The following is a 54,848-nucleotide window of genomic DNA, read 5'->3' as shown; positions in this document are numbered from 1 at the left end:
TATCGGTAAGATCATTCCAGCTGGTACTGGTCTTCCAATTTATCGTGATATGGAGCCTGAGTCAGACGTAAAGAAACCTAAATCTGTTTACTCAATTGCAGACATTGAGAAGAAGATGAAGGAAGCCGATCAGGCTAGGGAATCATAAACTCAATTAATCAAAAAAACTGTTCCGTTAGAAATTCCTAACGGAGCAGTTTTTTGTTTGTTCAAATTTATTACTTTAAAATCCTACCAAATAAAATATATGATATTGTCCATAAAATAATGCCAACAATCAGAAAGAAACCAAATATTTTTACTAAGTCTAGTATTGATTTAGTTGGGAACCAGCCACTGAATACTAAACAAGGATATATGGTAACCGGCATGATTAGAAAATGAACGACAGATTGTTTTGTTAATGACCAACTTTTGACATCATAAATAACAGAGGTTGCTGCAACTGCAGTTATTATTAGTCCCGTGATAAATGTTGATTTAACGCTATAATCATCGATATGTTGTAATTTCATAATCCATGAAAATATACTCATAATGATAAAAGGTATGGCGCCACGTATTGCTGCAGATAAAATGTAGTGCATCGTTTTTCCTCAATTAATTTTAAATGTTTTTTATACATAAGATTTTATCATAGGTTAAAACGCAAAAGAAAATAGGTGATAAAACTGGATTATATTTAATGAGAAAAAGTGCCGTATATATTTTATAATTTTTAATTTTATGAATAATTAGTGATATTATGATTAAAAAATGATATAATCAGAAAAAATCATGAGAGGGATGTTGAAATTGAGGGAAAATGATTTTTCTTTAAAGAGACTTGTACTATTGGCATTACTAACAGCGATTAACGTTGTGGTTAGTCGAATTTTTATTATTCCTATGCCCTTGACTCATGGAAATATTAATTTATGTGATGCGATTATTTATATAGTGGCGCTTTTATACGGTCCAATGGCCGGAGGCATAGTTGGAGGTCTTTCTGGATTTTTACTTGATCTTCTTGGTGGATATGGGCAGTTCATGTTATTTTCTCTTGTTGTCCATGGTTTAGAAGGTTTTTTTGTTGGTTTAGTCTTTAAATACTGGAATTTAAAAAATCAATTAGTCAAAGGTGCTGTCGCCGGAGCTATAGGAGTATTCTTTATGGTAGGTGGCTATTTTATCACTAATACAGTTCTTTATACTTGGGCTGCAGGACTTGCCAGTCTTTTTACCAATACAATTCAAGGAGTAGTCGGAGTTGTTATAGCCATAGTACTGCTGCCTAGTTTTCAAAATCTGATGGCAAGATACAACTAATACTTACGTGAAAAAATTATTTTTACTAGTTTATTAAAGCTGCTATTTCATTTTATATGGATCCCAGCTTTTTATTTGCACAAAAGTTGAATGATTAATCCAATATAAATAAAAGGAATAAAAGCAACAGGCTCCTTTTTGCTCATTTTACTGCCCAAAAAAACAATAAGCAAAGCTATTGAAGCAATTAAAAAAGTTAAATTGGCGAATTGGGAGTTAAAGTAGAAAGATAAGATTAGGTAGACTATTAAGTCTCCACTACCACATTTTTTTCTAACTGTCTCAAAAAGAAAAAACAAAAAAATAGGTAAAAATTCTATGAGATCAGTAGTGCTAATTCTATAAAAATTATTCATTATATGTTGAAGCGAAATAACAAGTGCAGGCAGTACCAGTGTAATATCGAATTCCTGAACCTGATAATCGCTGATAGCAGCTAGTAGAAGACTAAACAAAACAATCGCCGTACAAATATCATGTATGCTGCTAAAATCAATTTTATAAAAAGCGAAACCGCCTAAAAATTCTGTTAAAAAATATTCACAGGGGATGTGAATTTTACAATAACGGCAACGACCTTTAAGTATTAAATAGGAAATTAAAGGTATTTCATCTAACAAGCACAGCTGTTGATTACAATTAGTGCATTTTGAGCGACTGAAGATAAAGTCTTCTTTGCCGAGTCTTTCGATAATTACACATGCATGAGAAGCTAGACATGTACCAATCAAAAAATTGCTGATTCCAAAAATCCATTTCATATTGTTTACCTCGCTTAAATCAAATACGCAAAAAATATCATCTGCTTTTCAATTAGTAAAAATAATTTGCTTTTTTGCGACAAGCGAGTACAATAGTCAATGTGTATTTTGATGATTATCTGGGACTTAAAAAAGAAACTCCTGGATGTGTGAACAAAATAATGAATTTTTTAGGAGGAAAATTTAATGCCAACCATTAACCAATTGGTAAGAAAAGGCCGTCATACTAAGACGACTAAATCAAAGTCACCAGCTTTAAGCTATGGTTACAACAGTATGAAGAAAGAATTAGTAGCTAACCCAGCGCCCCAAATGCGTGGAGTTGCAACTCGTGTCGGCACTATGACACCAAAGAAGCCAAACTCAGCTTTGCGGAAGTATGCTCGTGTTCGTCTTTCTAACCTGATTGAAGTAACTGCTTATATTCCAGGTGAAGGCCATAATTTACAGGAACACTCTGTTGTGTTAATTCGTGGTGGTCGTGTAAAGGACCTTCCTGGTGTTCGTTACCATATTATTCGTGGTGCTCTTGATACTGCTGGTGTTGAAGGCAGAAAGCAAGGACGTTCCAAATACGGTGCCAAGAAAGATTAAGGAGGAGTTAAATAATGCCTAGAAAAGGACATGTAGCTAAAAGAGATATTTTAGCGGATCCAGTATATAATTCAAAGCTTGTAACTAAGTTGATCAACCACTTAATGATCGATGGTAAAAGAGCTAAGGCTTCATCCATTCTTTATGATGCTTTTGACATTGTTAAAGAAAAGACCGGCAAAGAGCCACTTGATGTTTTTGAAGAAGCTATGAATAATATTATGCCTGTTTTGGAAGTTAGAGCTCGCCGTATTGGTGGTTCAAACTATCAGATTCCAGTTGAAGTTCGTCCTGAAAGAAGAACTACTTTAGGTTTAAGATGGTTAGTTTCTTACGCTCGTTTACGTAATGAACATACTATGGATGAACGCTTGGCTAACGAAATTATTGATGCTTCAAACAATACTGGCTCAGCTGTTAAAAAGCGTGAAGATGTTCACCGTATGGCTGAAGCTAACCGTGCATTTGCACACTATCGTTTCTAATTTTTTAGGGAAAGGAAAAAATCTATGGCTAATAAGCGTGAATTTCCATTAGAAAAAACACGTAACATTGGTATTATGGCCCACATTGATGCGGGTAAGACTACCACAACAGAGCGTATTCTTTATTACACTGGTAAGATCCATAAAATTGGTGAAACCCATGAGGGTGATTCACAAATGGACTGGATGGATGAAGAAAAAGAACGTGGTATCACTATTACTTCTGCAGCTACTACTGCACAATGGAAAGATTACAGAATTAACATTATCGATACCCCTGGACACGTTGACTTCACTATCGAAGTTGAACGTTCCTTGCGTGTTCTTGATGGTGCCGTAACTGTTCTTGACGCTCAAGCTGGTGTGGAACCTCAAACTGAAAATGTTTGGCGCCAGGCTGAAACTTACGGTGTTCCTCGAATTGTTTTTGTAAACAAAATGGATAAGATTGGGGCAGACTTTGACAAATCTGTTAAGTCTTTGCACGAACGTTTAAATGCCAATGCTCTAGCTGTGCAAATGCCAATTGGTTCTGCCGAAAGCTTTGAAGGTGTTATTGACTTACTTGACATGGTAGCTGATGTTTATGATGAAGATAAGCTTGGCTCCAAATGGGATACTATTCCTGTTCCTGATGAATACAAAGAAGAAGCTGAAAAACGTCGCTCCGAATTAATTGAACAAGTAGCTGATGTTGATGATGATATCATGGAAAAATACCTTAATGGTGATGAGATTTCCGTTGATGAATTAAAAGCTGCTATTCGTAAAGCTACATTGGACTTGAAGATTTTCCCTGTATTTGCAGGCTCAGCTTTTAAGAACAAGGGTGTACAGATGATGCTTGATGGTGTTGTTGATTACTTACCATCTCCGTTAGATGTTAAGCCTTATGTTGCTCATGATCCAAAAACTGGTGAAGAAGTTGAATTAGTTGCTGGAGATGAAAAGCCATTTTCCGCTTTGGCGTTTAAGATTGCTACTGATCCATTTGTTGGTCGTTTGACTTATATTCGTGTTTACACTGGTTCACTTGAATCAGGTTCATATGTTTTGAATGCTTCTAAGAATAGTCGTGAACGTGTTGGTCGTTTGTTGCAAATGCATGCTAACTCACGAAGTGAAATTTCTGAAGTATTCTCCGGTGATATTGCTGGTGCTATCGGTTTAAAGAATACTACTACCGGTGATTCATTAACTGATCCTGATCACCCATTAATTTTGGAAAGTTTGGAAGTTCCAGATCCGGTTATTCAAGTTTCAATTGAGCCAGAATCAAAAGCTGACCGTGACAAACTTGATGTTGCTTTGCAAAAATTAACTGAAGAGGATCCAACCTTTAGAGCAGAAACAAACGCTGAAACAGGTCAAACTTTGATTTCCGGAATGGGTGAATTACACCTGCAAATCATGGTTGAACGTATGAAGCGTGAATTCCACGTTGAAGCTAAGATTGGTGAACCACAAGTTGCTTACCGTGAAACCTTCACTAAGCCTGCTAAAGCACAAGGTAAATTTGTGCGTCAATCAGGTGGTAAAGGTCAATATGGTGACGTTTGGATTGAATTTACACCAAATGAAAGAGGAAAAGGTTACGAATTTGAAGACGCCATTGTTGGTGGTGTTGTTCCTCGTGAATTTATCCCTGCTGTTGATGCTGGTTTGCAAGAATCTATGAAGAACGGCATCTTGGCAGGTTACCCACTGATTGATGTAAAAGCTAAACTTTATGACGGTAGTTACCACGAAGTCGACTCTTCTGAAGCTGCCTTCAAAGTTGCTGCATCATTGGCATTGAGAAATGCTGCACCTAAGGCTGGTGCAGTTATCCTTGAACCTATTATGAAGGTTCAAGTTATCACACCTGAAGATTACTTAGGTGACGTAATGGGTTCAATTACTGCTCGTCGTGGTACAATGGATAACATGCAAGATCGTGCCGGCGCTAAAGTGTTGAATTCAATGGTTCCTCTGGCAGAAATGTTTGGTTATGCTACAACCTTACGTTCTTCAACTCAAGGCCGTGGTACATTTACGATGGTCTTTGATCATTACTCACCAACTCCTAAGTCTATTCAAGAGGATATCATCAAAAAACGTGGCGGTAACGCTGAATAATTTTCAATAATTAATAATATAAAAACAAGTTATTAACTATAAAAATCGAGCTATTGGTAAAGCCAGTGGCTCTTTTTTTATCAAAAATTTCGTTTCTGAATAAATTATTTGAGAATTTTTCTGTTTGTAGTAGACTTCTTAAACATAAAATTAAGGATTTTATTTAAAAAAGTATAAAAATTGTATTTTTCTATTCTAAAAGATGAAAAAAGTTCCTTTAATCCTTGATAATTAAGCTTAAAACGGTTATACTATTTTTTGTGTGTCTAGGGCATAGTCTGCCTTAAAGCACATTTTGTTGTAAAGCATTGATACAAAAGGTTGCGGCACACCAGGCTGCATTGCCACAGAGGTTGTGTCGGTAATTTTTGTGGAAGCTAGTCATCTTTTAAAGAAGACGTTGAGGAGGTAATTTAATGGCAAGTCAATCAATTCGTATCAGACTTAAGTCATACGAACATGGTATTCTCGATGAATCAGCTGCTAAAATTGTAGCTACTGCAAAGAGAACTGGAGCTGAAATTTCAGGTCCAGTTCCATTGCCAACAGAAAGGGTATTGTTCACTGTTTTGCGTTCACCACACAAGAACAAGGACTCACGTGAACAATTTGAAATTCGTACGCATAAGCGTTTAATCGATATTTTAAATCCAACACCTAAAACTGTTGACTCTTTAATGAAGCTTGATTTACCAAGTGGTGTTGACATCGAAATTAAACTTTAATTTTAAAAAGAAAGAGGTGTAATCATGACCAAAGGAATCTTAGGAAGAAAAGTTGGTATGACCCAAATCTTCACTAAAGATGGTATCCTCGTGCCTGTAACAGTTGTTGAAGCAACGCCTAACGTAGTTATGCAAGTTAAGACAGTTGAATCAGACGGCTACGAAGCAGTTCAATTAGGATATCAAGATAAGCGTGAAGTTTTGAGCAACAAACCAGAAAAAGGTCATGCTGCAAAAGCAAAGACTTCGCCTAAGCGCTTCATACGTGAAATCCGCGGAGTTGAGCTTAAGGACTATGAAGTCGGCTCAGAAGTTACTGTGGACACATTTAAGGAAGGTGACGTAGTTGACGTCACTGGTACTACAAGAGGTCATGGATACCAAGGTAACATTAAACGTTGGGGCCAATCACGTGGACCAGAAACTCACGGTTCAAGATACCATAGAATTCCTGGTTCAATGGGTTCAATCATTAACCGTGTGCCTAAAGGCAAACGTCTGCCAGGTCACATGGGAATGAAGAAAGTTACCATTGAAAACTTAGTAATTGAAAAAGTTGTAGCAGATAAGAATGTTTTGTTAATTAAAGGCAACGTTCCTGGCGCTAAGAATTCATTGCTTACTGTTAGATCTGCTGTAAAAAATAAGAAATAGGAAGGAGGACTAGAATGGCTAACTTAAAAGTTATTGATCAAAAAGGCAAAGATGCTGGTGAAGTTACTTTAAATGATGAAGTATTTGGTATTAAACCAAATGAAAGCGTAGTTTTTGACGCAATTATCAGACAAAGAGCTGGCAGACGTCAAGGAACCTCGAAGGTTAAAAATAGATCTGCTGTTCGCGGTGGTGGTAAGAAGCCTTGGAAACAAAAGGGTACTGGACGTGCTCGTCAAGGGTCTATCCGTTCACCACAATGGCGCGGCGGTGGTGTTGTTTTTGGACCAACTCCACGTTCTTATGCATACTCAATGCCAAGAAAGCAACGGCGCTTGGCTATCAAGTCTGTTCTTTCCCAAAAATTGATTGATAAAGATTTGATTGTTTTAGATCAATTGACTATGTCAGCTCCTAAAACAAAAGAGTTTAAGTCAATCTTGGACGACTTAAAGGTTGAAGGTAAAGTTTTAGTTGTTTCTGAAGATAAAAATATTCAATACTCAGCTAGGAATTTGCCAAACGTTAAGGTTATCACTGCAAATGGCTTGAATGTAGAAGATGTTGTCAACTATGACAAATTAATCTTGACAAAAGAAGCTATTGAAAAGATAGAAAAGAATGTTGAGGGGGCTTCGACGAAATGAGTGCACACGATATCATTTTAAGACCTGTCATTACTGAAAAGTCAACGAACTTAATGGATGATAAGAAATATACTTTCAACGTGCTTTTAACTGCAACCAAGACTCAAGTTCGTGATGCTGTTGAAGAAATTTTTGATGTTAAGGTCAAAAAAGTTAATATCATGAATGTTCGTGGTAAGGATAAGCGTGTTGGTCGTTATTCAGGTAAAACTGCTCGGACACGTAAAGCAATCGTCACCTTAACTGAAGATTCAAATGACATCAAAATTTTCAAAGACGATAACGATAATAAAGAAGAAAATAAGTAATAGGAGGTCAGTCAATTGGCTATTAAAATTTATAAGCCAACCACAAATGGTCGCCGTAATATGACTACTTCTGACTTTGCTGAAATTACTAAGAGCAAGCCAGAGCGTACTTTACTTGAGTCACAATCACACACTGCAGGTCGTAACTCTTATGGTCATATTACTAGCAGACACCGTGGTGGTGGACATAAGCAAAAGTACCGTATCATCGATTTTAAACGCAATAAAGATAACGCTAAAGCTGTAGTTAAAGCAATCGAATACGATCCAAATAGAACTGCTAACATTGCGCTTCTTCACTATACTGATGGTATTAAGGCTTATATTTTAGCACCAAAAGGTTTAACAGTTGGTGATGTGGTTGAATCTGGCGCTAATGCAGATATTAAGCCAGGAAACGCTTTGCCATTAAAGAATATTCCAACTGGTACATCAATTCACAATATTGAATTAAGTCCTGGTAAAGGTGGTCAGCTTGTTAGAAGTGCTGGAGCCAGTGCTCAAGTTTTGGGTAATGATGGTAAGTACACTTTAGTTAAATTACAGAGTGGTGAAGTTCGTAAAATTTTATCAGTTTGTCGTGCAACTATTGGTGTTGTTGGTAATGAACAACATTCGTTAATTCAATTAGGTAAAGCTGGCCGTAGTCGCTGGTTAGGCAGACGTCCGCAATCTCGTGGTTCTGTAATGAACCCTAACGATCACCCACATGGTGGTGGTGAAGGTAAAGCTCCTGTAGGTCGTCCACAACCAATGACTCCATGGGGCAAGAAAGCTCGTGGTATCAAGACTAGAAATAGTAAGAGAGCCAGTGAGAAGCTAATTGTTCGTCACCGTAAAGGTAGCAAATAATAGAAGGAGGGTAATTTAATGAGCCGTAGTATTAAAAAAGGGCCTTTTGCTGATGCATCCTTATTAAAGAAAGTTGATGCACAAGCAGATACAGATAAAAAACAGGTTATTAAAACTTGGTCACGTCGTTCAACTATTTTTCCTTCTTTTGTTGGTTTGACTATAGCTGTTTACGATGGTAGAAAGCATGTTCCAGTATATATTACTGAGGATATGGTTGGTCATAAGTTAGGTGAATTTGTTCCAACGAGAACTTTTCGTGGACATAAGACATCTGACGACAAGGCTACTGCAAAATAAAGAAAGGAGAAACACTTAAATGGCAGAACAAGTTAGTTCAGCTAGGGCGGAAGCAAGAACAGTTCGTATTGCTCCAAGAAAAGCACGTTTAGTTGTTGATTTGATTCGTGGCAAAGACGTTGCTGAAGCATTGGCAATCTTGCAATTCACACCTAGAGCTGCTTCCCCAATCGTTGAAAAAGTTTTACGCTCAGCAATTGCAAATGCAGAACACAATTACGATCTTGAAAGTGCCAATCTTTATGTATCTGAAGCATACGTAAATGAAGGAGCAACTTTAAAGAGATTTAGACCACGTGCCAAAGGTATGGCTTCTCCTATTAATAAGAGAACTAGTCATGTAGTTGTAGTAGTGTCAGAAAAGAACGATTAAGGGAGGTATATTAATGGGTCAGAAAATTAACCCAAATGGTTTTCGTCTCGGCGTAATTCGTGACTGGGAATCTAAATGGTATGCTGACAGAGGATACAAAGAAACCTTAAATGAAGACCTTCGCATCAGAAAATTCATTGATAAGAAGTTAAAGAATGCCTCTGTTTCTACTGTTGAAATTGAACGTGCAGCTAATAGGATCAACGTATCAATCAATACTTCTAAACCAGGTATGGTAATTGGTAAAGGTGGTTCTGAAGTTGAAGCATTGAGAAAAGAATTAAATGCTTTGACTAAGAAACAAGTCCACGTTAATATTGTTGAAATCAAGAAACCTGATCTTGATGCCAAATTAGTAGCTGAAAGTATCGCTAGTCAACTTGAAGCTCGTATCGCTTTTAGACGTGCTACTCGTCAAGCTACTCAAAGAACTATGCGTGCCGGTGCCAAGGGAATCAGAGTACAAACATCTGGTCGTTTGAACGGCGCTGACATGGCAAGAAGAGAATGGCACACAGAAGGTCGTGTTCCATTACAAACTTTAAGAGCAGATATTGATTATGCTTGGGTAAATGCCTACACTACATATGGTGAAATTGGTGTTCAAGTATGGATTAACCGGGGTGAAATCTTACCTTCTAAAAGTAAGAAGCCCGAAAAAGCTGCGAAGGGAGGAAACAAATAATGCCTCTAGTACCAAAAAGGGTAAAACACCGTCGTGAGTTTCGTGGTAAGATGCGGGGTGCTGCTAAGGGTGGTAAAACCATTGCTTTTGGTGAATATGGTTTACAAGCCCTTGAATCGCACTGGATTACTACACAACAAATCGAAGCTGCTCGTGTTGCGATGACTCGTTACATGAAACGTGGTGGTAAGGTTTGGATTAGAATTTTCCCTCAAAAGTCATACACTGCTAAAGGTGTTGGTGTACGTATGGGTTCTGGTAAAGGTGCACCTGCAGGCTGGGTAGCTGTAGTCAAGAGAGAAAAGATTATGTTTGAAATCGGTGGCGTTAATGAAGCAACAGCTCGTGAAGCACTAAGACTTGCTGCAACGAAGCTACCAATTAAATGTAAATTTGTGACTAAAAGTTCGGAAGTAGGTGGCAATTCTAATGAAGGCTAAAGATATCAGAGCATTAACCACTGATCAAATGTTAGATAAGGAAAAGCAATATAAAGAAGAACTCTTTAATTTGCGTTTTCAACAAGCAACGGGTCAATTAGAAAATACCGCTCGCCTAGGCAAAGTTCGTAAAAATATTGCTAGAATTAAAACAATTCTTAGCGAAAAAGCATTGGAAAAAGATTAGTGGAAGGGAGTTATTAACTTGAGCGAATCAATCGAAAGAAATCATCGTCACGTATATCAAGGCCAAGTAATTTCTGATAAGAATGACAAGACTATCACAGTAGTTGTTGATACTTATAAGAACCACCCTGTTTACAAAAAGCGTATTAGATATTCAAAGAAATATTACGCACAAGATGATAAAAATGAAGCTAAAGTTGGCGATACTGTTCGTATCATGGAAACTCGTCCATTATCTCGTACAAAGCGCTTTCGTTTAGTTAAAATTGTTAAAAAATCTGTTTAATTTTGCGGATTTAGTGAGGGGAGGATTATATAGTGATTCAAAATGAATCCCGTTTGAAGGTTGCTGATAACTCAGGTGCCAGAGAACTTTTAGTTATTAGAGTCTTAGGTGGATCAAGACGTAAGACTGGTAACATTGGTGATATTGTTGTTGCAACTGTTAAACAAGCAACACCAGGTGGCGTTGTCAAAAAAGGTGACGTTGTCAAGGCTGTCATTGTTAGAACAAAATCAGGCGCACGTCGTGAAGATGGATCATACATCAAATTTGATGAAAATGCTGGTGTAGTTATCAATGCAGATAAGAGTCCACGCGGTACTCGTATCTTTGGGCCTGTTGCACGTGAGCTACGTGAGCACGACTTTATGAAAATCGTCTCTCTTGCTCCTGAAGTCATATAATAAGTGAGGTGCACTGATGTTTGTTAAAACTGGTGACAAAGTAAAAGTTATTACCGGAAAAGACAAAGGTAAAGAAGGTATTGTTTTATCTGTTAACGTTAAGAAAAACCGTGTAGTTGTTAAAGGCGTTAATAAGATCAAGAAGCATCAAAAACCTTCTCAGACTAATGCTAATGGTGGTGTAGTTGAATCTGAGGGTTCAATCCATGCATCAAATGTTAAGGTCATTGCTAAGTCAGAAGGCAAAACCAATGACAAAAAAGAAGAAACTAAGAAGTAGAAGGGAGGACACAAATGGCAAATTATTTAGCTCAAGAATATAAAGAAAAAATTGTTCCTGCATTGCAAGAAAAGTTTGATTACAGCTCAGTTATGCAAGTGCCAAAGATTGAAAAAATAGTTTTGAACATGGGTGTTGGAGACGCTGTTTCTAATGCTAAAAACTTAGACGAAGCTGTAGAGGAATTGACTTTGATCTCAGGGCAAAAACCACTGGTTACCAAAGCCAAAAAGTCAATTGCTAATTTCCGCTTGCGTGAGGGTATGTCTATCGGAGCTAAGGTAACACTTAGAGGAGATAGAATGTACGATTTCTTATATAAGTTAATCAGTGTTTCACTTCCTCGTGTTCGCGACTTCCGTGGTGTATCCAGCCGTTCATTTGATGGTCGTGGTAACTACACTTTAGGTATTAAGGAACAATTGATTTTCCCAGAAATTGACTTTGATAAAGTTAATAGAACTAGGGGTTTAGATGTTGTTATCGTTACTACTGCCAATACAGATGAAGAAGCTCGCGAGCTTCTAGGTCAATTTGGTATGCCGTTTGCAAAATAATGGAGGACATTAATGGCTAAGACATCACAAAAAATTAGAAATCATCGTCCTGCTAAATTTTCTTCACGTGAATATACGCGTTGCGAAAGATGTGGTCGTCCACGCTCCGTCTATCGTAAGTTTGGCTTATGCCGTATTTGCTTGAAAGATTTAGCTCACAAAGGTCAAATCCCAGGCCTGAAAAAGGCTAGTTGGTAATACGGATTGGAGGATAGCATAAATGGTCATGACAGATCCGATCGCAGACTACTTGACTAGAATTAGAAATGCCAACATGGCAAAACATAATTCTGTTGAAGTTCCTGCATCAAACATTAAAAAATCTATTTCAGAAATTTTGAAACGCGAAGGCTTCATCCGTGATTACGAAGTTACCGATGACAATAAACAGGGTATGATTAAGATTTTCTTGAAATATGGTCCTGATGGAGAACGTGTCATTTCGGGTTTAAAGAGAATTTCTAAGCCAGGTCTTAGAAATTATGTTAGCGCTGAAAATTTACCTAAAGTACTTAATGGTTTAGGTATCGCCATCGTCTCTACTTCTGCAGGTGTGATAACTGACAAAGAAGCAAGACAAAAAGATGTTGGTGGCGAAGTTATCGCCTATGTATGGTAATTCTGACAGAAAGGAGAGCAATCAATGAGCCGTATCGGTTTAAAAACAATTGAAGTCCCTGATAGTGTCACTGTTACTAAGAAAGGTGACAATATCACTGTTAAAGGACCTAAGGGTGAACTAACCAGATATTTTGATCCAAAAATCACATTTAAACAAGAAAATGGCAAAATCAACTTTTCTCGTTCAAGTGAAAGTGATAAAGCACTTCATGGAACTGAAAGAGCCAATCTTGCTTCAATGGTTGAAGGTGTAGTTGATGGTTACAAGAAAACTTTAAAATTAATTGGTGTTGGTTATCGTGCTACAGCACAAGGTAACAAATTGACTTTGAATGTTGGTTATTCTCACCCAGTTGTAATGACTGCACCAGAAGGTGTGTCAGTAAAAGCTACTTCAGCAACTGATATTGAAGTAGAAGGAATTTCTAAGCAAAATGTTGGACAATTTGCTGCTGAAATTCGCGATGTACGTCCACCAGAACCTTATAAAGGTAAGGGTATTCGTTATACTGATGAATATGTACGTCGTAAGGAAGGTAAAACTGGTAAATAGTAAATAAATTTTTGAGGTGAAATTGTGATTTCAAAACCAGATAAGAACAAATTGCGCTTAAAGCGTCATAAACGTATTCGTAGCAAAATTTCTGGTACTGCTGAGCGCCCACGCTTAAGCGTTTTCCGTTCAAACAAAAACATCTACGCTCAATTAATTGATGACGTAGCGGGTGTAACGCTAGCAAGTGCCTCAACTTTAGACGATTCTGTATCTAAAGATCAGACTAAAGTAGAACAAGCTCAAGCTGTTGGTAAAGGTATTGCCGAAGCAGCCAAAGCGAAAAACATTACTAGCGTAGTGTTTGATAGAAGTGGTTATTTATACCACGGCCGTATTTCAGCATTGGCAGATGCCGCTCGTGAAAACGGATTAGAGTTCTAGGAAAGGAGATAAATACATGGCAAACCGCAACGATTCTCGCAATAATCGCAGAAATAAAGACGACATTGAAGATCAGTTAGTAGCAATTAATCGTGTCACCAAGGTTGTCAAAGGTGGTCAACGAATGAGATTTGCTGCTCTGGTAATTGTTGGCGACAAAAAAGGTCGTGTAGGCTTTGGTACTGGTAAAGCTCAAGAAGTTCCAGAAGCAATCCGTAAGGCCGTTGAAGCTGGTAAAAAGAATATGATCAAGGTTCCTAAGGTTGGTACTACTATTCCTCATGAAGTAATCGGTCATTATGGCTCAGGCAGTATTATGATCAAACCTGCTCCAGCTGGTTCAGGTGTTGCTGCTGGTGGTGCCGTTCGTATCGTTATGGATATGGCCGGTATTGCGGATGTTACTTCTAAATCACTTGGTTCTAATACTCCTATTAATGTTGTTCGTGCGACAATAGATGGATTGAAGAAACTTAGAACAAGTGAAGATGTTGAAAAGCTTCGTCACGCTGAACTAGATTAGGGAGACTGGATAAATGACTGAATTAAAAGTTACTTTAATTAGAAGTGCTGCACACCGTCTGCCTGACCAAAGAAAAGTTGTGAAAGCTCTTGGTTTAGGTAGGATTAATAGTACAGCTACTTTACCAGACAATGCTGCAACTCGTGGGGCATTAATGAAAATCGCCCACCTGATTTCAGTTGAAGAAATTAATAAATAGTTAATTGAGGAGGTGCCAAATTAATGAAGCTTCATGAATTACATGCTGCTGAGGGGTCACGCAATACAAGAAAACGTGTTGGTCGTGGTACTTCAAGTGGTTTTGGAAAGACTTCTGGCCGTGGCCAAAAGGGACAGTTGTCTCGTCAAGGCGGTCATACCCGTCTAGGTTTTGAAGGTGGTCAAATGCCATTATTTAGAACCATGCCAAAACGTGGATTTAAGAACGTTAATCGTAAAGAGTATGCAATCATTAACTTAGATGACTTAAACAAGTTTGAGGATGGCAGCGAAGTTACAGTTGCTGGTCTTAAAGAAAAAGGTTTGGTAAAGAAAGAATTATCAGGCGTTAAATTGCTTGCAAAAGGTGAGTTAAAAGTTAAGTTAAACGTAAAGGTTAACAAAGTTTCCGCCACTGCTAAAAAAGCAGTTGAAGAAGCAGGCGGATCTGTTGAGGTGATCTAATGTTTTCGACCTTGAAGAACGCCTTTAAGGATAAAGAAATAAGAAATAAAATTTATTTTACACTCTTTATTCTTTTGATATACCGAATTGGAGCGAATATTACTGTTCCAGGTGTCAACGCAAAAGCGATTACTCAAGTTGCACAAACTGGTTTAGTTCCGATGCTGGATACAGTTTCTGGTGGGGGACTAGATAATTATTCAATTTTCTCATTAGGTGTTTCCCCTTATATAACTGCACAAATTGTTATTCAACTGTTACAGATGGATATTGTTCCAACACTAGTAGAGTGGGGCAAACAAGGTGAAGTTGGACGACGAAAGACTAATAATGTAACTCGTTGGCTTGCTTTGTTTGTGGCATTTATTCAAAGTATAGGAATTACGCTTGGTTTCAATGCATTAACACAAATGGGCCTAGTTAAGTCACAAAATTGGCAGTCTTATGGCGAAATTGCAATAATTATGACGGCTGGAACGATGCTTTTAACTTGGCTTGGTGATGAAATTACTGATAAAGGTTTAGGTAATGGAGTTTCAGTAATTATTTTTGCTGGTATTATAGCTCGGCTACCTCGTGGCCTTTGGCAACTTTATAAAGATGGCGTTATCAATAATAACGCTAGTGATCGTTGGCAAGGGATTTTGTTCTTCATCGCGATTATCATTGCAATACTTATCGTAACCCAATTAGTTACATGGGTAGAACAGGCAGATCGTCGAATTCCAATACAATACACAAGACGAGCAACTATTAGTGGCTCTGAAAGTTTTTTGCCATTAAAGGTTAATGTTTCTGGAGTTATTCCAGTCATATTTGCTAGTTCATTCATTATTACACCAGCAACAATTTTGATGGCCTTTCAGAAGTCTCAAGGCGATCAACAATGGTATAAAATAATGACCAACATATTTAGTATGCAAACTACCCCTGGAGTCATAATCTACACTGTTTTAATTATCTTGTTTACATTCTTTTACGCTTTTGTTCAGGTTAATCCTGAGAAGCTGGCTAAGAATTTACAAAAACAAGGTGCGTACATTCCGAGTGTTTGGCCCGGTAAAGATACACAGGATTATGTATCAAAGGTACTAATTAGGTTATCAACTGTAGGATCTGTATTTTTAGGTCTGGTAGCATTATTGCCACAGCTTGCTACTAATTTTTGGGATTTACCAAGTTCAATTGGATTAGGCGGTACTAGCCTTTTAATTGTTATTGGTGTTGTCTTGGAACTATCTCGTCAAATTAACGGATTGTTAATGAAGAGAGAATACGTTGGATTCATCAGATAGGAATGGATAAATGATTAATATATTTCTTTTAGGGTTGCCTGGTGCTGGCAAAGGTACGGTATCAGAACAAATTGTCGATAAATATCATCTAACTCATATTTCAACTGGGGATATGTTTAGAGAAGCAATGGCTAATGAGACTAAAGTTGGTCTTGAAGCTAAAAGTTACATTGATAAAGGTGATTTGGTACCAGATGAAGTTACTGCAAAATTAGTTGAAGAGCGCTTAGGTCAACCAGACATTAATGAAGGCTATATCTTAGACGGCTTTCCGAGGACAATTGTTCAAGCAGAGCTTTTCGAAGATATTGCTAAGCGCATGAATAAGCAACTAACAAATGTAATTTCACTTGAAGTTAAAGAAGAAACTTTGATAAGACGTTTATCAGCACGCTTTATGTGTAAAAAGTGCGGTGCAACATATAACAAGATTACGAAAATGCCTAAAGTTAAGGAAACTTGTGATCGTTGTGGTAGCCATGACTTTTACCAACGTGAAGATGACAAACCTGAAGTAGTACAAAATCGTTTAAAAGTAAATGAAAAGATGAATGCACCGCTGAAAGACTTTTACCAGAAAAAAGGTTTGTTAACTGTTGTAGATGGTGAACAGACACCTGAAGAAGTGTTTAAGAATGTTGATGCGGTTTTAAGTAAAAAGCAATAATTTGTATATTTACTTTTCCGTGTTATAATTTCAAAGTATGACTGTTTAAATGCGGAGGAACGGCTTTGGCAAAAGATGATGTCATAGAAGTAAAGGGTAAGGTTGTTGATACCCTACCTAATGCTATGTTTAAAGTTGAATTGGAAAATGGAGCTGTGATTTTAGCACATGTTTCCGGTAAGATTAGGATGCACTATATTCGCATTTTACCTGGAGACCGTGTTACTGTGGAACTTTCTCCTTATGATTTGACTAAAGGTAGAATAACTTATCGATTTATAAAGTAATAACGGAGGGAAACATGAAGGTTAGACCATCTGTTAAACCAATGTGTGAACATTGTAAGATAATTAAAAGAAATGGTCGTGTAATGGTTATTTGCTCTGCAAATCCAAAGCACAAGCAACGTCAAGGTTAAAATAATAGGAGGTGCAATTTATGGCACGTATTGCTGGTGTTGACTTACCAAGAGATAAAAGAATAGTTGTTGCATTAACATATATTTACGGAATTGGTGAACCAACAGCACAAAAAATTTGTGCGGATGCTGGTGTTTCTGAAGACATACGTTCAAAAGATTTGACTCCAGATGACCAAGAGAAGCTTCGTGCAGAAGTTGATAAATACCGTGTTGAAGGTGACTTACGTAGAGAAGTAAGTATGAACATCAAACGGTTAATTGATATTGGTTCTTACCGTGGTATTCGTCACCGTAGAGGACTTCCGGTTCGCGGTCAAAATACCAAAAATAATGCCCGTACACGCAAGGGTAGTAAGAAAAATAAATAGAAATTTTAAGGAGGTTTATTGATGCCTAAAACAGCACGTAAACGTCGTGTGAAGAAGCACGTTGAAAAAGGCGTTGCTCATATTCATTCTACGTTTAACAATACTTTAGTCATGATTACTGACGTTCAAGGCAACGCGATTGCTTGGTCTTCAGCTGGGGCATTAGGCTTTAAAGGTAGTCGTAAGTCTACACCATTTGCTGCACAAATGGCGGCCGAAGCAGCAGCTAAGAGCGCAATGGATCAAGGCATGAAACATGTAGAAGTTTCTGTTAAAGGTCCTGGTGCTGGTCGTGAATCTGCTATAAGATCACTACAAGCGACTGGACTTGAAATCACCGCTATTCGCGATGTTACACCAGTTCCTCATAATGGTTCTAGACCACCAAAACGTCGTCGTGTTTAATTTTGTTCTTAATGAAGGACATTGCGTTTTGAAAGGGGCCTAGTAATGATTGAATTTGAAAAACCAAATATTACCGTAGTAGACCAAGAGAAGTCTTATGGTAAATTTGTTATTGAACCACTTGAACGAGGCTTTGGTACTACTTTAGGTAACTCATTACGTAGAGTTTTACTGACATCTATCCCAGGTACAGGACTTGTTTACGTTCAAATAGATGATGTCTTACACGAATTCTCAACCGTTCCAGGCGTAAGAGAAGATGTCGCTAAGATAATCCTGAACCTTAAGAAACTTGAATTAAAGTCTTTTTCAGATGAACAAAAGATTATTGAAATTGACGTAGAGGGTCCGGCTACTGTAACCGCCGATGATCTTAAAGCTGACGCAGACATTCAAATCCTAAATCCTGATCAATATATTTGTACTATTGCTGACGGTGGTCACTTGCATATGCAAATTGCTGTTAAAAATGGTCGTGGCTATGTTGCAGCAAGTGATAATAAGAGTGAGGATATGCCAATTGGGGTTATTCCGGTTGATTCTTTATTTTCTCCAATAAAAAAGGTTAATTATCAAGTTGAATCAACTCGTGTTGGTAAAAGAGACGATTTTGACAAGCTCACTTTAGAGATTTGGACAGATGGTTCAATCAAGCCTAACGATGCCCTCAGTTTCGCAGCCAAAATATTAGTTGCACACTTTAAAGTGTTTGAAACTGCTGATGCAAATACTAAATTCAATGATGTAATGGTTGAAAAAGAGGACGATACAGCTGAAAAGAAGCTTGAAATGACAATTGAAGAGCTTGATCTTTCTGTTCGTTCATACAATTGTCTTAAGCGTGCCGGTATTAATACGCTGCAAGAACTGACTGATAAAACAGAAGCAGATATGATGCGTGTACGTAATTTAGGACGTAAATCGTTGGAAGAAGTTAAAAATAAATTAGCTGACTTGGGACTATCATTACGTCAAGAAGATTAATTAAAGAAATAAAGGAGGTAAACTGATGGTATACCGTAAATTGGGACGCGACAGTGCACATAGAAAAGCAATGCTGAGAGAAATGACTACTCAATTAATCATGAAGGAACGCATCACTACTACCGAAGCTCGTGCTAAAGAAGTTCGCAAAACCGCCGAAAAGATGATTACTTTAGGCAAACGCGGAGATTTGGCTGCAAGAAGAAGAGCAGCTGCTTTTGTTCGTGATGAAGTTGCTGATATTCATGAAGAAAAGGATGCAGTAGTTGTTAAATCAGCTTTGCAAAAGCTTTTTAGCGATATTGCACCTCGTTACAAAGATAGAAATGGTGGATACACCAGAATTATGAAGCTTGCTACAGCTCGTAAGGGTGATGCAGCTCCAATGGTTATTTTAGAATTAGTTTAATTCAAATAATCCAAACTTAATAGCTATTAAGAATTATCCGTGAGAGTGAGAATAAGCGTTAAGATGATGACGAGAGTTTAGTCTAGCTTAGATAATTATATTATCCCTCCTCATGGGTGATTTTTTTTGCTCTTTTTATTTTGTTTAAGCACCAAAAAAGTAAGATAATTTTTTAAAATGAATTCAGAACGAATTAAGTCTTATTAGGTAATATAAATGATAATTTTGATCTATAAAGGTTTCAATCAGTATTCAGAATTGTTGCTTTTTTTGGTACAATTGAATCAGACTTTTAGGACGGTGAGAGTATGGCAACCGATAATATTATTAAAATAAAAAATGTAAGTTTTTCCTATCCAGAGTCAGACGCTCCCGCTATAGATAACATTAGTTTCAATGTAAAAAGGGGTTCATGGACTTCAATTATTGGTCATAATGGTAGTGGTAAATCAACAATTATCCGCCTAATTAATGGTTTGCTAGTACCAGATGAAAATGGTAATCCTTCTATTGAAGTAGATGGAATAAAACTAACGGATGATACAGTTTGGGAAGTTCGCAATAGAGTAGGCATTGTCTTTCAAAATCCTGATAATCAGTTCGTGGGAGCAACAGTGGCTGACGATGTTGCATTTGGCTTAGAAAATCGTGGCATTCCTCATTCAGAAATGGTTAAAATAGTTCCGGAAGCGATTAAAGCTGTGGGCATGAGTGAATACACAAATGCAGAGCCTGCAAATTTATCGGGTGGTCAAAAACAAAGAGTGGCTATTGCTGGTATATTAGCTATTAAGCCTAAAATTATTGTGTTAGACGAAGCTACTTCAATGCTTGATCCTGAAGGAAGAAATCAAATACTCTCAATTGTTAAGGATATGAAAGAAAAGTATGACTTGACTGTAATTTCCATTACTCATGACATTGATGAAGCTAATATGGCTGATCAAGTTTTAGTAATGAATGATGGTAAATTAATTACACAAGGAAGTACTAAAACTGTTTTTAGTCAAGTTAGCCTTCTTAAAAACATAGGTCTAGATGTACCGTTTTTTGAGCAAATTAAAGAAAAATTGCAGCAAGATGAAATAAAATTACCTGATAACTTAGATTCAGAAAAAGAGTTGATTAATTATCTATGTCAATTAAATTCAAAAATGTAAGCTATATTTATTCTCCCGAAACTCCACTTGCAAAAAAGGGGTTAGATAATGTTTCTTTTGAGTTAAAAGATGGGTCTTTTAATGCAATAATTGGACATACGGGTAGTGGGAAATCGACTCTTATGCAGCATTTTAATGCTCTTATTAAACCTACAACAGGAAAAATAGAAATAGCTGGTACAACTATAACGCCAGAAACTACAAATAAAAATTTAAAGGATTTAAGAAGACATGTAAGTTTAGTTTTTCAGTTTCCTGAAACGCAGTTGTTTGAAAATACTGTTTTGGATGATATTGCCTTTGGTCCTAAAAATTTTGGTTATGAGAATGAAAAAGCTCTTGAAAGTGCTAAATATTGGCTAAAAAGAGTGGGTTTATCTGAAGAAATTGGTAAAAGATCACCATTTGAACTTTCTGGTGGCCAAATGAGAAGAGTAGCAATAGCTGGAGTAATGGCGTATGAACCAGATATTCTTTGTTTGGATGAACCAGCGGCCGGACTTGACCCGGAAGCGCGTAAACAAATGATGGCACTATTTTCTGATTATCAAAAACAAGGACACACAGTAATATTAGTTACACATAATATGGACGATGTAGCCAAGTATGCCGACAATGTTTTAGTTTTGGAACAAGGTAAACTTATTAAGCAAGACACACCTACAGAAATTTTTAAAGATCGTAAGTGGTTGCAAGAGCATCATCTAGAAGAACCCAAAGCTTCTCTATTTGCAGGCAAATTAACTAACTATAAATTTACCGAAATGCCATTAACCATTAATAATTTAGTTAAAGAAATAGAAAATAATATAAAGAGGTGATTGTGTGAGTAAAATCTTAATTGGTCGTTATGTAGCCGGAGATTCAATAGTCTATAGAATGGATCCTCGAGGGAAATTACTTGCAACAATTCTCTTTATTTTGTTTGTCTTTTTGGCTAATAATCCAATTTCATATATTATAGTGACTATTTTTAGTTTAGCCGCAGTTGCTGCTACAAAGCTAAAGCCCAAAATCTTCTGGGATGGAGTAAAGCCATTAATTTGGCTAATTTTGTTTACTTCTTTTTTACAACTATTTTTTACTGTTGGGGGAACTGTATACTGGCGCTGGACAATTTTTGCCTTATCGAGTTACGGCATTACTAATGCAATTTTTATATTTATTCGTTTCACTGTAATTATTTTAATATCAACAGTAATGACAGTTACAACTAAGCCACTTGAAATTGCTGATGCGATAGAATGGCTGTTAAAACCGCTTAAATTGATTCATATTCCCGTGGATAAAATAGCACTGGTAATGTCTATAGCACTACGCTTTGTGCCCACTCTATTTGATGAAACTTTTAAAATAATGAATGCGCAGCGTTCACGTGGTGCAGATTTTAATAACGGTGGATTAGTTACTAGAGCAAAGGCCATCACACCACTTTTAGTACCGCTATTTATTAATTCTCTGGAAACAGCAATTGATTTGTCAACCGCAATGGAGTCTCGCGGATATCGCGGTGACAAGGGAAGAACAAAATTTAGAGTTTTAAAATGGTCTAATGTAGACTTTATAAATTTGGGATATTTTATTTTATTGTTAGGACTTCTATTAGTATTTAGGATACATTGATGACAACAAGATATAAAATGACGGTCGCTTATGACGGTCATCTATTTCACGGATTTCAGTACCAGCCACACCAAAGAACTGTGCAAGGCACAATTGAAACCGCATTATATAAAATGACAAAAGGCAAAACTGTGATTGTCGAGGGCTCAGGCCGTACAGATGCTGGTGTTCATGCACTAGGTCAGGTAATTCATTTTGATTACCCAGGCAAAAAAATTCCACCTGAAAGAATGATTTGTGCATTGAATTCAATGATGCCACTAGATATTATATTTAAAAATTGCGCAGTAGTTGATGAAAAATTTCATGTTAGATATAGTGCAAAAGGTAAGTGGTACCGGTACTGTGTTAGTCTGGATAGATTTGTTGACCCCTTTAAACGTTTCTATACAGGACACTATCCTTATCCAGTTAATATAGAAAAAATGAAAAAAGCAGCTACTGATTTGCTGGGCACTCATGATTTCACCAGTTTTGCTGCTAGTGGTGGCCAAATAAAAAACAAAGTGCGTACGATGTATTACGTAAATGTTGCTAAAAATGAGCAATCTAATGAAATTGTTTTTGACTTTATTTGCTCAGGATTTTTATATAATATGGTTCGTATTTTAGTAGCTATGTTATTAGAGATTGGCAGAGGTAAGCGTCCTGTAAATGATATTCCCCGGGTAATATCTGCTAAGGATCGAGAACAGGTGAGAGAAACTGCTCCAGCAAGTGGACTGTTTTTATACCATGTTTTTTATGAAAATGTACCGGAAAAGTACAGGCTTGATAGGGATTAATATTGACTTTTTAATTAAAAAGACTTATTATATTAAAGTATGTTTGTCCACGATAGGCCCCGGAATCTTATTGTTTTCAAACAACGTATAAACGGAGGAAATTAAATTGCGTACTACACAATTAGCGAAACCTAATGAAATTGAACGTAAGTGGTATGTTATTGACGCAACAGATGTTTCTTTAGGTCGTCTGTCCACAGCAGTAGCAACTATTTTAAGGGGTAAGAACAAGCCTCAATATACACCAAACGTTGACACTGGTGATAACGTCATTATTATTAATGCCGCTAAACTAAAGTTAACAGGTAAGAAAGCTACTGACAAGATTTACTACCATCACTCTGATTACCGTGGTGGCATAAAGGCCACTCCAGCCGGAGACTTGCTGGCTAATAATCCAGTTAGATTAGTTGAATTGTCAGTTAAGGGTATGCTTCCGAAAAATACTCTTGGTCATCAAGAATTTATGAAGATGCATGTTTATGCTGGTGCTGATCACAAGCATGAAGCACAAAAGCCTGAAGAATTAGACATTAACAAATTAATCTAGGAGGTTAAATAATGGCACAACAAGTTGCATATGCAGGTACCGGTCGGCGCAAGAATTCTGTTGCGCGTGTTCGTTTAGTACCAGGTAGTGGTAAAATTACCGCTAATAATAAAGATATTGATCAATACATTCCTTTTCCTAACTTAGTTAAGGATTTGAAGCAACCATTAACTTTGACTGAAACTGAAAATCAATACGACGTTAAGGTTAACGTTAATGGTGGTGGCTTTTCGGGTCAAGCTGGAGCTATTCGTTTAGGAATTGCTCGTGCTCTTCTTGAAGTAGACCCTGATTTTCGTGGTCCACTGAAGAAAGCGGGATTCTTGACTCGTGATCCAAGAATGGTTGAACGTAAGAAACCAGGTCTTAAGAAAGCTCGTAAAGCTTCACAATTTAGTAAACGTTAATCAATACGATTATATCAACGTTTAATGCACTTCATGGTTTACACCATGAGGTGTTTTTTTATAATTTTTTAGCAAAATTTACACCATTACTTTAAAAAGCAATATGCGCTACTGACTTTGATAAACTTAATTTGAAGTAGTTTAATGGTTGTATATATGATGTTGCAATCATAGTGAGGTATAAATATGGACACAAAACCAGTAATAGATGTGCTAAATTTAAGTAAGCGGTACGCAGATTTTCAACTACAAATTAACAATTTAAAAATAAATGAAGGTAGTATTGTTGGTTTAATTGGTGAAAATGGGTCAGGTAAGTCAACTTTTTTGAATTTACTATTAAATCAAATAAAAAGTGAAATAGGCAATGTAAAAATTTTTGGTTTGGATTATGTTAAAGATGAATGCCTGATAAAACTTAACTTAGGTGTAATTTTGGAGCAAAATTATTTTCCAAACTCATTTTCTGTTCAACAAATTGAAAAAATGCTAGAAAAGGTTTATCCATGTTGGGATAAAAAACTCTATCACAATTTAATTGATGAGTTTGATTTGCCTACCAATAAGCCTATTAGTAATTTCTCAAGAGGAATGCTTGTTAAATTAAATTTTGCTGCCACACTTTCTCATCACCCAAGACTCTTAATTGCTGATGAAGCAACCAGTGGGCTTGACCCCATTGTAAGGAAAGAAATCTTATCTATGTTAAAAGAATATGTAAATGATAATCAAATGACGGTATTATTGTCTTCACATATCTTAAGTGGTTTAGAACAAGTTGCTAACTATTTTATTTTTATGGAAAATGGCAATATTTTATTAAAGGGTAGTAAAGGTGAGTTGTTTAATCATTATGCAATTAAAACAGAGATAACAGACCTTCCACTGAAGAACATCCAATATAAACTATACCAAGATAACATGGTTCAATATCTAGTTGAAGTATCACAAGAAAGTGTTGATTATATAGATTATGCTTCATTAGAGGAAATATTCCTATTTTTAGTAAAAGGAGTAAAGATAGATGAGAGGACTTCTTTATAAGGATTTTCAACTTATACTAAATAAGCTAAGTGTGAAAAGTAGATTGCTAATCATATTAGTACTACTTTTGGTGACAATTTTTGGTAGGGAGTCTGGAACGATTTTTCTCTCAATAATGGGACCGATTAGTTTAGCATCAATGCCAACTGGTCTATTGATTGCTGACCAAGAAAGTGGATGGAACAGATTCGTAGGTGTTTTTCCTATTCCCAAAAGAAATATAGTTTTAGCTAGATATATTTTTTGTATTTCTTTAATTTTATTTATTAGCTTTATAACTTTAATTTTAAGCATTGCCACTGCTCTAATTTTCCAACAATTTAGCCTGCAAATTCATATATTGATAGCGATAGTTGGCTTATTGATTGGTATCATGTATGTAGTACTCTTACTCCCAGCAGTTTATGCTTCAGGTACGTTTGGAAGCACAATTGTGAATATACTGGTTTTAGTCCTTATTATGGGAGGGGTTTATATTTTGCAGAAAACGACTTGGGGTCTATCGTTCATCGCTTGGATTGGTAATACTAATTCTTTCCTGCTAGTAATCACAAGCTGTTTCTTAATTGCAGTAATATCAATCGTTTCAATGATAATTTCGACAAAAGTATATTCCAACACATTTAAGTAGTTAGGAGTTTGAACTATTATGACTAAAAAATTATATCATCAAATAGCTGTTGCTTTAGCAATAGTTTCAATTGTACTCGCAGTCGGGATACTGATCTGGGGAGAAAGAGGGACTGCTTTTATTGCAATTATCCCCACCTTAATTGCTGATTTAATAGAACGTAAGGGAAAGAAAGTAAAATAAGTAAGCGTAAATCTATTGTTTGTTGAAAATATGCTTTTTGTTCTTAACTTTTGAATATTAGAAAGACATTAGCTGAGTATAAAAGTGCCTTTCTAATTTATGTTCTATTGGAATAATTAATTGGGAATATTCTACAAAAGTTTACCAAAGTAAGTTATTGAGTAGTGTGAACTTTTAGTATTTATCAGCTCAATTCATATATTTTTAAAAGTGAAATTCATACCATTCAGATGAAGTTAGTTGAAACTTATTGAAACAGCACTTTCAGAAAAGCGAGAAGACACCTGATATTAAAGTCTTTTAAAATTTAGTTAAACCAGATCTTAAGAAGGTTCGTAACGCTTCACGATTTAGTAAGCGCTATTTACTTATTCTTAGTGTATTGCATTATTTATTATAATAATTATCAAAGGTAGGATTATGACAAAAATTGAATTAACACGTTTTCGTATTAAAAAAGGTAAAGAATTAAGAGCACAGGAATGGATGGATTTTTTAAATAAACATCATCAAGATACTGTGGCAACAATGGCTGGAGAAAGAATGTATATTGAGACTGTATTTAAAGAGAAAAGTTCGGATGGTTACACATACTTTTATTGGTATTCTATCCAAGGAGAAGGAGGCAGTGTAGTTGAAGATTCGGAAAGCTATATTGATCAAAAACACTTAGAGTATTGGGAAGAGTGTATAGATACTGCTTATAAGCCGGTAGATATGAAGGTGATGGAAAAACTAGTAGCACCTAAAATTAACAGCATTATAGATGCTGATTAAGTGAAAATGTTAAGTTGCTTGAATAAAAGAAGAATGAAAAACGCCAGATATAGTCTGACGTTTTTATTATTTGGTTTTTATTCATATCTTAAAGCAGTGATTGGATCTAGTTTTGCTGCTCGTTTGGCAGGTAATGTTCCTGCTAAAAAGGTAATTAGGCAAATGATGCCAATAATTATTAGGCTACTAGACCAGTTGAATTGAATTAAAGTAAAGCCATCTAGACCTTTTAAGAATGATTTAGCAGCAAAATTGTTTAAAGCATTGCCTAAACCCATTGCTAGTAGTAATCCCAATGAAGAGCCAAGCAAACCAATTAAGATTGCTTCGCAGCTGAAAATGGAAAATACTTTACCCTTGCTGAGTCCTAATGCCTTCATAAGACCAATTTCTTTTGTACGATCTCTCACTGACATGTACAGAGTATTGATTACTCCAAAGCTGGCAGCTATCAATGCGATAGCTCCAAAAACAATTAAAACCCCAGTGACTGCGTTGAATGTTAGGAAAAGCTCATTGACTGCTTCCTTAAGAGTCATACCCGAATATCCTTTTTTAGTTAGATTATCTTCAATTTTTTTAATACTGCTAGCACTCTTGTTAATAGGGGTAGCCATAACACTGGTATACTTATCTTTTAATGCTTGCGGAAGTCCTTTTTGGTTGGCTGAAACTATTTTTTGTCCTAAGCCATTACTGTAAATGGCAAAACCTTTTGATACTATACTGTCATTTCTTATTCCAACAACCGTAGCAGATATTTTTGCTTTTTTCTTAGTAAGGGGTGATTTTGTGACTAAAGTTACTTTTTTACCAAGAGCATCTTGAGCATTTTTGAAGCCGTAGGATTTAACCATTGGTTTAGTGATTAGGATCTGAGATTTTTTTCCGCTAGTAGCAACTTGGTGACCAACTTTTAAGTCGTAGTTGATCCCTTCGGTTATTTGCGCAATTATAAGATATTTAGTTTTATTAGGGCCTTGGACATAGTCAACATCACAGTCCTTTAACGCTTTAAAATCTTTTAAGCCTTTAACAGATTTGATTTTTTTAATGTCGTTTTTGTCCATCATACCATCAGCGTTTTGACTGCTCTTCTTGGTATTATATTTTTGAGGTTCATTCGTATCTTGACTGGAACTCCCAGGCAAAATTGACATTTGCTCAGTTTTACCAACATTGCCGACCTGCTTTTTCAAATAATCATTAACACCATTATTAATACCCATAGTAAAGGCAATAGTTAAGGAGCCAATGAAAACAGCTATAATGGTTAGGAATGTTCTCCCTTTATTGTGCCATAAGTTTGTAGCCGCAGAATTTAGAATATCATGGAATCTCATTGCTGTATTCCTCCCACTATTTGACCATCTTTAATCTGAACTTGACGCGCACACTTTTTCGCTAAATCAGGATCGTGAGTAACAATTATTAAGGTAATATTTTTTTCTTGATGTAGTTTAAATAAAATATTTTCAATATTTTCGCTAGTAGCTGAATCCAAGTTTCCTGTCGGCTCATCTGCAAAAATAATTTCTGGGTTGTTCACTAAGGCCCGTGCAATACAAACGCGCTGCTTTTGACCCCCTGACAAGTCACTTGCTTTATTTTTAACTTTATTTTCTAAGCCAACTGCTTTGATGGCTGCCAATGCCTTTGATCTGCGTTCTTTTCCTGTAATTCCACCTATTTTTAAAGGAAGCATTACATTTTCTAACACGCTATCTTGAGCATTTAAGAAAAATTGTTGAAAAACAAAGCCAAAGGTCTGATTGCGCAATTTATTTAATGTTTTGTTTTTAATTTTACTTGTGGGCTCATTATTTAGCCATACGCTACCAGTAGTAGGGTGGTCGAGGAGTGCCAAGATGTGCATTAAAGTAGACTTGCCTGAACCACTTTTGCCAATGATAGCAACAGAATCACCTTTGTCAATCTGTAAATTAATTCCTCGTAAGGCTTCAAATTTGGTTGCTCCCTTGCCATAGGTGCGGGTTACCTCACGGGTTTCAAGTAAACTCATAGATTCTCCTTCTTTCTTGTATTACTGTAATACATATATAATACACCATGATTAAAAAAAGGCAAATATTTTTTAAAAATTTTTCAGACTAGGCAAACCAGGATTCCATAATTTTTATCTCTGGTTTTTCAAAGTTAATTTGTGTGAGTGCGCCATAAGGTAGAGCGGTCCTTGGATAGGCGTGGCCAATATTTACATTATATAAAATTGGTGTATTGAACTTAGCAGTTTCTTCCAACAAGATTTGTTTATATTCTGCAAAATACTTTTTATCTTGAGGTTTGCCTACTAAAATTGCGCGAACATTTCCTAAAATACCAACTTCTTCTAATTTAGCTAATTCTTGACGATAAAGTTCAGGAGCTGGTTTTTCTTCACATGTTTCTATAAAAAGTATTTTATCTTTGGCTTCTTCCGGTGTGAGTATAAGCTGATACTGGTTAATAACAGATGGTTCGTCTGGATATCGATTTGTGGTTAAGTCATCATAAAGGCTATCGATGCAGCCACCCCATAGTCTACCCCGAACTTTTCCATGGCCACGTAAAACTTCATAACCGGTGTCTTTGTGGCTTATTCTTTCTTTACCAATTTGTTTAATTGAGAAATCAGTTCTTTCTTCATACCAGTTTTCACTTGCAGGAATCAGAGTAACAGGTGGATTTTTAAAGTAATGTATTAAAGTCTTTTTTGTATAAGGTAAAAGTTCATTAGCCAGTTCTGCAAAATCAGTTAAAAAGCTCGGTCCATAGAATGTTTGCAAGCCCATTTTGTAAAACATAAGATGATTATTCGTAGTATCAGAGAAGCCACTAAATAACTTGGGATGATCACAGACAGTTTTTTTAAATTCTTGATCTGCCATTAAATAGGGCAAAGTTCTGTAAGTGTCATCTCCGCCAATAGCAGCAAAAATACCTTTAATTTCTGGATCTAGAAATGCTGCTTTTAAATCGGCGGCACGTTCAGCTGGATGACTTTTAACATAAGTGCTACCTGAAAGGGCATGTGGCATAAATACAGGATTTAAGCCAAGTTGTTTCATGTGCTTGATTCCTTGTTTTAGTTCATGGGAAGCAAAACTCTCACCTAGAGTACCAGCTGATAAACTAACGATTGCTACTTTATCACCTACATGTAATTGCTTGGGTTTTATTAGCATAGATTGCTCATCTTCTTTCTTAATGAACTTCAATTTTATTAATAATACAATAAAAATTTACTCTTAAAAACTTTTTAAAGAATCAAAATATTAAAGAAGAATAGATTTTATCATTTTATGTTATGCTAAGTTCTTTCAAGGAAGAACCAGATAGTTTACCAAATTACTGTTTCAGGTAAAACCAGATTAAAAGTAATTATAAATGCACGCAATTAGAGTTACTAGCTAACAACAGATGGTAAAGCATTAAGTACAAGGGTTCAAAACCTGATGAACTTTATCAAAATAATTTCAAGAAAAATTTCCTTCTGGCTGATTCAACAGAGGGAAATACGGCTATTAAGTAAAATTTATATCCGTTGTCTGTCTTAAGCAAACTGAGTCTTAAACGCCAAAAAGCTTTCAGGGCTATTTTTTATATCTATATATTTCATATAGGAAATGATACAAGTTACACAAAGATTTACAAAACGGGCAGATTGTGCTTTTTTCAATAAATAAATGTAAAAAAATGTCATTAACATGTACATGCATACTGGAGAGAGCGATTACATGATGCTAAGATGATTAATAGGAGATGAAATTATGAAATTAGAAAAAGCTATGACAGTTCTTGGATGGATTGCTTCTATAACGGCTATCATAATGTATGTGTCTTATATACCGCAAATTATTAATAATTTACATGGCGTTAAGGGTAGTCCTATTCAGCCATTAGCAACGGCAATTAATACATTTTTATGGGTGATTTATGCCTTGTTTAAAAAAGATCGAGATATTCCTTTAGCTGCTTGCAACGCAGCAGGAGTTGTGTTTGGATTAATCACATTTTTCACTGCACTATAGTTTTGTTAAAGTTTGAGAGGTAAGAAAATGGTAAAAGTAAAGATTACTAATCCCCAAGAGAAAATTAAAATTCCTGTTCCAGTTAAGTTTTCGGTTCCCGATGATATAACAGGGAATTATTGGGTTGTTAAAAATAATTCTGGAAAGACTTTTGTGGCACAGAGGTTACATAATGATTCAGATCATAATTTTGTCGCTATTGTCGATTTCTCTGGTCCAGAAGAGGAATTATCTTTTGATCACGAAATTGAAGAGGACAAAGTTAAAGGTATTAAAGAGATACCTACAGCTAAAGAAAATGATGCTTATGTACATTTGAATACTGGTAAATTTGATTTCGAACTTTGTCGTGGTACTGCTCAAGGTGAAGGTTCATCTAAATGGGGTTTACGACATTTTATGGCTGTGGATGAAAAACGGGATTTGCTGCCATCAGGAAATAATGCTATGGGTGGCTTTTATGGTCCCTTCTTTACTCCTGATAATGGTTTAATTAATCCGGCTGAACATTTAATTGTAGATATCAAACCAATTGAAAATGGTCCTGTTATGAAAGAGTACCGTTTATCAGGCAGAATACCAGACGGTTTAAAACCGGAATTACACGGAAAGCGTTTTGCTTTGGACTGGTCCTTTTATTACGATGTTCCTTTCTTTTCGCGCGTTTACCATGTAGATCATTTTCAAACCACTGTTAATCAGCGCTCTATTGTGGACAAAATCACTGTCGGTGATGAATTTGAAAGTGGAATTGGACAATTAGTATTTGATCGCTTTGCCACGTATGACGGTGTATGGTATCGAGAAGGAGATCCATATTCTGGTCAACTGGCAAATAAAGTACAAGAGTTAGTTCATGATGGTCAAAAACGGAGTGATCGTTTTGAAGATTTTAGAAAACAACTTACAAGCAATATGGCCAATGCACATTGGGATCTGTATTGGCGCTTATTCTCTGTTTGGGAAAATGCATTATCTCAAGATGAAATAGAGACTAATTTGCATGATGTGCGTCAGAAAGCTTTTGTATTGGCTGAGTTGAATGATCGTCCGTGGTTATTTAGTGCTGATCCTGTCAATGTGAGTGCAGTTAAGGATCAGACTGTCTTTGCTGGGCCCGCAACTAAGAGTGCTGAAATTAATACTCAAACCGGTCAGGCCATGGTTTGGCAAACTGAACATGCCTCAAATGCTTTTCAAATTGTTCAGAGACCACAATCAGGTTGGCAAAATTGGGGAACTAATGCAGAAAATGAGTGTCCCTCACTACCAGTTGGTAGTTTGATTCATACTGCGTATGGACCTTACCAGAATAATTGGCCTGAGGTAGCAGATAGTTTGGAAGCCTTAGCTGATGTAAGAGCAGAAGTAGAGTAACAGTTTAAAAATTATGAACCAAAAAATTCAAGAAATCCTGCTATTTAAGCTAGATTTTTTGGCTTTTTTATAATTTAAATGTGTGCTAAACATATTTAAAAGATATTTGGCAAAATCCTAATTTTAAATAACACTTAGCAAAAAAGTCAAAACGAGAAATTTGTTTTGAATATATAATATTAAAGCAAAAAGCATAAAAATAGCCAAAAATTGCCAGTTCCTGTATACTAATATTAAGCTTTTATGGGAAAGAGGATGTTTAGTTTAGAAATAGGATTTTTTAAACTAAAGATAATTTTTTAAAAAACGTTGTTAATTAACAATTACTTTTTAATAATCATGTAAGCAGAAAACTTCGGATAATTACCAGAGGCTTTCTGCTTTTTTAAAAATTAAAAAATTATCTTTATTGCATTAATCAAGCTTAGCTTTTATAAAATCGGCTTAATTACGATAATATGGCTTTTCTATTCAAACAGCTTAATTGTAAATTTAATCGAATAATGGAGGAGATAGCATGTCCCAAAAATCAGAACTACTATTCAAATTAACCCCCGAGTCCGGTTTAACTGATGCTGAGATAGAAAAAAAGCGCAGTGAATTTGGCCCTAATGAATTGCTTGAAAAACAAGCTGTTCCACTATATAAAAAAATATGGCATCATCTAAAAGATATTTCGTCCTTAGTCCTTTTATTGGCGATAGTATTAGCGACGTATTTGGCTGTTTTTCAAAACGGTGGCTGGACCAAGACAATTGTAATTAGCCTGATTTTAATAATTAATGTTGTAATTGGCTTGTATCAGGAAGCTTCAGCCGAAAAATCACTGGCGGCTTTGAAGGCAATGAGTTTGCCAACGGCTAATGGTAGAAGAAATAATCATGATATTACAGTAGCTGCTTCCGAATTGGTGCCAGGTGATTTAATCTATTTAAACACCGGTGATCAGGTACCAGCGGATGCTGTAGTATTAAAAGAAACTAACTTAACTGTTGATGAAGCAATTTTGACTGGTGAAAGTTTACCTGTTTCGAAAACATGTTATCGTCTCAAAGGCCATTTATCTGACGATGAACGCGTTTATTCTGGCACAGCTGTTGTTGGTGGTAGAGCCTTGGTTCAAGTTTCAGCAATCGGAATGGCAACAGAGCTTGGTAAAATTGCCAACCTTTTGAATAAAACTCAAAAAAGAGCAACTCCTTTGCAGGGCAAACTGGATCATTTATCAAAATGGATGACAGCTTTCGCTGGTCTAGGTGGTCTGATAATTTTTGTTTTAAGCATGGGTATGCAGAATAAGACTTTAGCAGACAGCTTAATGATTGGACTTTCCTTAGCAGTTGCGGCTGTTCCCGAAACCTTGCCAATTATTGTGACAATCAGTTTATCTCGCGGTGTCAAAAAAATGGCTGATCGTAATGCTATTATTAGACACATTGGTGCTGTGGAAACTATTGGTAACGTGGATGTTATTGCCACTGACAAAACTGGCACTTTAACTCAGAATAAAATGACGATTACTGAGTATTGGACGCCAGAAACGGGCATTAAAAAAGCAGCTGATTTACCTAAAGCTGGGCAAAATTTGTTGAAAATGCTGGGTTTAGCTAACAATGCCAAAATCATGGAAAAAGATGGCTCAAGAGAAGTCGTTGGCGATGCTACTGAAGTTGCGATTGTAAATTGGTTACACCAACAGGGCAGCTCACGGCAAGAGCTGGAAAAAGAGGCACCTCGGATAGCAGAAGACCCATTTGATTCCAATAAAAAGATGATGACGACGGTTCATCGTTTAAGTGATGGACGTCAATTAGTAATCGTTAAAGGTGCTTGGGACAGGTTGCAGCTAGATAAAAAAGAACCCATTAAAATCGGTCAAAAGGCCCATGACGATTTTGCTAAAAATGCGTTAAGAGTATTGGCAGTTGGGTATAAGGTAATCGCTGCTAACGCAGACCCAACCAACTGGATTGAAAATAATTTTAATTTAAAACTTGCTGGTATGATTGGTTTAATTGATCCACCCCGTCCTGAAGTATCCAGAGCTGTTACTAAAGCAAAACAAGCTGGCATTAAGACTGTAATGATTACTGGGGATCATCTTGTAACTGCCAAAGCAATAGCTAGAGAAATAGGAATTTTAGACTCTAACCAAAAAGCAATCACAGGGTCAGAATTACAAAAAATGACGGATTCTGAACTGAAAGATTGTATTAAAGATATAAGAGTTTTTGCTCGTGTTTCTCCCAGTGACAAAATCAGAATAGTTCAAGCTTGGCAAGATCTTGATAAAACAGTTGCAATGACAGGCGATGGCGTGAACGATGCACCGGCTCTTAAAGCAGCGGATGTTGGAATTGCGATGGGCATGACAGGTACAGAAGTGGCAAAAGAAGCTGCTGACATGATTTTGACTGACGATAATTTTGCTACAATTATTAAAGCTGTGGCAGAAGGCAGAACGGTTTATCAAAATATTATTAAGGCAGTTGAATTCTTAATTGGTGTCAATTTCGCCCAAATTTTCTTAATGGTTATTAGTACAATTATAGGTTGGGGTGCACCACTTTTAGCAGAACAATTGTTAATTATTAATGTACTTGCCGATGGAATACCTGGATTCTTTATCAGTAAAGAGCCTGGTGAACCAAACATAATGGATCAAAATCCGATAGGTAATGATGAAAGCATTCTTGGGCGTGGATTAATGCAAAGGATGATTATCCGTGCGGTTACTTTTACGATTTTAACATTGAGCGTTTATGCCTATGGCAGATTTATTCTTTCAACTAACGATTCACAAGTTGGGATGACACTGGTCTTTCTAGTATTAGCACTAGGATCTATGGTTGATATCTACGCTATTAAAGATTCTCAACCAATCACTGTGCAAACATTTAAAACCAATAAAATGCTTAATTGGGGACTATTACTAAGCATGATACTAGTTTTATCACTGACACTCTTACCTCGTTTGCGACAATTTTTGCACTTTGCCTTGCTACCCGTTCAGGGCTGGCTGGTCGTTTTGATTGGTAGTTTAATTCCTGTTTTTGTTTTGGAAATGAATAAACGTTTAACTAACAACATTCAAATGGAACCAGAAAAGAAGAGTTGCTAAAGAATTGATTTCAAAATAAGCCTTGAAAATTGTCTAACTTTCAAGGCTTATTTTTTGTCATTATTGATAAAAATTTTTTTATAGTTAAAAAATCAATTATTGTTGACATATATTTGTAATAAAGTTACAATTTTGTTACAAATTATTATTATAGTTTATTTTTGAGGTTAAAAAATGAAACACAAGTATTTTAAAACAATTTTATGTTCTGCAGCCATCCTTTTTTCTTTTACACCATTGACCACTTTAACCGTGACCAAAGCAGAAAGTACTGATGCTGCTAACCCAGCAGCAGTTAGTCCTACAACCGACCCAGGTATGACCGTTACGCCTGCTAAACGGTTTGCTAAAGAAGGTTACGTATTTAAATTAGCTAGGAATGCTACTGTTTATCACGAAGTTAATGATTTCATTAGTCATACTTCTAAGCCGTTTGGCAAAAGCTGGGTTAAGAAAATGGCAGATAAAAATATAAAACTTAAGATTACTGAATTTGGTACCGGTAGGGTTGAATTGGTCGCTCACATAGTTGATCAAAGTGGCAAAAATCAAGGCTGGGTTACCTTCTTTAATGGCGATCTTTATAACATAAATGCTAAGAAAAAAGCTTTACAGCCACTGATCAAAGCCGAGTTAAAAGTCATGGATTCACAGTTTGAAGGCAAAAAGCCATCACTAATTCAAACTAAAAATGAGGCTAAAAAGCTACACGGTCAAAACAAAAAAATTGCCAATAAATCAATAAAGGAAATAAAAGACTGGTTTGCTTATAAAGGTGATTTATCATATACACAATATCCATCACTATTAGTTGGTAAATAGTTGTTGTTTATAAAAATGCGTTTAAAAGTATTAAACTTTTAAACGCATTTTTGTTTCAAATAGAACAATTAAAAGACTAATAACTCAAATCAACTGGTAATAATTTTTAAGCTAAAGCCTTTTGTTTTTTGGTTTCTAAAACTTTAAAGTCATGTTGAATAGGCTGGGTAATTTTAGTCGTTGTAGCAGGATCCAGAACAAATTTTGTCATTGTTGGGCAATCCTCTGGTTGAATATATAAACTTCTGCTTGAAACATCATATCCTGCCCAGTAACCTGAATAATCACATTTGTCCTCACCTTCTTGAAGATGCTCTAATCCCCGTGGAATCATGACCGATTTGAATACATTATATAGTTGAGGAATTCCCTGATCTGAATGGAATGGTGCTAAAAATTTAGAAATAAATGTTCCCCGAACAAAACGTGATGGAGCAGTATAGTCACCAGGTAATCCTAATAATCCAGAACCACTTTCAATTTGTTTAATGTCTAGCTGATCGCTTATTTGGTGATGACCCAAATTGTGATTGGTTAAATGTAAGTAATTACGCAAATTGTCAAGGTGCCAAGGATATTCTGGACTGTTGGTCATAACGCCAATACCATCATATATTTTAAAGGCCCCATTATTAACCGGCTCCAAAATAACGCTTTTGCCACTTGGATCACAGAAAGTGTAATGCATTGGAATTGGAGTAGGGATGCCAGTGTCTGCATTTTCCCAATCAGGATAATTGGTTTTTTCTTGGCCAAAATGCTTAAAAGCTTCTTTTATTTCAGCGATACTGCCAAAATTACTTAAAACATATGCAACGACTTCTTCGCCAATTATAGGTTTTAATCCTCGCTTTTTAAGACTTTCTACTGTATCCCAAGAAGCCTCTTCTAAGAATTGTGCATCACCAACAATACCTGCACTATTTATACCATCATTAAAGAAAAGTGAATCATTGACGTTGATACCCATAAACAGATATTTGGTCGTCCAGCTTTGGTGCAAACCCTTTAATTCATAGTTTGCAGGAAAAGTAGTCATTTTGCTATCCGCACTAGGTTTAAAGGGATCAAATGTAAAGTCCATAGTCCGTCCCCAAAATACGTCACCACTATCAGATTTAATTGCAATAGTTGTACACATGCTTAATACCTCCCGTTATTTGTTTTCCCCTTTTAAGGGTAATTTAATTTTATCATATTTTTAAAATACCTCTTAAAAAAATATTTTTGTAAATAAGAAGTACTAGTTCATAGGTGTTTAGCAGTAAAAAAATAAATTAATGCCAATTTCCTGCTACAAAAAATTGTTATCTTAATGTTAATTACAGTCACTTAATAAATATTCGAAAGAATAAAATGACTAAGACTAATGTTAAATTTACTTATTTAATTGTAATAGTCAATTTTTTAACTCAAATTTTGCGGGACAAGCTAACGCAACTCATTTTTGATAGGTGGTTCAGGAATTATTTTACTTTTGATGTTATCTAAAGTTATGAATAAGTTAATAATCTATCGTAATAAAAAAGTGAAGTTTAAAACTTCACCTTTTCGTATCAGAGAAAAATTTACAAACTATCTTGAATATTGTCGGCTAGATAATTGTATAACATGCCCGCTTTTAGGTTCTTAGTGTCAATTCCCAGCGCTTCCGCAATTGCATATGCAAATGCCCAAGCAGTTGCCGGACCACGACTAGTAATGACTTTATGTTCGTCATCAGTTACAGTAATATCTTCCTTGAAGTGACCGCTTGGTGCATCCTTTTTGGTTTGTTTTTCAAACCCGGGATAACATGTATAATCAGCGCCAGCTATAACGCCATAACGGGCAAGAGCAATGGGGGCAGCACACATTGCGGCATCCCACTTGCCAGCGTTATGCCGTTTTATCATTAGATCTGCCAGTTTTTCATTATCACGTAAATTTTCTGCTCCGGTTGTACCACCTGGAAGAGCTACTATGTCATAATCCAATAGACTATCAGCAACAGTTTTATCACAAGTAAGTTTGATATTGTGTGCACCATTTACCGTTGTACTAGTAAGCCCAACCATATCAGCTTGAATACCTAAGCGTCGTAATACATCAATAACGCTTAAACCTTCAACTTCTTCACAACCATCGGCAAAAATCACAGCTACTTTTTTCATTTGTTTTACCTCACAATTCTTTTACTTTATTATAAACTAGCTTAATTCTAGGTAAAATAATAAATCAGTTAATTTATTTAAATGTAAAGTTGGACGTGGACTAATTGGCATTTTTACTTTCTTGGGCGCTAGCCAAAGAGAATCCAGGTTAGCATTTTCGGCACCCTGAATTTCATCGACTAAGTTTGTCCCAATTACAAGACAAGTAGCTGGCGTCAGATTCTGCTGCTGCAATATTGTTGTCAAAACCTTCTTATTTGGAAACTTACATGCAAAATCGTCTTTAAAATAAACTGCGGAAAAATAATTTATTAGTTCTGTATTTTGCATGCGGTATGAAGCCACATCTTTTTTCTCTTTCGTCAGCAAAATCAAGTTAACTTTATTTTTCACTTCATCTAAAAAAGGCAATACATCTTTATTTAGCTGATCTTGTTTTTGTAACTGGTTATCAAAAGCGCCTTTCGCAGAAATCCAGTCATTTTTAAAGAATTCCTGCAAAGTTAATTTGATGCGCTCATCAAATCCTAGTAATTTAGTCTTTTCTTGTAATGATTTATATTGTATGCGCTCAGTTGGACCATATTCTCTGCCAGTTAATTTCAAAGTTTGCCTAAGTGCATTTTGTTCTGCAACTTTTTCGTTTAATAAGCTTCCTTCAAGAATAAAAATTAAAGTTTTATATTTTGCCAAGTGTACTTTTCCTTTCATTAACTAACCCTCTGCATTATAACGATTAGCTAAGCTAAATTAAAGACAAATATTTATGAACAAGTTTTTACTCATAATTTTTCTGAGTTCTCACACAGCCACCTGAATAGTTTTATTATTTTTACTATAGTTCAAGGATTTTTGATTAATATGTTAAAAATTATTGTGTTTTACGAAAATTGTGATACTATTTAGACAAATATCTAATTAGATATTTATCTAAATAGAAAGGAAAAGAAACTAATGTGAGTTTTGAGTCTAGTTTTAAGGCCTTGTCAGATCCAGTGCGCCGCAAAATATTGCAGCTTTTAAAAAATGGACCAATGTCGGCAGGAGATATTGCTAATCATTTTAATATGACTAAAGCTACTATTTCATACCATCTTAATATGCTGAAAAAGGCTGATTTAATTAAAGAGGAACACGAAAAAAACTTTATTTATTATTCGCTAAATACTTCTATTATAGAAGAAATTATGGGTTGGCTTGTTGATCTGAAAGGAGATCATGATGAAAAAGAATAGTATTCGTCAAACAGAATTAATCTCGCTTCTGCTAATCTTATTTCCAATTTTGACCGGAGCATTTTTATATAATCGTTTGCCGCAAAAAATGGCCACACACTTTGGGATGACTGATATGCCAAATGCTTTTAGCAATAAATTATGGGTTATTATTGGTCTGCCTTTTTTGGGAATTATGCTTCAAGTAATGGTTTTTTTTATATTACACAATCAAAAAGAAACCAAAAATCTTGATTTTAAGATAGTTAATATTACCCTTTGGCTTGTTCCTGTTATTACTAATATCGTAAATCTGTCACTTTATGCCTATGCACTGGGTCATGAAGTAAAAGGCTCTTTTATGCTTAGTGCTTTTTTGGGACTGTTCTTTATTATTTTTGGTAATTATCTGCCCAAAGTTAGTCCCAATCATGTCGTTGGCATTAAATTACCATGGACTTTGAATAATACGGAAAATTGGCGTAAAACACACAGATTTGCCGGATGGATCTTTTTTATCAGCGGCATTGTTCTGCTTCTAACTTCTTATTGGGAAATGTATTGGACCGTTATATCCGTCACTATTATAGTTATTTTACTTCCAACTTGTTACTCATATCTGTTGAGTAAGAAAGGATATTAAGTAACTTAAGAAACTGAGAGATGAATTTAAAACAAAATATTTATTTTAGAGAAGAATTGGCTTTATTATCGACTAAAGTTAATTCCTTTTTTGTGTGCAAAAACTATAATGTTTCAGTAATTATTATTTAGAGACTAATTTGTTAAATCAAGCTTCATTATTAAATAGACAATTGGTCAGAATTAAAATACCTGCTTAAATTATTTTGCAAAAGCATTATAATAGAAATTAACTTTTAAAAGGGAGTTAATTTGAATGGCATCTATTTTTTCACTGATCTTTATATTAATAGGGGGCGTAGCCAGCGGTTTGTTGTCGTCAGTGGCTTCAATGGCTTCTCTTGCATCATATCCGGTATTGCTGGCAGTTGGTATTCCACCAGTTTATGCCAATGTCACAAATGATGCTGCCTTGATTTGGACTAGTATTGGTTCGACTATTTCTTCAACAAAGGAGCTTAAGGGACATTGGCACCAAGTCGCGTTTTACTCTATATTTACTATTGTAGGTTCTTTAATTGGATGTCGTTTATTGTTAGCTTTTCCATCGAGTGTTTTTGAAAAAGTGGTACCAATTTTTATTGCTGGTTCAGGTGTTATGGTAATTGTTTCAGGTAAGCATTATAGTCTAGAACCGCATAAAAGACCACTTTGGCAGGAAATTTTTTATATTGCTGCATTATTAGGGATGGGTGTTTACACCGGCTATTTTGGAGCCGCCGGTGGTGTAATTGTGCTGGTTTTATTAACTTATATTACTGATGAAAAGTTTATAGTTGTCAACGCAATTAAAAACGTCATCTGTGGACTTTCGAATCTTGTTGCTCTAATAGTTTTTATTTTTACTTCTCGAATATACTGGATGCAGGCAATTCCTCTTGCTATCGGGATGTTCATCGGTGGTTATTTAGGCATGGATATTTTGCGTAAAGTTCCAGCCAAATATGTGCGTATCTTTATTGCAGCACTAGCATTTATTCAGGCTGGGTATTTCTTTTATAAGGCATATATGTTATAGTTTAAAGCACGTTAAATGAAAGGAGAATGCAAATTGGCAACAGAAATTTATATTGTCCGTCATGGCGAAACAATGTTTAACCAGTTAAACAAAGTTCAGGGATGGTGTGATTCTCCTCTGACAGTCAAGGGTATTAATGACCTAAAGGTAACTGCAAATGCTCTGAGTCAAGTTCATTTTGACAACATGTATTCTTCCGATTTGAAGCGTGCGATTGATACGGTTCACTTAATGAAGGACGCTAATCAGGTTTCAGAAATAGGCAAGATTAAAAAATTGCCAGAATTTCGGGAAGTATTTTTTGGTTCTTTCGAAGGTGATGATATAGAGGAAACCTGGAATGAAGTTGCGCTGGCAGCAGGTATTGGTCCGCAAACAGATGTAACCAAAATTATCAATCAGGTTGGAATTTATGAATTTCGTGAGGCTACAAAAAAGGCCGATCCGCGTCATTTGGCAGAGAACAAAAAAGAGCTGGATGAACGGATGGTAAGGGCGATTGACGTTCTCCATGAGCTGACTAAAAATGAAAAAAGAGTTTTAATAGTTTCTCATGGCGATTTTATCAAAACCTTAGCCATTAAGTATTGGAACCAGAGTGATGGCCTCCATGATATTGTTTTTCCTAATAACGGTAGTGTCACTCGGGGAATTCTTCGTGATAACGGTAACTTTGAAATTGTAGATTATAATGTAAATGCTGAAGATATGTAAAGTCCTGCTTAAAAGTAGGGCTTTTTTTACCTTTAGTGCTTGAAAGGAAAAAACATGAAAGATCATACTACAAAAAAATTTGCCTATGTAACTGCACTTAATGTTGTTATTACAGTTGCAGAATTTATTGGTGGGTTTGTTTCAGGTTCTTTGTCTTTATTATCTGATGCGGTACACAATCTTAGCGATGTCGGTGCAATAATTATTTCGTTTGTGGCACATATCATTAGCAATAGACGCAGTAATAAGCGAAAAACTTTTGGCTATGACAGGGCTGAAACTTTGGCTGCCTTTACCAACGGTATTATTCTAATTTTAATTAGTATTGTTTTATTTGTGGAAGCTATTGAAAGATTTTGGAAACCAACAAAAATCAGTGGCGGCATAATGCTAGTTGTTGCAATTATTGGTTTGATTTCAAATGTAGTTTCAATGTTGGTAATGCATCAAGGTGGACAGCAAAATCTAAATGTGCGATCCACTTTTATGCATATGCTAAGTGATGCTCTTTCCAGTGTAGCAGTTGTAATTGGTGCAATTTTTATTTATTATTGGAACATTAGCTGGATTGATCCGGTGATGACTTTATTAGTGTCAGTCTTCGTTTTTCACGAAGCTTGTGAAATAACAGAAAAGGCAGCAAATGTGCTAATGGAATCTAATCCTGACATTGATCTAGATGAAGTTAATAGGATAGTTTTATCTTTTCCTGAAATAAAAAATATTCATCATGTACATGTGTGGCGTTATAGCGATCGCTATGTCATGCTTGATGCACACGTCAATGTTGATGCTGATTTAACAGCTGGTAAATTTGAATTTTTAACGCAACAAATTAGTGCAAAATTACAAAAATTAGGAATTAACCATATCAATTTTCAAGCAGAATGTGAACGAGGAAAAAATGATAAAATGATTGTAACTGATCGTAGTCAAGAGTAACCAGGAGAATGAAAAATTTGAAAGTAAGTATTTTTACTGCCGTTATTGTTTTGATAGTAGGATTATATGATATTGCTTATGCTTACAACAGACGTTACCGCAACCATAATCATGGAGTAACTCCTTTTATGATATTGGGCGTGATTTTTACAATTAGCGGCTTAGTTTTAATAATTATGCACTGGGTGAAATAAAATGGTCAAATTAGTGCTTGTAAGACACGGTGAAAGTACTGCTAATAAAGCCAATGTTTACACGGGTTGGAATGATGTTGCTCTAACTGAGAAGGGTCGAAAGCAAGCTAAAATGGTCGGCAATTTGATTAAGAGTATTACCGATTTTCACCCTACTCATATTCACACATCAGTGTTAATGAGGGCAATCATTACAGCAAATATAGTTGCAGATATTTGTAATTTTTTATATTTGCCGATTACCAAAACTTGGCGTTTAAATGAAAGGCACTATGGCAATTTACGGGGCATTAATAAAGACGAATCACGTAAAATTTTTGGTAAAGAACAGGTAATAGAATGGCGGCGAGGTTTTTATGCGATTCCACCTGAAGGTAAAAAAGTAACATCCAGACGTTATGCTAATTTTGATCCGCACTTTTTGCCGCAAGCTGAAAGTCTTTACCAAACACAACAGCGTGTTATGCCTTATTACTATGACAATGTTGCTAGCAGATTAAAAAAGGCTGAAGATCAATTAATCGTCGCTCACGGTTCGAGTTTACGAGCGCTAATTAAAAAGTTGGAAAATATTGATGATCAAGAGATTATTAATCTTGAAGTTCCAAATGCACAGCCAATAGTTTATACATTTGATCCGCAAATGAAAATTATTGACAAAAAGATTTTACGTTGCTTTTAGTTCATAGTAAGGATTTCTACAAATGTATGTTAAAATTTATTACGATATCATTTAAAATTTACATTCTTAGTTTGGAGTAGAGGCATGCGTAAAATATTTTTATTACGAGGCGCACCCGGCTCCGGTAAATCTTCATTTATTGCTCGTCATCACTTACAGCCATATGCAATTAGTCGTGATCAAATTAGATTGTTGTTGGCGAATCTAACCTATTATTATGAAGAAGATACCGATTGCTTACACCAAGTAATTCCGCGTTATGCAAATGAGCAAACGGAAAAAGTGGTGGATTACCTCGTAGAAGAAAAAATGAAACGTGGCGAAACGGTTATTGTAGATAGTACGCATATCTTTGCGGAGAATATTGAGCATTATCAACCCTGGGTCGAACGTTATCGTTATGAGTTGTTTGTTGTTGATTTAATGTATCACAAGAGCTTGCGTAGTTTGTTAAATCGCAACGAAGTTCGCAGGCAATATGATTGGGTAAAGCCTGATGTGATTAGGGAAATGTTTTTATCTTACCAGGATAATCTGGATGTGCCTGAATGGGCTCACGTTATAAATCCCAATCAATTGGGCAGAGCACTTTCACAAAAAGAAAGCAATCTGGATCATTTTGCTCATGTTATTGCAGTTCCTGATCAAGTGACTGAAGACAATTTTCCCCATGTACACATTTCGAATTTCTATTTTTCGTTTAACGATTTGTTTACCGAAAAGTATGGCACCTACCGCAATGTGGTTACGATTGGGAAAACTAAAGAAGAGGTAGTCAATGACTTTCGATTGCCATTTTTTGTTTTTAAGTTTCATCACAAACATTTTTTAATTTCGGCTTTTCCGATTCGAAATGAAATGCTTGATCCGATTAAAAAAGTTAAAAGTGTGTGGTCGTACTCTACTGGTCTGGCTAATCCAGCGGATTTCTTGGAATCATTTCCGCAAAGCCGTCCGCAGCATGTGCACCAATTTAATTTATGCAAGTTGCATCCCGATAGACTGCTACATATTTGGTAATAAACTTAAGAAGAGTTTCATGTTGATGTGAAACTCTTTTAGTTTGTTTTTGCTTTTTGGCCAGGCATTGCTGGTAATAAAAAAAGAAGTATAATAAGTTTATTGACTTTTGATAGCGCTTTTAAAAAGGAACAGATAAAAATGAAAATTAAAGAACTCAAGCAAGAATTTAGTAATATTTATCATCAAGAACCAACCGGCTGTTATTTTTCGCCTGGTAGAATTAACTTAATTGGTGAACATACTGACTATAATGGTGGTCATGTGTTTCCTTGCGCAATATCTTTAGGAATCTATGGTGCAGCTAGTCCCCGTGATGACGCTAGATTTTGCTTTTATTCTGCTAATTTTGCCGATATGGGCGTAGTAGAAACTGATATGCACCAGTTACAGTTTGCCAAAGAAGATTCCTGGGCAAATTATACTAAGGGAATGCTTCATTTTATGCTCGAAAACGGGGCAAAAATTGAGCATGGACTTAACATTTACATTAATGGCAATATTCCTGATGGTGCTGGTTTATCTTCGTCTGCAGCCCTAGAAATGTTAATTGGTATTTTATTGCAGGACCAGTTTAAACTAACTTTTACTAAATTGGAAATTGTTAAAATGGGAGTTAAGACTGAAAATGAATTTATTGGTGTTAATTCAGGCATTATGGATCAATATGCAGTTGCCATGAGTAAAAAAGATCACGCCATTCTGCTTGATACCGAAAAGGTGGCGTCTGAGCTAGTACCCCTTGATTTGAAAGATAATGTTATTGTTATTATGAACACTAACAAGAAACGGACCTTAGCGGACTCGAAATACAATGAGCGCAGAGCAGAATGTGAAAAAGGATTGCAATTTTTACAACAAAAGGTTTCAATCCAGTCCTTAGGCGAATTAGATAATCTGACTTTTGATGAAAACAGCTATTTATTACCAAATGAAAACTTACTTAAACGTTGTCGTCATGCAGTCTGGGAAAATGAACGGACATTAAACGCTGAAAAAGCACTGCAAAAGGGTGATTTAAATGAGTTTGGTCACTTAATGAATGCCTCACATGTCTCTTTAGAATATGACTATGAAGTGACGGGTAAAGAACTTGATACATTGGTTCATACTGCCTGGAAGCAACCTGGAGTTTTGGGTGCGAGAATGACTGGTGCCGGCTTTGGCGGCTGTGCGATAGCTTTGGTTGCCAAAAATAAAGTTGCAGCTTTTGAAAAAAATGTCGCTGATATTTATCAAGAACAAATAGGCTATTTGCCCTCATTTTATATTGCAGAAACAGCTGATGGTACAAAAGTTTTATGATGTTGGAAAGTTGAGATGGATAAAACGAATCTAATTGAGAAATTCATTACGCAAGTTATTGCCCACAGCGATTTTACAGAACTTGATCGTATTTATTTGAAAAATAGAATTTTGGCTCTTGTAGGCGATGAGGCAAGAAAGGTAGCAACCAGTAAGAAGGATCTACTGGATCTTAAAGACGAGCTGATTCAGGTTGCCCAAAATTCAGGGAAGTGCTTGGCCAATAATTCCGCCAAAGATGTCCTCGATGCACAATTAATGAATTTGATTGTCCCTAGACCAAGCGTTGTTAACCGCAATTTCTGGCAAACTTATGAGAGTTCACCCCAAAAAGCGATAGCTGATTTTTACCAAATGGGTAAAGACAGTAATTATATTAAAACTAGAGCTATTGCAAAAAATATTTATTTTACAGCCGCAAGTAAATATGGCGATCTTGAAATTACAATTAATCTTTCCAAACCGGAAAAAGATCCTAAGGAAATCGCGGCAGCCAAAAATGCTGAAGTAAAGTCATACCCAAAGTGTCAGTTGTGTATGGAGAATGAGGGTTACCTAGGACATGTGAATTATCCTGCGCGCACTAACCACCGTATCATTCGTTTTCAGTTGGGAAATGAAATTTGGGGTTTTCAGTATTCACCTTACGCCTATTTTAATGAACACTGTATTTTCTTAGCGCCAAAGCATGAACCGATGGTAATCAATAAACAGACTTTTGCTAATTTGCTGGAGATTGTGGCTAAATTTCCGGGTTATTTTGTTGGTAGCAATGCGGATTTGCCAATCGTGGGTGGTTCAATCTTGTCTCACGAACATTACCAGGGTGGAAAGCATCTCTTTCCTATGGAAAAAGCACCAATTGATAAAAAAATTAATTTTAAGGGATTTGATGATGTCGAAGCAGGTATCGTCAAGTGGCCCATGTCTGTAATTCGTTTAAGCGGTCTGAATAAAAATAGTTTGATCAAATTAGCAAATAAAATTTTAATAAACTGGCGCAATTATAGTGATGAAAAAGTAGCAGTCCGAGCATTTACGGACAGTATCCCCCACCATACTATTACCCCAATTGCTCGTTTACATGGACAAACTTATGAACTTGATTTAGTTCTCAGAGACAATCAGACTTCAGATAAATATCCTGATGGAATTTTCCATCCCCATGCTGATGTACAACACATTAAAAAGGAAAATATCGGCTTAATTGAAGTAATGGGATTAGCGGTTTTTCCGCCGCGCTTGAAGCCAGAGTTGCTTGAGGTTAAAAAATTTTTGCTTGACCAGCCTAACAGAATTGCACTAATCCACCTTGACTGGGCTAAGAAAATTAAAAGCAAGTATGAAATAACTAGTGAAAATGCAGATCAGATTTTGCAAAAAGAATTGGGTTTCATTTTTGCTCGTGTCTTAGAAGATGCAGGAGTTTTCAAGCAAACCCCTGATGGCAAAGCAGCCTTTATGTGTTTTGTTAAGGAGGTCGGGCTAAATTAAATTTTGGCTTTTGTTTAAAAGATCCATATGTACAAAAGCAAAAATAAGACAATTTCCTATAAAAAATAGGTGAATTTTTTGTAACTTTTTTGGCACACCATTTATTTGATAATTAATGTTATATTTGATATAGTATTCAAAGATATATTATTATGAGGATGGTGCAAATGCTAAGCCGAACCAAAAAATTTGTTCTGATTATTTTAATTATTTATCTTCTTTTGATTACCTGGCAATTTGTAACGGCTGCTAAAGAGGGGGCAGGATTAATTCCAGCAAACGGCAAAGCAGTTGACATTTCTGTAATGCTTTTCTTTTCCATTCAGCCGAATGGCTGGAATGAAAATATCATAAGTTTAGTTATGATGTTGGCATTCGTTCCCACTTTTGGAACAGGTCTCATAATCTATTTTAAAAATAATAATATGTTCAGCGCTGTTCAGCAAAGAGTCGGCTATCATAAATTTCTGAAAATCGGGGTCATTAACTCCTTTGTTGTTGGATTTCTGTTTTCTTTAATAATTAATATCTACCAGTTAGCATTGATTAGTGTATTTTATTATCCGTTTTTCTTTAAAACCAGACCTCTAAAATTATATATTGGTGCCAGACCAGGATATTTTTCTACTAACCAGCTGATCGATTTATGTTCGTATGTTACTTTAGCTGCTGTTGGTTGGGGTATTTTTGCTATTTTAATTTTCAGCATTGGTCTTTTTGTTTCAAAAAATAGTATTTATTTAGTTTTAGGTCCGTGTGTGGGTTTAGGTTTGACTTTATTGTCAATTTTAATATCCATGGGCAGTAAATTTTGGCTTTTTGTCTCGTATTCGTGGTTTCCATTTGCTGTACTTGCACCAGGTCAGTTTGCGTTAGGATCCCGCTTGCCGCCGATTAATTCCTATTTGCTTTTTATGGTAGTGGCGCTGCTTTATTTGTTATTTGCGGCTTACTTAATTAAATTATGGCAGCAGCAGAAAAGAAGGCTGGGCTGATTATGCGTTTAAAGCGAATATCCCGCAGACTTGTTTTAATTGGTTTTATCATATTTTTTATAGGATTAATAGGAAGCATTATTCTGATAAAAACAGGTTCGCCAGAAACTATGGAATTGCCAAATGAATATCTCAATTTTCACTTGGTATCGTTGTATTTGCAGCCAGCAGTCTTTTTGCTTCTCTATAACCAGATACTTACTTTTCGCAACATCAACGTGTTTGTAACGGTGAGAAGAAAGAATAAGTGGATGATGTTTCACTTAATGGTACTGGCTGCAATTTATTGCTTGTTATTTGTATTAGGATTATTTGGTCCCTATTTTTTAACTGGTTACCCTCTATTTAAATTTGGCAGCCCTATTTTGGGCACTGAACTCATAATACTGCATGTGCTTGTTTTTTTACTTCTGCTTTGTTTCCTAGTCGGAGGCTACAACTGGCATAGACCATATTTATTATTGTTAATAGTCATACTCATAGACTTAATTTACCATTACTATATAGAGAAAAATGTTTTGATTAGGTATAGTCCTTTGTATGACGAATTATATCGGGCTATTCATGAAATTTATGGTGGCTTTTAAGGAGAAATAATGTTAGAGCTTAGGCAAATAAAAAAGTCTTTCGGTCAGAAGCTGGTTTTAAAAAACGTATCTTTGCTAGCTAAACCTGGTGAGCTGATTCATATCTCAGGTATTAATGGTTCTGGGAAGTCCACCATTTTTAAAATTATTACCGGTCTATTAAAGGCAGACAGCGGTGAAATTAGGCTGGGTGAAAATGATGTTGTAGGCGCGTTAATTGAAAATCCTGATTTTTTAGAATATGAATCGGCCATGTCCAATCTTCATTTTCTGGCTAATCTTAATAAACGGTTTAATGAGAAAATAGTTAGGGATTTACTAAGGCATTTTATGCTTGATCCTGATGATCCAGAACCCATAGCTAAGTATTCTGTCGGTATGAGACAAAAGGTAGGTATTATTCAAGCTGTGATGGAAAACCAAAATGTCATTTTGCTTGATGAGCCAACTCGTGGAATTGATCAAGAGAGCATTAGCTTATTTGTGGCCCTGCTAAAAAAATTAAAACAGCAAAATAAAATTGTAGTAGTTGCCAGCCACGATCAAATTAATGAGCTTAAATATGATCGTTTCTTTATATTGCGACAAGGAATACTGCAAGAAAAATAAAAGCAGTATAAAATAATCGCTCAAAGCATATAAAAACAGCATTGAAAAATTTTCTCAATGCTGTTTTATATTTTAACTAATTTTATATAATTAATAATTTTACTTAAATGCTAATGCGCCCATTGGATCCCAAGGTAATAATTGAATTGGGTCTTTAGCACCTTCATCAAAAGCTTTCTTTAAGTCATCAGGCAAGAATTTCTTGTTGATAACTGCTTGGTAAACAAAACTGTCAAACCAGGAATCGCTCATGACAAAGTAACCCTTAAAGCCAGGCTTTTCTCCCCAAGAGTTTTCAATCTTCCATTTAGTAGGCTTGTCATCAACTAAGTCAACGCCAGTGATAACCATAGCGTGATCCATCATACTTTCACTGGAATCAAGCATATCTGCTTTTGACATTGAAAAGTCAACGTCAAATAGCTCATTGCGCTTGTAAATATCTGTATCTAGCAAACCAAGTTGTCTTTCTGAATCTTTACCAACATTTGAACCAAACCAAACAACTTCACCAGCTTTAAGTTGTTTAATAATCAGGTCTTTCATTTCAGAAATTTTGACGTTAAGATGGCGAACTTGCCGACCGCCAACAACATTACCCAAGTACTCAACGGAAAAAACTTTATGATATGGTTTATCATCTGTAGGTGAATTAATGATTGAAACGTGATCTTCCAAGTTCATGCCTACGAATTTATCCAAGAACTCCTTAGGCGTAATTCCTGCTTCACGGTGATAATTACCATCATCATCTTTATATTCAAAGTCAAATTTCTTTGGCGGAACTCCTAATGAAATAGCCAAAATGCGGAAGACTTCGTTTAAAAAGTCATTCTTGCGTTGCTCAACTTCATCTTCTGACTTGCCAGCGTTAACTAAATTGCGTAATTCTAAGCCATCTTTACGCAAAAGAGTATTCAAAGTATCATTTAAAGCACTTGAATTATTGGAATTAGCTGTTTCTGGATAAACTGACTTAGGTACGATTCCGTATTTCTCTACTAGTCCACAAAGCATGTCCCATTGACCACCGTCTTGTTGTGGTGTAGCAAACAAGAAGCTAACTTTACGGTCACCGAGTGGTTTCTTGGCTGAAGCAATCACATTTTCAAAGAAAAAGTTTGATTTTTCAAATTTATCCCAGAAATTAGTGTAATTTTGTGATAATTCAAAATCCTTAATCTTATATTCCTTTTGGATTGGGTGGCGCATAGTATTCAATGCAGAGAACATCCAGCAACGACCTGACTGCTTTTGATCAGCAGGCTTGCCAGTATCAATTTCTACTGAAAAGGTTGGTGTTAAATCAATCTTAGATTGCAGGTTTTGACTAGCTTTATAGATGCCATTTTCTTGGGCAGCATGACTGGCAATATTAATACCAGAGTGATTCGCTAAATCTTTTGTGAAATCATCAATGGCTGCACTTGTAATTTCTTTTGTCATATTAAATAGATCCTCCTTAAACAAATTAATACTATTTTAGCTTATCCGGCTGAAGTAGTCTATCTCTGAAAATTTAATTATTGTTAAAAAAGTATTTGTTTTTACTTTACTTATTTAATCTTTCAATACTAGATAGAATCATTTTTTTGACTTGGTTTGTGATACCAAATTGATTCAAAATCTGGATGATCATTAAAGTAATTAATAACTAAAGGATCAAGCGGCCAAACGGGCAGATGAGATTTTTGAGCAATAAACATTACTATTTTCATTTGATCATGTAAAATCTTTTTGCTATCCATTTTGGGATTGACGAAGAAGTGATTCATAATCCAAACTGTAGCATCTTTACGCTCAATTTTGTCCATTGTCCAACTATAAACCATTTCCCCATTATCATCGTCTTCGCGAAAAAATTGGTGGGGATCATCTACATTAAACATTTATTCTCCCTTCAAAAGTAAAAATTTTACGTACCTAATTATATAAGATTTCAGATAATATCTGCAATTTAATGTAAAATAGTGTTTAAAAGTTTTAAAGGAGATAACATGGAAAAGATTCGGGGCTTTGAAATTGTATCTAAATATAAAAATAAAAATGTTACTTTACCAAGAAGACAAACGATTGCCAGTGCAGGCTATGATTTAGCTGCAGCAAAAGATGTATTAATTCCCAGCATTTGGCGGCTTAATTTTGTCCGTATTTTTAGGTTGATCCGTAATGGTCACCAACTATACGAACAAGATTATGAAATGGCTGAACATGTCCTTAAACCTTTTTTAATTCCCACAGGAGTGAAAGCATATATGCCGGATGATGAAGTGTTATTGCTGGCAAATCGGTCATCAAACACTTTTAAAAGAAACCTCGCGCTGCCAAATGGGGTTGGTGTCATTGATTCTGATTATTATAATAATGATGCTAATGAAGGCGAGATTTTTGTTCAATTAATCAACTATGGGGTACGACCTATTCAAATTCATCAAGGTGACCGAATTGGTCAGGGAATTTTTATTCATTATTTAAAATCTGATAATGATGTTCCTATCGACAGACAAAGAATAAGTGGCTTTGGGTCCACAAACAAGAAGGGAAGCTAAATGGCAAAACTAAAGACCAAGTATAAATGTCGTTCCTGTGGTTACATTTCTGCCAGCTATTTAGGCCGCTGTCCTAATTGCGGTGCCTGGAATCAGTTTGAAAAGGAAACTGAAGCAGTGCAAAATCGTTCAACTAAAGGCAGTCCCAGCAGGCTTATCAAGAAAACCGGAATTAGTGAACCGGTTAAATTAGGAAATGTTAAGGCAGAAAAAGAAGAACGTATACAAACCAGTATGGAAGAGCTTAACAGAGTTTTAGGAGGGGGTATTGTTCCAGGTTCATTAGTTTTGATTGGCGGCGACCCTGGCATTGGCAAGTCAACTTTAATGTTGCAAATTATGAGCGAACTAGCAAATCAATATAAAGTGCTGTATGTTTCGGGGGAAGAATCAGCCAATCAGATTAAGCTACGGGCTGACCGTTTAGGACTGCCAGCTAATGATATGATGCTTTATCCTGAAACAGACATGGAAGACATTCGCCAACAAATTTCCGAGCTAGAGCCCGATTTTGTTGTCATTGACTCAATTCAGACAATGAATGAACCAAGCTTAGATTCAATGACGGGATCAGCTTCACAGGTAAGAGAAGTTACTAGTGAACTAATGAAGATTGCCAAAATGGATGCTATTACCGTTTTTGTTATTGGCCATGTTACAAAAGAAGGCGCGATTGCCGGTCCTAAAATCCTAGAGCACATGGTAGATACCGTTCTTTATTTTGAGGGTGATGAACACCATGCCTACCGTATTTTACATTCTGTAAAAAACAGATTTGGTGCTGCTAATGAAATAGGCATGTTTGAAATGGTTAATAAAGGTTTAAAAGAAGTTACTAATCCTTCAGCTATATTTTTAGATGAACGGTTGCCCAAATCTACTGGTTCCGCGATTGTTGTCTCTCTTGAAGGAACAAGACCTATTTTGGCAGAAATTCAGGCTTTGGTTACGCCCACAGCTTTTGGTTATGCCAAAAGAACTACTTCGGGCATTGACTATAATCGGGCGGGATTATTGCTGGCTGTTCTAGAAAAACGAGGCAACTTGATGTTGCAAAATCAGGATGTATATTTAACTGCTACTGGTGGAATTCGCTTGAACGAACCGGCAGTTGACTTAGCTGTCGTCATGGCTATCGCATCAAGTTATAAAAATCAGGAAATTTTGCCAACTGATTGTTTTGTTGGTGAAGTTGGCTTGACTGGTGAGGTCAGACGCGTCAACCAAATAGATGCACGTATTAAAGAAGCTGCTAAAACCGGTTTTAAGCGTATTTTTATTCCGAAGCACAATATGCGCGCAAGTCTAAAGAATGCTGGAATTGAAGTTATTCCCATTTCAAGTATTCCGCAAGCCTTAAAACTAGTTTTAGGCTAACGAACATTGAACTTTTTTTCTATTACGCGTAAACTTAAATTGTTTATATTTACTTTTGAAAGAGGCATGAATTTTGGCTAAACAAAAAATTCGGGTAAGATATGCCCCAAGTCCAACAGGGCACTTACACATTGGAAATGCACGAACTGCGCTATTTAATTATTTATTTGCGCGTCATAACAAGGGAACTTTTGTTTTGAGAATTGAGGATACTGACCAGAAGCGTAATGTTGCAGGCGGTTCAGAGTCGCAAATGGAAAACTTGCACTGGCTTGGTATTGATTGGGATGAAGGTCCTGACAAGGGTGGCGATTATGGTCCATATCGTCAATCTGAACGAAAAGACATCTATAACAAGTACATTAAGCAGCTGGTTGATGAAGGTAAAGCTTATTACTCTTATAAAACTGAGGAAGAATTAGAAGAGCAGCGTGAAGAACAACGTGCAATGGGCATTGCACCTCATTACACGTATGAATATGAAGGAATGACAGCAGATGAGATTGCTGAAAAGCAAGAGCAGGCAAAGGCAAAGGGCTTAAAGCCTGTTGTTCGTATCCATATTCCTGAAATGGAAACATATTCTTGGGATGATATTGTTAAGGGTCATCTTAGTTTTGAGTCTGATACTATCGGTGGCGATTTTGTCATTCAAAAACGCGATGGCATGCCTACTTATAATTTTGCAGTGGTAATTGATGATCACCTGATGAAAATTACTCACGTTTTGCGTGGAGATGATCACGTTTCAAACACGCCTAAGCAATTAGCAGTTTATGAGGCTCTTGGCTGGGAGCCGCCAAAATTTGGTCACATGACTTTAATTATTAATGCTGAAACTGGTAAAAAACTTTCAAAGCGTGATGAATCTGTTTTACAATTCATTGAGCAATACAGAGACCTTGGCTATCTGCCTGATGCAATGTTTAACTTTATTACGTTACTCGGCTGGTCACCAGTAGGTGAAAACGAAATCTTTAGCCAGAGAGAATTGATCAAGCAATTCGATCCTTCACGTCTGTCAAATTCCCCAGCAGCTTTTGACCAGAAGAAGTTGGAGTGGATTAACAACCAGTATATTAAAAAGGCCGATCGTGATACGCTTTTAGACTTAGCACTTAATAATTTGCAGGAAGCAAATTTGGTTGAAAACGACCCGACCCCTGAAAAGATGGAATGGGTTAGACAGTTAGTTAACATCTATTCCGTTCAAATGTCATATACAAAGCAGATCGTTGACCTGGCAAAAATTTTCTTTAATGCTCCTAAAGATTTAAGTGACAAGGAAATTGAAGAAATTCGCAAAGATGAAGCTAGACCGGTAATTGAAGAATTTAAGAAGCAAATTGATTTGATTCCACGGTTTACTGCTCCTCAAATAATGAATGCTGTACAAGCAACTCGCAAGGCAACAGGAATTAAAGGCAGACGTTTGTTCATGCCAATTAGAATTGCTACTACCAGATCAATGGTGGGACCAGGAATTGGTGAAGCTATGGAGCTGTTAGGCAAAAAACGGGTGTTAGAACATTTAGATTTAACTCTGAAGCAAATGAGTGAAAACGGCTTATAGTTATCAAAACAGCGTA

General features: G+C 36.0%; 74 protein-coding genes (1 of these 74 only partly in view). 64 read left to right on the top strand and 10 right to left on the bottom strand.

Annotated elements, in window-relative coordinates; translation table 11 throughout:
* Positions 1-148: the final stretch of a DNA-directed RNA polymerase subunit beta' gene (gene rpoC / locus ACZ2M0_RS05480; protein WP_490058788.1), read on the top strand. Its footprint begins 3,512 nt before the window's first position; 148 of the gene's 3,660 nt are visible here — the last part of the coding sequence; its start codon lies beyond the left edge, outside the window; its stop codon occupies positions 146-148.
* Positions 149-218: 70 nt separating this feature from the next.
* Here the strand turns inward: rpoC and ACZ2M0_RS05475 are convergent, their stop codons facing one another.
* Positions 219-587 (bottom strand): DUF3021 family protein, encoded by a 369-nt coding sequence (locus tag ACZ2M0_RS05475; protein WP_490058787.1) that lies wholly within the window; start codon positions 585-587, stop codon positions 219-221.
* A 208-nt stretch (positions 588-795) separates the two neighbouring features.
* Here ACZ2M0_RS05475 and ACZ2M0_RS05470 point away from each other — a divergent pair, with 208 nt between their 5' ends.
* Entirely contained in the window at positions 796-1,308 is a 513-nt protein-coding gene (locus tag ACZ2M0_RS05470) for an ECF transporter S component (protein WP_198213044.1), read from the top strand.
* 71 nt (positions 1,309-1,379) lie between these two features.
* On the opposite strand, the gene ACZ2M0_RS05465 is transcribed toward ACZ2M0_RS05470, so the two are convergent.
* The gene (locus ACZ2M0_RS05465; RefSeq protein WP_490058786.1) at positions 1,380-2,069 is read right to left on the bottom strand and encodes a prepilin peptidase; all 690 of its coding nucleotides are present in this window, start codon (positions 2,067-2,069) and stop codon (positions 1,380-1,382) included.
* A gap of 186 nt (positions 2,070-2,255) precedes the next feature.
* On the opposite strand from ACZ2M0_RS05465, the gene rpsL reads away from it, so the two are divergent.
* The 42 genes from rpsL (at position 2,256) to ACZ2M0_RS05255 (ending at position 26,413) form a co-directional block, all read left to right on the top strand.
* Positions 2,256-2,663, top strand: coding sequence for a 30S ribosomal protein S12 (rpsL, locus tag ACZ2M0_RS05460; protein WP_034980479.1), 408 nt, complete (start codon positions 2,256-2,258; stop codon positions 2,661-2,663).
* A gap of 14 nt (positions 2,664-2,677) precedes the next feature.
* Positions 2,678-3,148 (top strand): 30S ribosomal protein S7, encoded by a 471-nt coding sequence (rpsG, locus tag ACZ2M0_RS05455; RefSeq protein ID WP_034980476.1) that lies wholly within the window; start codon positions 2,678-2,680, stop codon positions 3,146-3,148.
* Positions 3,149-3,172: 24 nt separating this feature from the next.
* Positions 3,173-5,266, top strand: a complete 2,094-nt coding sequence (gene fusA, locus ACZ2M0_RS05450) for an elongation factor G (protein ID WP_034980473.1) — start codon at positions 3,173-3,175, stop codon at positions 5,264-5,266.
* Positions 5,267-5,682: 416 nt separating this feature from the next.
* Positions 5,683-5,991, top strand: coding sequence for a 30S ribosomal protein S10 (gene rpsJ, locus ACZ2M0_RS05445; protein WP_045928455.1), 309 nt, complete (start codon positions 5,683-5,685; stop codon positions 5,989-5,991).
* Positions 5,992-6,015: 24 nt separating this feature from the next.
* Positions 6,016-6,645 (top strand): 50S ribosomal protein L3, encoded by a 630-nt coding sequence (rplC, locus tag ACZ2M0_RS05440; RefSeq protein ID WP_490058785.1) that lies wholly within the window; start codon positions 6,016-6,018, stop codon positions 6,643-6,645.
* Positions 6,646-6,659: 14 nt separating this feature from the next.
* On the top strand, positions 6,660-7,292 hold the full coding sequence (gene rplD / locus ACZ2M0_RS05435; RefSeq protein ID WP_034980465.1) for a 50S ribosomal protein L4: 633 nt from the start codon (positions 6,660-6,662) through the stop codon (positions 7,290-7,292).
* Complete coding sequence (gene rplW / locus ACZ2M0_RS05430) at positions 7,289-7,600, top strand: 50S ribosomal protein L23 (RefSeq protein ID WP_034980462.1); 312 nt, start codon at positions 7,289-7,291, stop codon at positions 7,598-7,600. Before rplD ends, rplW begins: the two co-directional genes overlap by 4 nt.
* Positions 7,601-7,615: 15 nt before the next feature.
* Positions 7,616-8,452, top strand: a complete 837-nt coding sequence (rplB, locus tag ACZ2M0_RS05425; RefSeq protein ID WP_045928454.1) for a 50S ribosomal protein L2 — start codon at positions 7,616-7,618, stop codon at positions 8,450-8,452.
* A gap of 18 nt (positions 8,453-8,470) precedes the next feature.
* Complete coding sequence (gene rpsS / locus ACZ2M0_RS05420; RefSeq protein WP_034980456.1) at positions 8,471-8,752, top strand: 30S ribosomal protein S19; 282 nt, start codon at positions 8,471-8,473, stop codon at positions 8,750-8,752.
* A gap of 19 nt (positions 8,753-8,771) precedes the next feature.
* Positions 8,772-9,125 carry a 50S ribosomal protein L22 gene (gene rplV, locus ACZ2M0_RS05415; RefSeq protein ID WP_034980453.1) on the top strand — a complete coding sequence of 118 codons (354 nt, stop codon included), beginning with the start codon at positions 8,772-8,774 and terminating at the stop codon, positions 9,123-9,125.
* A gap of 13 nt (positions 9,126-9,138) precedes the next feature.
* Positions 9,139-9,810, top strand: a complete 672-nt coding sequence (gene rpsC, locus ACZ2M0_RS05410; protein WP_034980450.1) for a 30S ribosomal protein S3 — start codon at positions 9,139-9,141, stop codon at positions 9,808-9,810.
* A complete protein-coding gene (gene rplP / locus ACZ2M0_RS05405) occupies positions 9,810-10,250 on the top strand; it encodes a 50S ribosomal protein L16 (RefSeq protein WP_045928453.1) in 441 nt (146 codons plus the stop codon). Before rpsC ends, rplP begins: the two co-directional genes overlap by 1 nt.
* Positions 10,240-10,437: a 50S ribosomal protein L29 gene (rpmC, locus tag ACZ2M0_RS05400; protein ID WP_034980443.1), complete on the top strand. Its 198-nt coding sequence runs from the start codon at positions 10,240-10,242 to the stop codon at positions 10,435-10,437. Before rplP ends, rpmC begins: the two co-directional genes overlap by 11 nt.
* Before the next feature lie 18 nt (positions 10,438-10,455).
* A complete protein-coding gene (gene rpsQ / locus ACZ2M0_RS05395; RefSeq protein ID WP_034980439.1) occupies positions 10,456-10,722 on the top strand; it encodes a 30S ribosomal protein S17 in 267 nt (88 codons plus the stop codon).
* A gap of 32 nt (positions 10,723-10,754) precedes the next feature.
* Positions 10,755-11,123: a 50S ribosomal protein L14 gene (rplN, locus tag ACZ2M0_RS05390; RefSeq protein ID WP_045928452.1), complete on the top strand. Its 369-nt coding sequence runs from the start codon at positions 10,755-10,757 to the stop codon at positions 11,121-11,123.
* 16 nt (positions 11,124-11,139) lie between these two features.
* Positions 11,140-11,403: a 50S ribosomal protein L24 gene (rplX, locus tag ACZ2M0_RS05385; protein ID WP_045928451.1), complete on the top strand. Its 264-nt coding sequence runs from the start codon at positions 11,140-11,142 to the stop codon at positions 11,401-11,403.
* A 14-nt stretch (positions 11,404-11,417) separates the two neighbouring features.
* Positions 11,418-11,960: a 50S ribosomal protein L5 gene (gene rplE / locus ACZ2M0_RS05380; protein ID WP_034980431.1), complete on the top strand. Its 543-nt coding sequence runs from the start codon at positions 11,418-11,420 to the stop codon at positions 11,958-11,960.
* A gap of 12 nt (positions 11,961-11,972) precedes the next feature.
* Positions 11,973-12,158: a type Z 30S ribosomal protein S14 gene (locus ACZ2M0_RS05375; protein WP_034980430.1), complete on the top strand. Its 186-nt coding sequence runs from the start codon at positions 11,973-11,975 to the stop codon at positions 12,156-12,158.
* Between the two features lie 22 nt (positions 12,159-12,180).
* A complete protein-coding gene (gene rpsH / locus ACZ2M0_RS05370; RefSeq protein WP_034980428.1) occupies positions 12,181-12,579 on the top strand; it encodes a 30S ribosomal protein S8 in 399 nt (132 codons plus the stop codon).
* A 24-nt stretch (positions 12,580-12,603) separates the two neighbouring features.
* Complete coding sequence (gene rplF / locus ACZ2M0_RS05365; RefSeq protein ID WP_045928449.1) at positions 12,604-13,134, top strand: 50S ribosomal protein L6; 531 nt, start codon at positions 12,604-12,606, stop codon at positions 13,132-13,134.
* Positions 13,135-13,158: 24 nt separating this feature from the next.
* Complete coding sequence (gene rplR, locus ACZ2M0_RS05360) at positions 13,159-13,518, top strand: 50S ribosomal protein L18 (RefSeq protein WP_034980422.1); 360 nt, start codon at positions 13,159-13,161, stop codon at positions 13,516-13,518.
* A gap of 16 nt (positions 13,519-13,534) precedes the next feature.
* Complete coding sequence (rpsE, locus tag ACZ2M0_RS05355; RefSeq protein WP_034980420.1) at positions 13,535-14,041, top strand: 30S ribosomal protein S5; 507 nt, start codon at positions 13,535-13,537, stop codon at positions 14,039-14,041.
* Positions 14,042-14,054: 13 nt separating this feature from the next.
* A complete protein-coding gene (gene rpmD, locus ACZ2M0_RS05350) occupies positions 14,055-14,240 on the top strand; it encodes a 50S ribosomal protein L30 (RefSeq protein ID WP_034980417.1) in 186 nt (61 codons plus the stop codon).
* A gap of 23 nt (positions 14,241-14,263) precedes the next feature.
* Positions 14,264-14,704 (top strand): 50S ribosomal protein L15, encoded by a 441-nt coding sequence (rplO, locus tag ACZ2M0_RS05345; RefSeq protein ID WP_046332450.1) that lies wholly within the window; start codon positions 14,264-14,266, stop codon positions 14,702-14,704.
* A complete protein-coding gene (gene secY, locus ACZ2M0_RS05340; protein WP_046332449.1) occupies positions 14,704-15,999 on the top strand; it encodes a preprotein translocase subunit SecY in 1,296 nt (431 codons plus the stop codon). Before rplO ends, secY begins: the two co-directional genes overlap by 1 nt.
* 10 nt (positions 16,000-16,009) lie before the next feature.
* On the top strand, positions 16,010-16,666 hold the full coding sequence (locus ACZ2M0_RS05335) for an adenylate kinase (RefSeq protein WP_046332448.1): 657 nt from the start codon (positions 16,010-16,012) through the stop codon (positions 16,664-16,666).
* 65 nt (positions 16,667-16,731) lie between these two features.
* On the top strand, positions 16,732-16,953 hold the full coding sequence (gene infA / locus ACZ2M0_RS05330) for a translation initiation factor IF-1 (RefSeq protein WP_034980408.1): 222 nt from the start codon (positions 16,732-16,734) through the stop codon (positions 16,951-16,953).
* A gap of 14 nt (positions 16,954-16,967) precedes the next feature.
* Positions 16,968-17,084 carry a 50S ribosomal protein L36 gene (gene rpmJ / locus ACZ2M0_RS05325; protein ID WP_006729432.1) on the top strand — a complete coding sequence of 39 codons (117 nt, stop codon included), beginning with the start codon at positions 16,968-16,970 and terminating at the stop codon, positions 17,082-17,084.
* Between the two features lie 20 nt (positions 17,085-17,104).
* Positions 17,105-17,455 carry a 30S ribosomal protein S13 gene (rpsM, locus tag ACZ2M0_RS05320; RefSeq protein ID WP_034980405.1) on the top strand — a complete coding sequence of 117 codons (351 nt, stop codon included), beginning with the start codon at positions 17,105-17,107 and terminating at the stop codon, positions 17,453-17,455.
* A gap of 21 nt (positions 17,456-17,476) precedes the next feature.
* Positions 17,477-17,860: a 30S ribosomal protein S11 gene (rpsK, locus tag ACZ2M0_RS05315; RefSeq protein ID WP_034980403.1), complete on the top strand. Its 384-nt coding sequence runs from the start codon at positions 17,477-17,479 to the stop codon at positions 17,858-17,860.
* Between the two features lie 45 nt (positions 17,861-17,905).
* On the top strand, positions 17,906-18,844 hold the full coding sequence (locus ACZ2M0_RS05310) for a DNA-directed RNA polymerase subunit alpha (RefSeq protein ID WP_034980402.1): 939 nt from the start codon (positions 17,906-17,908) through the stop codon (positions 18,842-18,844).
* Positions 18,845-18,869: 25 nt separating this feature from the next.
* Positions 18,870-19,253 carry a 50S ribosomal protein L17 gene (rplQ, locus tag ACZ2M0_RS05305; protein WP_490058784.1) on the top strand — a complete coding sequence of 128 codons (384 nt, stop codon included), beginning with the start codon at positions 18,870-18,872 and terminating at the stop codon, positions 19,251-19,253.
* Positions 19,254-19,561: 308 nt separating this feature from the next.
* Positions 19,562-20,413 carry an energy-coupling factor ABC transporter ATP-binding protein gene (locus ACZ2M0_RS05300; protein WP_490058783.1) on the top strand — a complete coding sequence of 284 codons (852 nt, stop codon included), beginning with the start codon at positions 19,562-19,564 and terminating at the stop codon, positions 20,411-20,413.
* On the top strand, positions 20,389-21,234 hold the full coding sequence (locus ACZ2M0_RS05295) for an energy-coupling factor transporter ATPase (RefSeq protein ID WP_490058782.1): 846 nt from the start codon (positions 20,389-20,391) through the stop codon (positions 21,232-21,234). The genes ACZ2M0_RS05300 and ACZ2M0_RS05295 overlap by 25 nt, the downstream gene beginning before the upstream one ends.
* 4 nt (positions 21,235-21,238) lie before the next feature.
* The gene (locus tag ACZ2M0_RS05290; RefSeq protein WP_490058781.1) at positions 21,239-22,036 is read left to right on the top strand and encodes an energy-coupling factor transporter transmembrane component T family protein; all 798 of its coding nucleotides are present in this window, start codon (positions 21,239-21,241) and stop codon (positions 22,034-22,036) included.
* Positions 22,036-22,821, top strand: coding sequence for a tRNA pseudouridine(38-40) synthase TruA (gene truA, locus ACZ2M0_RS05285; protein ID WP_490058780.1), 786 nt, complete (start codon positions 22,036-22,038; stop codon positions 22,819-22,821). Before ACZ2M0_RS05290 ends, truA begins: the two co-directional genes overlap by 1 nt.
* Before the next feature lie 106 nt (positions 22,822-22,927).
* Positions 22,928-23,371, top strand: a complete 444-nt coding sequence (gene rplM / locus ACZ2M0_RS05280; protein WP_045928442.1) for a 50S ribosomal protein L13 — start codon at positions 22,928-22,930, stop codon at positions 23,369-23,371.
* Positions 23,372-23,382: 11 nt separating this feature from the next.
* Entirely contained in the window at positions 23,383-23,778 is a 396-nt protein-coding gene (gene rpsI / locus ACZ2M0_RS05275; RefSeq protein ID WP_034980394.1) for a 30S ribosomal protein S9, read from the top strand.
* A 186-nt stretch (positions 23,779-23,964) separates the two neighbouring features.
* Positions 23,965-24,822: an ABC transporter ATP-binding protein gene (locus ACZ2M0_RS05270; protein WP_490058779.1), complete on the top strand. Its 858-nt coding sequence runs from the start codon at positions 23,965-23,967 to the stop codon at positions 24,820-24,822.
* Positions 24,803-25,453 (top strand): ABC-2 transporter permease, encoded by a 651-nt coding sequence (locus ACZ2M0_RS05265; RefSeq protein ID WP_490058778.1) that lies wholly within the window; start codon positions 24,803-24,805, stop codon positions 25,451-25,453. Before ACZ2M0_RS05270 ends, ACZ2M0_RS05265 begins: the two co-directional genes overlap by 20 nt.
* 18 nt (positions 25,454-25,471) lie before the next feature.
* Entirely contained in the window at positions 25,472-25,636 is a 165-nt protein-coding gene (locus ACZ2M0_RS05260; protein ID WP_490058777.1) for a hypothetical protein, read from the top strand.
* Between the two features lie 420 nt (positions 25,637-26,056).
* On the top strand, positions 26,057-26,413 hold the full coding sequence (locus ACZ2M0_RS05255; RefSeq protein ID WP_490058776.1) for a DUF6176 family protein: 357 nt from the start codon (positions 26,057-26,059) through the stop codon (positions 26,411-26,413).
* Between the two features lie 77 nt (positions 26,414-26,490).
* On the opposite strand, the gene ACZ2M0_RS05250 is transcribed toward ACZ2M0_RS05255, so the two are convergent.
* The 3 genes from ACZ2M0_RS05250 to ACZ2M0_RS05240 all read right to left on the bottom strand — a co-directional run bounded on the left by ACZ2M0_RS05250 (position 26,491) and on the right by ACZ2M0_RS05240 (position 29,598).
* The gene (locus ACZ2M0_RS05250; RefSeq protein WP_490058775.1) at positions 26,491-27,756 is read right to left on the bottom strand and encodes an ABC transporter permease; all 1,266 of its coding nucleotides are present in this window, start codon (positions 27,754-27,756) and stop codon (positions 26,491-26,493) included.
* Positions 27,753-28,436, bottom strand: coding sequence for an ABC transporter ATP-binding protein (locus ACZ2M0_RS05245; RefSeq protein WP_490058774.1), 684 nt, complete (start codon positions 28,434-28,436; stop codon positions 27,753-27,755). Before ACZ2M0_RS05245 ends, ACZ2M0_RS05250 begins: the two co-directional genes overlap by 4 nt.
* An 88-nt stretch (positions 28,437-28,524) precedes the next feature.
* A complete protein-coding gene (locus tag ACZ2M0_RS05240; protein ID WP_490058773.1) occupies positions 28,525-29,598 on the bottom strand; it encodes a S66 family peptidase in 1,074 nt (357 codons plus the stop codon).
* Positions 29,599-30,183: 585 nt separating this feature from the next.
* Between ACZ2M0_RS05240 and ACZ2M0_RS05235 the strand changes: the two genes are divergently transcribed.
* The 4 genes from ACZ2M0_RS05235 to ACZ2M0_RS05220 all read left to right on the top strand — a co-directional run bounded on the left by ACZ2M0_RS05235 (position 30,184) and on the right by ACZ2M0_RS05220 (position 35,764).
* A complete protein-coding gene (locus ACZ2M0_RS05235) occupies positions 30,184-30,444 on the top strand; it encodes a SemiSWEET family transporter (RefSeq protein WP_034980382.1) in 261 nt (86 codons plus the stop codon).
* A 27-nt stretch (positions 30,445-30,471) separates the two neighbouring features.
* Entirely contained in the window at positions 30,472-31,821 is a 1,350-nt protein-coding gene (locus tag ACZ2M0_RS05230; protein WP_490058772.1) for a hypothetical protein, read from the top strand.
* A gap of 517 nt (positions 31,822-32,338) precedes the next feature.
* The gene (locus ACZ2M0_RS05225) at positions 32,339-34,942 is read left to right on the top strand and encodes a cation-translocating P-type ATPase (protein WP_490058771.1); all 2,604 of its coding nucleotides are present in this window, start codon (positions 32,339-32,341) and stop codon (positions 34,940-34,942) included.
* A 174-nt stretch (positions 34,943-35,116) separates the two neighbouring features.
* Complete coding sequence (locus ACZ2M0_RS05220) at positions 35,117-35,764, top strand: hypothetical protein (protein ID WP_490058770.1); 648 nt, start codon at positions 35,117-35,119, stop codon at positions 35,762-35,764.
* Positions 35,765-35,870: 106 nt separating this feature from the next.
* Here ACZ2M0_RS05220 and ACZ2M0_RS05215 read toward each other — a convergent pair whose 3' ends face one another.
* From ACZ2M0_RS05215 to ACZ2M0_RS05205, 3 genes are all read right to left on the bottom strand, one after another.
* Entirely contained in the window at positions 35,871-36,905 is a 1,035-nt protein-coding gene (locus ACZ2M0_RS05215; protein WP_490058769.1) for a linear amide C-N hydrolase, read from the bottom strand.
* Between the two features lie 427 nt (positions 36,906-37,332).
* Complete coding sequence (locus tag ACZ2M0_RS05210) at positions 37,333-37,917, bottom strand: DJ-1 family glyoxalase III (RefSeq protein WP_490058768.1); 585 nt, start codon at positions 37,915-37,917, stop codon at positions 37,333-37,335.
* 36 nt (positions 37,918-37,953) lie between these two features.
* Complete coding sequence (locus ACZ2M0_RS05205) at positions 37,954-38,610, bottom strand: HAD hydrolase-like protein (protein WP_490058792.1); 657 nt, start codon at positions 38,608-38,610, stop codon at positions 37,954-37,956.
* Positions 38,611-38,873: 263 nt separating this feature from the next.
* Between ACZ2M0_RS05205 and ACZ2M0_RS05200 the strand changes: the two genes are divergently transcribed.
* The 13 genes from ACZ2M0_RS05200 (at position 38,874) to ACZ2M0_RS05140 (ending at position 49,333) form a co-directional block, all read left to right on the top strand.
* The gene (locus ACZ2M0_RS05200) at positions 38,874-39,152 is read left to right on the top strand and encodes an autorepressor SdpR family transcription factor (RefSeq protein ID WP_490058767.1); all 279 of its coding nucleotides are present in this window, start codon (positions 38,874-38,876) and stop codon (positions 39,150-39,152) included.
* Positions 39,139-39,774 (top strand): SdpI family protein, encoded by a 636-nt coding sequence (locus tag ACZ2M0_RS05195; protein ID WP_490058766.1) that lies wholly within the window; start codon positions 39,139-39,141, stop codon positions 39,772-39,774. The genes ACZ2M0_RS05200 and ACZ2M0_RS05195 overlap by 14 nt, the downstream gene beginning before the upstream one ends.
* Before the next feature lie 255 nt (positions 39,775-40,029).
* Positions 40,030-40,791, top strand: coding sequence for a sulfite exporter TauE/SafE family protein (locus ACZ2M0_RS05190; RefSeq protein WP_490058765.1), 762 nt, complete (start codon positions 40,030-40,032; stop codon positions 40,789-40,791).
* Positions 40,792-40,824: 33 nt separating this feature from the next.
* On the top strand, positions 40,825-41,505 hold the full coding sequence (locus ACZ2M0_RS05185; protein WP_490058764.1) for a histidine phosphatase family protein: 681 nt from the start codon (positions 40,825-40,827) through the stop codon (positions 41,503-41,505).
* A 54-nt stretch (positions 41,506-41,559) separates the two neighbouring features.
* The gene (locus ACZ2M0_RS05180; RefSeq protein WP_490058763.1) at positions 41,560-42,447 is read left to right on the top strand and encodes a cation diffusion facilitator family transporter; all 888 of its coding nucleotides are present in this window, start codon (positions 41,560-41,562) and stop codon (positions 42,445-42,447) included.
* An 8-nt stretch (positions 42,448-42,455) separates the two neighbouring features.
* On the top strand, positions 42,456-42,641 hold the full coding sequence (locus ACZ2M0_RS05175) for a hypothetical protein (protein WP_045928423.1): 186 nt from the start codon (positions 42,456-42,458) through the stop codon (positions 42,639-42,641).
* Position 42,642: 1 nt separating this feature from the next.
* Positions 42,643-43,323 (top strand): 2,3-bisphosphoglycerate-dependent phosphoglycerate mutase, encoded by a 681-nt coding sequence (locus tag ACZ2M0_RS05170; RefSeq protein WP_490058762.1) that lies wholly within the window; start codon positions 42,643-42,645, stop codon positions 43,321-43,323.
* Between the two features lie 84 nt (positions 43,324-43,407).
* Positions 43,408-44,343 (top strand): AAA family ATPase, encoded by a 936-nt coding sequence (locus ACZ2M0_RS05165; RefSeq protein WP_045928421.1) that lies wholly within the window; start codon positions 43,408-43,410, stop codon positions 44,341-44,343.
* A gap of 141 nt (positions 44,344-44,484) precedes the next feature.
* Positions 44,485-45,648, top strand: a complete 1,164-nt coding sequence (locus ACZ2M0_RS05160; protein WP_490058761.1) for a galactokinase — start codon at positions 44,485-44,487, stop codon at positions 45,646-45,648.
* 15 nt (positions 45,649-45,663) lie between these two features.
* On the top strand, positions 45,664-47,142 hold the full coding sequence (locus ACZ2M0_RS05155; RefSeq protein ID WP_490058760.1) for a UDP-glucose--hexose-1-phosphate uridylyltransferase: 1,479 nt from the start codon (positions 45,664-45,666) through the stop codon (positions 47,140-47,142).
* 167 nt (positions 47,143-47,309) lie between these two features.
* Entirely contained in the window at positions 47,310-48,137 is an 828-nt protein-coding gene (locus tag ACZ2M0_RS05150) for a hypothetical protein (protein WP_490058759.1), read from the top strand.
* Positions 48,138-48,139: 2 nt separating this feature from the next.
* Positions 48,140-48,724, top strand: coding sequence for a hypothetical protein (locus tag ACZ2M0_RS05145; RefSeq protein ID WP_490058758.1), 585 nt, complete (start codon positions 48,140-48,142; stop codon positions 48,722-48,724).
* A 9-nt stretch (positions 48,725-48,733) separates the two neighbouring features.
* A complete protein-coding gene (locus ACZ2M0_RS05140; RefSeq protein WP_490058757.1) occupies positions 48,734-49,333 on the top strand; it encodes an ATP-binding cassette domain-containing protein in 600 nt (199 codons plus the stop codon).
* Between the two features lie 99 nt (positions 49,334-49,432).
* Here ACZ2M0_RS05140 and pepC read toward each other — a convergent pair whose 3' ends face one another.
* Together pepC and ACZ2M0_RS05130 are read right to left on the bottom strand one after the other, a co-directional pair.
* A complete protein-coding gene (pepC, locus tag ACZ2M0_RS05135) occupies positions 49,433-50,779 on the bottom strand; it encodes an aminopeptidase C (RefSeq protein ID WP_490058756.1) in 1,347 nt (448 codons plus the stop codon).
* Between the two features lie 128 nt (positions 50,780-50,907).
* Positions 50,908-51,222 carry a hypothetical protein gene (locus tag ACZ2M0_RS05130; RefSeq protein ID WP_490058755.1) on the bottom strand — a complete coding sequence of 105 codons (315 nt, stop codon included), beginning with the start codon at positions 51,220-51,222 and terminating at the stop codon, positions 50,908-50,910.
* Positions 51,223-51,330: 108 nt separating this feature from the next.
* On the opposite strand from ACZ2M0_RS05130, the gene ACZ2M0_RS05125 reads away from it, so the two are divergent.
* The 3 genes from ACZ2M0_RS05125 to gltX all read left to right on the top strand — a co-directional run bounded on the left by ACZ2M0_RS05125 (position 51,331) and on the right by gltX (position 54,832).
* Entirely contained in the window at positions 51,331-51,882 is a 552-nt protein-coding gene (locus ACZ2M0_RS05125; protein ID WP_490058754.1) for a dCTP deaminase/dUTPase family protein, read from the top strand.
* On the top strand, positions 51,883-53,259 hold the full coding sequence (gene radA / locus ACZ2M0_RS05120; protein ID WP_490058753.1) for a DNA repair protein RadA: 1,377 nt from the start codon (positions 51,883-51,885) through the stop codon (positions 53,257-53,259). It begins immediately after the preceding gene.
* A 73-nt stretch (positions 53,260-53,332) separates the two neighbouring features.
* The gene (gene gltX, locus ACZ2M0_RS05115; protein WP_490058752.1) at positions 53,333-54,832 is read left to right on the top strand and encodes a glutamate--tRNA ligase; all 1,500 of its coding nucleotides are present in this window, start codon (positions 53,333-53,335) and stop codon (positions 54,830-54,832) included.
* Positions 54,833-54,848 lie beyond the last annotated feature (16 nt).

Source organism: Lactobacillus sp. VURO6/B1 (VP7) (assembly GCF_058139575.1).
The sequence above is the reverse complement of the archived record's forward strand: the minus strand, read 5'-3'. Positions and strand labels throughout refer to the sequence as shown.

Bases quoted from the DNA above. Each gene is read 5' to 3' on its own strand.
- ACZ2M0_RS05475 (WP_490058787.1), bottom strand. From the start codon at position 587: ATGCACTACATTTTATCTGCAGCAATACGTGGCGCCATACCTTTTATC.
- ACZ2M0_RS05465 (WP_490058786.1), bottom strand. From the start codon at position 2,069: ATGAAATGGATTTTTGGAATCAGCAATTTTTTGATTGGTACATGTCTA.
- rpsL (WP_034980479.1), top strand. From the start codon at position 2,256: ATGCCAACCATTAACCAATTGGTAAGAAAAGGCCGTCATACTAAGACG.
- rpsG (WP_034980476.1), top strand. From the start codon at position 2,678: ATGCCTAGAAAAGGACATGTAGCTAAAAGAGATATTTTAGCGGATCCA.
- fusA (WP_034980473.1), top strand. From the start codon at position 3,173: ATGGCTAATAAGCGTGAATTTCCATTAGAAAAAACACGTAACATTGGT.
- rpsJ (WP_045928455.1), top strand. From the start codon at position 5,683: ATGGCAAGTCAATCAATTCGTATCAGACTTAAGTCATACGAACATGGT.
- rplC (WP_490058785.1), top strand. From the start codon at position 6,016: ATGACCAAAGGAATCTTAGGAAGAAAAGTTGGTATGACCCAAATCTTC.
- rplD (WP_034980465.1), top strand. From the start codon at position 6,660: ATGGCTAACTTAAAAGTTATTGATCAAAAAGGCAAAGATGCTGGTGAA.
- rplW (WP_034980462.1), top strand. From the start codon at position 7,289: ATGAGTGCACACGATATCATTTTAAGACCTGTCATTACTGAAAAGTCA.
- rpsS (WP_034980456.1), top strand. From the start codon at position 8,471: ATGAGCCGTAGTATTAAAAAAGGGCCTTTTGCTGATGCATCCTTATTA.
- rplV (WP_034980453.1), top strand. From the start codon at position 8,772: ATGGCAGAACAAGTTAGTTCAGCTAGGGCGGAAGCAAGAACAGTTCGT.
- rpsC (WP_034980450.1), top strand. From the start codon at position 9,139: ATGGGTCAGAAAATTAACCCAAATGGTTTTCGTCTCGGCGTAATTCGT.
- rplP (WP_045928453.1), top strand. From the start codon at position 9,810: ATGCCTCTAGTACCAAAAAGGGTAAAACACCGTCGTGAGTTTCGTGGT.
- rpmC (WP_034980443.1), top strand. From the start codon at position 10,240: ATGAAGGCTAAAGATATCAGAGCATTAACCACTGATCAAATGTTAGAT.
- rplX (WP_045928451.1), top strand. From the start codon at position 11,140: ATGTTTGTTAAAACTGGTGACAAAGTAAAAGTTATTACCGGAAAAGAC.
- rplE (WP_034980431.1), top strand. From the start codon at position 11,418: ATGGCAAATTATTTAGCTCAAGAATATAAAGAAAAAATTGTTCCTGCA.
- ACZ2M0_RS05375 (WP_034980430.1), top strand. From the start codon at position 11,973: ATGGCTAAGACATCACAAAAAATTAGAAATCATCGTCCTGCTAAATTT.
- rpsH (WP_034980428.1), top strand. From the start codon at position 12,181: ATGGTCATGACAGATCCGATCGCAGACTACTTGACTAGAATTAGAAAT.
- rplF (WP_045928449.1), top strand. From the start codon at position 12,604: ATGAGCCGTATCGGTTTAAAAACAATTGAAGTCCCTGATAGTGTCACT.
- rpsE (WP_034980420.1), top strand. From the start codon at position 13,535: ATGGCAAACCGCAACGATTCTCGCAATAATCGCAGAAATAAAGACGAC.
- rpmD (WP_034980417.1), top strand. From the start codon at position 14,055: ATGACTGAATTAAAAGTTACTTTAATTAGAAGTGCTGCACACCGTCTG.
- rplO (WP_046332450.1), top strand. From the start codon at position 14,264: ATGAAGCTTCATGAATTACATGCTGCTGAGGGGTCACGCAATACAAGA.
- secY (WP_046332449.1), top strand. From the start codon at position 14,704: ATGTTTTCGACCTTGAAGAACGCCTTTAAGGATAAAGAAATAAGAAAT.
- ACZ2M0_RS05335 (WP_046332448.1), top strand. From the start codon at position 16,010: ATGATTAATATATTTCTTTTAGGGTTGCCTGGTGCTGGCAAAGGTACG.
- rpmJ (WP_006729432.1), top strand. From the start codon at position 16,968: ATGAAGGTTAGACCATCTGTTAAACCAATGTGTGAACATTGTAAGATA.
- rpsM (WP_034980405.1), top strand. From the start codon at position 17,105: ATGGCACGTATTGCTGGTGTTGACTTACCAAGAGATAAAAGAATAGTT.
- rpsK (WP_034980403.1), top strand. From the start codon at position 17,477: ATGCCTAAAACAGCACGTAAACGTCGTGTGAAGAAGCACGTTGAAAAA.
- ACZ2M0_RS05310 (WP_034980402.1), top strand. From the start codon at position 17,906: ATGATTGAATTTGAAAAACCAAATATTACCGTAGTAGACCAAGAGAAG.
- rplQ (WP_490058784.1), top strand. From the start codon at position 18,870: ATGGTATACCGTAAATTGGGACGCGACAGTGCACATAGAAAAGCAATG.
- ACZ2M0_RS05300 (WP_490058783.1), top strand. From the start codon at position 19,562: ATGGCAACCGATAATATTATTAAAATAAAAAATGTAAGTTTTTCCTAT.
- ACZ2M0_RS05295 (WP_490058782.1), top strand. From the start codon at position 20,389: ATGTCAATTAAATTCAAAAATGTAAGCTATATTTATTCTCCCGAAACT.
- truA (WP_490058780.1), top strand. From the start codon at position 22,036: ATGACAACAAGATATAAAATGACGGTCGCTTATGACGGTCATCTATTT.
- rpsI (WP_034980394.1), top strand. From the start codon at position 23,383: ATGGCACAACAAGTTGCATATGCAGGTACCGGTCGGCGCAAGAATTCT.
- ACZ2M0_RS05270 (WP_490058779.1), top strand. From the start codon at position 23,965: ATGGACACAAAACCAGTAATAGATGTGCTAAATTTAAGTAAGCGGTAC.
- ACZ2M0_RS05265 (WP_490058778.1), top strand. From the start codon at position 24,803: ATGAGAGGACTTCTTTATAAGGATTTTCAACTTATACTAAATAAGCTA.
- ACZ2M0_RS05260 (WP_490058777.1), top strand. From the start codon at position 25,472: ATGACTAAAAAATTATATCATCAAATAGCTGTTGCTTTAGCAATAGTT.
- ACZ2M0_RS05255 (WP_490058776.1), top strand. From the start codon at position 26,057: ATGACAAAAATTGAATTAACACGTTTTCGTATTAAAAAAGGTAAAGAA.
- ACZ2M0_RS05250 (WP_490058775.1), bottom strand. From the start codon at position 27,756: ATGAGATTCCATGATATTCTAAATTCTGCGGCTACAAACTTATGGCAC.
- ACZ2M0_RS05245 (WP_490058774.1), bottom strand. From the start codon at position 28,436: ATGAGTTTACTTGAAACCCGTGAGGTAACCCGCACCTATGGCAAGGGA.
- ACZ2M0_RS05240 (WP_490058773.1), bottom strand. From the start codon at position 29,598: ATGCTAATAAAACCCAAGCAATTACATGTAGGTGATAAAGTAGCAATC.
- ACZ2M0_RS05235 (WP_034980382.1), top strand. From the start codon at position 30,184: ATGAAATTAGAAAAAGCTATGACAGTTCTTGGATGGATTGCTTCTATA.
- ACZ2M0_RS05230 (WP_490058772.1), top strand. From the start codon at position 30,472: ATGGTAAAAGTAAAGATTACTAATCCCCAAGAGAAAATTAAAATTCCT.
- ACZ2M0_RS05225 (WP_490058771.1), top strand. From the start codon at position 32,339: ATGTCCCAAAAATCAGAACTACTATTCAAATTAACCCCCGAGTCCGGT.
- ACZ2M0_RS05220 (WP_490058770.1), top strand. From the start codon at position 35,117: ATGAAACACAAGTATTTTAAAACAATTTTATGTTCTGCAGCCATCCTT.
- ACZ2M0_RS05215 (WP_490058769.1), bottom strand. From the start codon at position 36,905: ATGTGTACAACTATTGCAATTAAATCTGATAGTGGTGACGTATTTTGG.
- ACZ2M0_RS05210 (WP_490058768.1), bottom strand. From the start codon at position 37,917: ATGAAAAAAGTAGCTGTGATTTTTGCCGATGGTTGTGAAGAAGTTGAA.
- ACZ2M0_RS05195 (WP_490058766.1), top strand. From the start codon at position 39,139: ATGAAAAAGAATAGTATTCGTCAAACAGAATTAATCTCGCTTCTGCTA.
- ACZ2M0_RS05190 (WP_490058765.1), top strand. From the start codon at position 40,030: ATGGCATCTATTTTTTCACTGATCTTTATATTAATAGGGGGCGTAGCC.
- ACZ2M0_RS05180 (WP_490058763.1), top strand. From the start codon at position 41,560: ATGAAAGATCATACTACAAAAAAATTTGCCTATGTAACTGCACTTAAT.
- ACZ2M0_RS05175 (WP_045928423.1), top strand. From the start codon at position 42,456: ATGAAAAATTTGAAAGTAAGTATTTTTACTGCCGTTATTGTTTTGATA.
- ACZ2M0_RS05170 (WP_490058762.1), top strand. From the start codon at position 42,643: ATGGTCAAATTAGTGCTTGTAAGACACGGTGAAAGTACTGCTAATAAA.
- ACZ2M0_RS05165 (WP_045928421.1), top strand. From the start codon at position 43,408: ATGCGTAAAATATTTTTATTACGAGGCGCACCCGGCTCCGGTAAATCT.
- ACZ2M0_RS05160 (WP_490058761.1), top strand. From the start codon at position 44,485: ATGAAAATTAAAGAACTCAAGCAAGAATTTAGTAATATTTATCATCAA.
- ACZ2M0_RS05155 (WP_490058760.1), top strand. From the start codon at position 45,664: ATGGATAAAACGAATCTAATTGAGAAATTCATTACGCAAGTTATTGCC.
- ACZ2M0_RS05150 (WP_490058759.1), top strand. From the start codon at position 47,310: ATGCTAAGCCGAACCAAAAAATTTGTTCTGATTATTTTAATTATTTAT.
- ACZ2M0_RS05145 (WP_490058758.1), top strand. From the start codon at position 48,140: ATGCGTTTAAAGCGAATATCCCGCAGACTTGTTTTAATTGGTTTTATC.
- ACZ2M0_RS05140 (WP_490058757.1), top strand. From the start codon at position 48,734: ATGTTAGAGCTTAGGCAAATAAAAAAGTCTTTCGGTCAGAAGCTGGTT.
- pepC (WP_490058756.1), bottom strand. From the start codon at position 50,779: ATGACAAAAGAAATTACAAGTGCAGCCATTGATGATTTCACAAAAGAT.
- ACZ2M0_RS05130 (WP_490058755.1), bottom strand. From the start codon at position 51,222: ATGTTTAATGTAGATGATCCCCACCAATTTTTTCGCGAAGACGATGAT.
- ACZ2M0_RS05125 (WP_490058754.1), top strand. From the start codon at position 51,331: ATGGAAAAGATTCGGGGCTTTGAAATTGTATCTAAATATAAAAATAAA.
- radA (WP_490058753.1), top strand. From the start codon at position 51,883: ATGGCAAAACTAAAGACCAAGTATAAATGTCGTTCCTGTGGTTACATT.